Raw genomic sequence first — 48013 nt, forward strand, 5'->3', positions numbered from 1 at the left:
CGAGGCTATCGTGGACTTAATGAAAAAAGTGGAGAACGGGGAAGCCAATCCAGACCCATCTGCACTTGACCAACTTAAGGCTTACCTGTTGACTTAAGACAGGCTCACAGGTTATCTCAAGTCCGTTTTCACCGCTTCCAGCTTGGCCACCAGGTCCCGCCGGGGTGGAGAGAATACCTCTATCATGCGCAAACCCCTTTCCAAAATATAATTGCCATGCTCTGCATTGGAAGGGACGATGAGGACATCGCCTTCTTCAAGGTGATACAGTTTCCCCTCAAGTATGGTATCGCAGGCACCGTCAATGACTATCATGATTTGCTCTGGCTCGTGGCGGTGAGAAGCAAAATAAATATCGGGCTCTGCGATAACAAAACTGGCCGTAATCCTTTCTGCGGATACGATGTGGCTTTTTGAACCGGGGCCCAGTTCGATAAGGGGAACATCGCGGTAATGAATCACACGTTGATTGTACTCTTCTTGAGTAGCATATGGTTCTTTTCTTTCCATTTTGAACATCATTAGTGTTTGTAGTAGTAATCGTTGCAGAGATGATTATTGCTATGTTTTATGTGAGGCGATTATTCTCTGGTAAACCAAAAGTATCCAATAAGATATACGGTGTAGATACCCGCTGTCAAAAGGTAAGCTCCCCAATCAGGCCATTTAGCATACCACGCAATAGAAGCACCGATACCGAGAATAACACAGAAACCAATCCATAACCACAGGAACGTATCTTTTCGCATATCGGCATTATAAAGAGGCTATCAACCAAATGCAAATAAAACCATCCGGGTAATAAATCGCGGAGCGTGAGGAATGCGGTTAGACTATTGAAAGGAAAGTCGTGTTAGCTAAGTAGGGATAACGACACATCATTATCCCGTTCCAGATACCTTATTAGCCTTATCTGGTCGGATAATTTCCTTCTGGTATGCGAATAATGCAGGAATACCTCCGGTATGGATGAAGATAACCGTGTCCGTGGACTTGAAGCGTCCCTTCTTAATTAAATCGATAAGACCAGCCATTGCCTTTCCGGTGTACACCGGGTCGAGGAATATGCCCTCGGTTTGAGCTACCAGTTTGATGGCGTTTACGCATTCTTCGGACAGTATGCCGTAGCCTTCACCGATGTAAGAGTCAGAAACTTCTAATTCACTGGGCGTCACCTTAATACCGAGCCTCAAGAAATCGGACACAGCATCAGCATATTCTTTAGTTGCTGCCACAGCGGCGCTTGCTTCCCTGAAGACCGATATGCCGATGACCTTATGGTTTGCCGACAGGTATTTTGAGCCCAAGACTAAGCCCGCCTGGGTCAGGCCGCCTCCATTTGCTAATACCACATACTGTGCCTCTATATCATGAGCATTGAGCTGAGCCGTGAGTTCATCAGCAGCGTTGACCCAGCCGACAGTACCCAATATAGCTGACACGTCGGGGATGGCATGCCGTATGATAAACGGTTTATAACCCTGTGCTCGCAGGTCATCAGCGACTTTATTCATCTTTTCCGATACAACTTCACCAAAAATGGCACCTATGTCAGCGAGTTCAAGTATCTCGATATCTGAATTGAGGACATTATGTAGCAAGAGGTTACCTTGAATCTCACAATGCGCATCCTTTACCAGAACAAAGCTCGGTTTCATTCCCAGCTTGCGTGCTGATGCGGCTATTTGGAGGCAGTAATTAGATTGGCAGCCGGCGGTACTTACGACTGCGTTGGCTCCCTGTTTTTTGGCTTCTGCCAGGATGAACTCAAGCATGCGGCATTTGTTGCCACCCGATGCCAGACCACTTAAGTCCTCGCGCTTGATAAAGATACGGGGACCACCGAGAAGGGAAGACAGGTGTCGGGCCTCAGTTAGGGGGGTTGGGTAGAAGCCTAATCTTAACCGTGGTAAATTTTCAATGCTAGCTATCATATAAATCTCCGTATGAAAAAAATCTATTTATAAGAAAGTATCACCTGAAAACCCTGAGCTTTGGTGATATTATGGCGACTCCCGTACTGACTGTCAAGGCACGTATTAAGCCTGAAACAAGATGACCCTCTGGGTGGGCAGAATGTGGGTATTGCGGTTGCTTCATAGATAAAATCAGGTAAAATGGAACGGAAGACTAGCGTATTAACAAGGAAATGAGAAAGGCAATTCCGATAATAACTATGATTCCGATAATGATATAAGGAAGCACCTTCCAGGGAGGCGCTTTTCTTATATAAAAACTGCACGGTACTCCTAGTCTAGCTATTCGACTTACATCTGTATCCTTATTGAGAAGCCCCCTGAAATGTATACTGATATATATTTTGCCGATACCGATATCACCAGCAGGTTCTAATTTACAGGTTATCCAATTCTTTCTATCCATGGAAATGTTTATGTAGTCGCCCCATCTGATGCCTTGTGGTTTATTGTCGTTGTGGATTCTAATAATCGACTGCTCATAGTCAGCTTCGTCAGCCTCTCTAACCCTTAAAAGGAGTTCATAAATTCGTGACATACGTTCTTGTCTTTCTACTTAATAAGAGCCATTATAGCCGACTGATATGCGCTTTTTCAAAATACGTAAAAGTACGCAGGAGATGAGCCTCCGGGCGTGTGGAATGGATTTACTACTGAGGTGAGGGAGGTGCTGACAGATTTACATAATCCTGGCGTCCCTGGCGGGATTCGAACCCACGACCCGCTGCTTAGAAGGCAGCCGCTCTGTCCAGCTGAGCTACAGGGACGTCTTGACTCCATTCAAATGTAGCACGATTGGGAAAAGGAGGTCAAGGACTGCACGTTGGCTTCGCTTCCTTGACAATAGCTTCCAAGCATTGTTAGTATGAGATAATCAAAGCTAGCAGCACGAGCAGTGGAAGATGACTAGATTGCTTGACCGGATTGATAATCCCGCCGATTTAAAGAAGCTGGGCAAGCGTGAACTAAAGCAGCTTGCCAGTGAGCTCAGACAAAAGCTAGTTGATACCATTAAAGTTACCGGCGGCCATCTTGCTTCCAATCTGGGCGTTGTCGAGCTCACCATCGCTTTACATCGGGTATTTGACAGCCCGAGGGACAAAATTATCTGGGACGTTGGTCATCAGAGCTACGTTCATAAATTGCTCACCGGAAGAAAAAAGCATTTCGCTTCACTGCGTCAGTATGGTGGCCTCTCCGGTTTCACCAGCCCTGAAGAGAGCTCGCACGACCCCTTTGGCACTGGTCATGCCAGCACCTCGGTTTCAGCGGCGCTGGGGATGGCTATCGCCCGTGACCTTCGTGGTGATGACAACAATATAGTAGCCGTCATTGGTGATGGGGCGATAGCGGGTGGCATGGCCCTTGAAGCTCTCAACCATGTTGGACACCTGGGCTCGAGATTAATCGTAATTCTCAATGACAACGGCATGTCGATTTCCCCCACGGTAGGCAGTCTGGCCAAAATGCTTAACCGGGTGCGTTTTAACCCGCGCTATCGCTGGGCGAAGGAAGAGGGGCGCAAGATACTTAAAGCCCTGCCTCTTGGGGATATGGTGTGGGAGGTAGGTCGGCAGGCCAGGGGCAGATTCAAAGGATTGCTCTTACCGACCATGGTCTGGGAGGAACTTGGTTTTGCTTATATCGGACCCATCGATGGACATGATACTGCGGAACTGGAACGCGCGCTCCACCAGGCTAAAGAGTACCATTTGAAACCGACGTTTATTCACGTCCTGACCACCAAAGGCAAAGGCTATAGTCCCGCTGAGAACAACGCGGTTTATTTTCATGGTGTGCCGGCCAGGCGTGTCAGTAATCAGAACATACCCACATACAGCGAGGTATTTGCGCAGACGGTGCTTCGTCTGACCCGTGATGACCCCAGGATAGTGACCATAACCCCGGCCATGCCGGAAGGCAACTGTCTGAACATCGTGGCTGCCGAATTCCCGCAGCGCGTCTTCGATGTCGGCATCTGTGAGCAGCATGCGGTTACTTTTGCCGCCGGGCTGGCCACGCAGGGCTTTATCCCGATTGTCGCCATTTACTCAACCTTTTTGCAGCGCGCCTTTGACCAGATTATACATGACGTCTGCCTTCAGAATCTGCCCGTCGTTTTCGCTGTAGACCGCGGCGGTATCGTCGGCGACGACGGCAAAACGCACCAGGGGACATTTGACCTCTCTTACCTGACGCTCGTTCCCAATCTGAGTGTGGCGGCGCCGAGAGATGAAAACGAACTGCAGCACCTGCTCTATACGGCGGTGAACTCGGGCCAGGCGATGGCCATACGCTATCCTCGCGGACAAGGACTGGGGGTGCCACTGGATACAATTTTACATAAAATTCAGATTGGCAAATGGGAATTAATGCGTGAAGGGAGCCATGTCGCCATACTGGCCGTCGGCGTCACCGTGGCACCTGCCCTTGAAGCCGCCCATGAGCTGGCAGCGAAAGGGATAAAGGCAGCCGTCATCAACGCACGCTTTGTCAAGCCGCTGGATATTGAATTGCTTGCCAGTCTGGCGGGTCGTATCCCGCGACTGGTCACCGTTGAGGAAAACACGTCAAGCGGTGGCTTTGGCAGCAGTGTAGCCAGATTGCTGCAAGACATGGGCATTGATGAGATACCGGTAAAAATCATCGGCATCCCGGATGAGTTCGTTGAGCAGGGGACGCAGGTTGCCCTTCGCGCCAAGTACGGTCTGGATGCAAAAGGAATAGCCCGTCAGGTTCTATCCCTGTTTCCCGGTTATAAAGTGGGCGAGCAGTCGATCAGAGAAGGCGAAATAAAACCGATAAGTTAGTTATACTTAGCGGTGAAAATGTGGCGGTGGAAGCACAGTAGTTTTATTTCCCGAGTAAACATTAAGAGTTGTGGTATAGTTGATGCCAAAAATGACGGTGAAGGATGTAGAGGTCAGGGATAAGCGGGTGCTGGTCCGCGTTGATTTTAACGTGCCTTTAGATGAAAAAACTGGAGAAATAACCGGTGACAATCGCATTCGCGCTGCTCTGCCGACAATTCAATACCTGACGGGGCAGAGAGCGAAGGTTATATTGATGTCCCACCTGGGTCGCCCCAAAGGAAAGGTGGTTGAGGACTTGAGATTGGGTATAGTTGCCCGGCGCCTCTCCGAAGTCCTTGGACAACCGGTCTCCATGGCACCGGATTGTGTTGGTTCCGACGTGGAGAATATGGTGGCCGCGATGAAAGCTGGCGATATTCTCATGCTGGAAAACCTGCGCTTTCATGCCGGAGAGGAAACGGGAGATGCTTCCTTTGCTAGGGCGCTGGCCAGTTTGGGCGACGTCTATGTCAACGACGCCTTTGGGACAGCACACCGGGCGCATGCCTCAGTATCGGTTATCGCCCGGTATCTGCCGACAGTGGCCGGCTTTCTGATGGAAAAAGAGGTGAAAAACCTGGGCAGAATACTGGAGAACCCGGCGCGGCCATTCGCTGCTTTGCTTGGCGGAGCCAAGATAAGCGACAAGGTGAGCATGCTGGAAAACATAATGGACAAAGTGGACTATGTCATGGTCGGCGGTGGTATGGCGGCGACATTCCTGAAGGCCAAATCATACGAGGTAGGCCAATCTTTGCTCGAGACGGATATGCTGGAGACCGCAAGCCATTTAATGGAACTGGCGCAAAAAGAAAAGGTGAATTTAATGTTGCCGGTTGACGTTGTAGTTGCTGACGAGGTCAGTAATGAGGCTCAAGTTGAGATTATCCCGGTGGAAAAGATACCGAAGGAAAGGCGAATTGTGGACATGGGACCACAGACCATCAGCAGCTTCAGCAGGGAGTTGAGGAGATGTAAGACGGTCTTCTGGAATGGTCCCATGGGGATATTCGAAATCCCGCGTTTTGCTAGGGGAACGCAGGAACTGGCGAAGCTCTTGGCTGGACTTGAGGCGATGACGGTCATCGGCGGGGGCTCTACTGCCGAGGCGGTCAGTGATTTGGGACTGGCCGGAAAAATGACTTTCGTTTCCACGGGAGGCGGGGCCTCTCTGGAATTCCTGAGCGGGGATAAGTTGCCGGGTGTGGAGGCACTGCCGGATAGAAAATAGAGGAGAGGGATTGATTGAGGAGAGAAGGATGCGTGTACCATTGATTGCGGGCAACTGGAAGATGAATACCACGGTAGCTGAAGCGCTGGAACTGGTCAAGGTGATGAAAGGCGAACTCGAGAAGGTCACCGGCGTGGAGACTGTAGTCTGTCCGCCATTTGTGTCGCTGGCGGCGGTGAAAGAACTGCTTGAAGGCAGCACCATCAGACTTGGGGCACAGAACCTGTTCTTTGAGGAAAAAGGCGCCTACACGGGTGAGATTTCCCCCTTGATGGTGGCCGACCTTTGTGAGTATGTCATTGTCGGGCACTCGGAGCGGAGGCAGCATTTCCATGAGACTGGAGACATTGTTAATAAGAAAATTATGGCGGCGCTGAAGGCGGGTCTCAAGCCAATCTTGTGCATCGGTGAGCGGCTGGAAGAGAATGAGGCGGGCAAAACTGAAGAGGTAGTAGCGGAGCAATTGAGCTCATCTCTGGCCGGGGTGGAAGACCTCGATGGTCTGGCCATTGCCTATGAGCCGGTCTGGGCCATCGGCACCGGTAAGCCGGCCATTGGAGGGCAGGCCAACGGGACGATTGCGTTCATTCGCCGGAACATCGCCAGGGCGTATGGGGGGAAAATTGCGCAGGAGATGCGCATACTTTACGGCGGCAGCGTTAGCTCGGCCAATGCCGCCGAGTTCATGCAGCAGCCTGAAATCGATGGGGCGCTGGTCGGTGGGGCAAGCCTCAAGGCTAATGAATTCTTGAGCATTGTCAATCAAACATCGGTAATTAAACACAGGAAATGAAGTTTCTAATTGCGATAGTCGGCCCGACCGGTATTGGCAAAAGCCGACTGGCCCTCCATCTCGCCCGGAAGTTCGACGGCGAAATCGTCGGTGCCGACAGCCGTCAGGTTTACCGGCATATGGATATCGGCACTGCCAAGCTTAGCCCACAGGACAGGGCGCGTGTCCGCCATCACTTAATCGATATCGTCGAGCCGGATTCGGATTTCAGCCTGGCGCATTATCAGACGCTGGCCTTCAGCGCCATAAATGATATACAGAAGCGCCACAGATTGCCGATTTTGGTCGGCGGCAGCGGCCTGTATGTGAAGGCTGTACTGGAAGGGTGGCAGTTGCCAGAGGCCAAACCGGACCCAGAATTGAGGCGTCGCCTGGAGAAACAGGCTGCCGATACTGGAAACGAGAGTCTCTATCAAAAATTGCTGGAGGTTGACCCGGCGGCGGCGCAGAAAGTCGACCCCCGCAACGTCCGGCGGGTGATAAGAGCTTTAGAGGTATACTATAAGGCGAACGAGACGTTCTCCCGACTTCAGGACAAGAAGGTTTTGCCCTACCGCACGTTGATGATTGGGCTTACCGCAGAACGCAAAGCGCTTTACCATCGTATTGATAAGAGGGTGGACGAGATGATAGGGCAGGGATTGGTCGCCGAGGTGGAAAAATTGGTCGATATGGAGTATGATTTTAATTTACCAGCCATGTCCAGCATTGGCTACAAACAGCTAGCCATGTTTCTCAGGGGAGAAATAAATCTGGAGGGCGCGATACAGCAGATAAAATATGAAACGCACCGGTTTGTCCGTCATCAGTACGCCTGGTTTCGCCTGGATGATAAGCGAATTCACTGGTTTGATATAACTCAGGTTCAGGAGGCGGAAATAGAAGACCTTGTATCCAGGTTACTGGAAGGCAGGCTCAATAACAGAGAAGCGCTTTTAGTTAGCGAGTGAAGAAAGATGGAGTTCACCAAGTTACAGGGCACAGGAAACGATTTTATCCTAATGGAGACCAGCGATGAAGGGCGCGACTGGTCGAAGCTGGCGATAACCATGTGCGACCGTCACTTTGGCGTTGGCAGCGACGGGTTGCTATTGCTCTTACCTTCGAATAATGCGGATTTCCGCATGCGCATGTTCGACCCGGATGGGTCAGAGGCGGAGGCCTGCGGCAATGGCATCAGGTGCCTGGCCCGCTATGTGTATGACGAGGGCATGATAAATGCCGATGCCGACCATATATCCGTGGAAACAATAGTGGGCGTGAGACAGCTCAATCTTAATAAAGAAAATGGCCAGCTCATCGACGTTCAGGCTGGTATGGGTAAGCCTGCGTTTAAAGCTGAAGAGATACCGGTCGAGATTGAGCAGGGCAGGGAGGATATAGTTTACATAAATAACATGATGAGTTATCCGGTAAACATCGATGGCATGGAGCTGCTGCTCAACCTGGTCTCAATGGGAAATCCGCACGCGGTTTGTTTCCAGGAGAGTCCGGTGGCCGATTTCCCGTTATCGCAGGTTGGGCCAAAGGTAGAACATTTGGATATATTCCCGCGGCGCACTAATTTTGAGGTCGCCCGTGTGATAAATAGAAGAGGAATAGAGGTCCGCACCTGGGAGCGGGGCGCTGGAGAGACGCTGGCATGTGGCAGCGGTGCCTGTGCGGTGGCCGTAGCGGCACAGCTTCGAGACTGTGTCGATAATATAGTTAACATAAAGCTGCTGGGCGGCACATTGAAGTTGGAGTGGGATGGTGCCGGCGAGGTATTGATGACCGGCCCGGCAGAAACCGTATTTCATGGAGATTGGCCAGATTAAGGAGTTAATAATGAGATTTGCCAAACGTGTAGAGAAATTACCGCCGTACCTGTTCGTTGAAATCAGCCGTAAGATCGCGGAGAAAAAAGCCAGGGGTGAAGAGGTCATCAGTTTTGCTATCGGTGACCCTGATATTCCGACGCCGCCGCACGTCGTCGAGCGGCTGTGTGAGGCTGCCCGCGACCCGGCCAATCATCGCTACCCTGAATCAGATAGTCTGCCGGAACTGCGTCGTGCCGTGGCCGGATGGTATGAGCGACGCTTTGGCCTTGCCTTTGATCCGGACAAAGAAATATTGCCGTTGATAGGGTCCAAAGAGGGAATCGCTCATATTGCTTTCTGTTTCATCGGTAATGGAGATATCGCCCTGGTGCCTGACCCGGGGTATCCGGTATATTCGGTGAGTGCCATGCTGGCCGATGGTGAGCCATATTACCTGTCGCTCAAGGAAGAGAACGACTGGCTGCCTAACCTCGATTCCATACCCCAGGATGTTCTGGAGAGGGCCAGACTGCTGTGGATAAACTATCCCAATAATCCTACCGCCGCCGTTGCCGACCTTGAGTTCTTCAATAGAGTCGTCCGATTTGCCAAGCAGCACGACCTGGTGGTCTGCCATGACGGCCCTTATACTGAGGTGGCTTATGACGGGTATCAACCGGTGAGCTTTATGCAGGCAGAAGGGGCCAAAGACATCGGGGTGGAATTCCACTCTCTCTCCAAAAGCTACAATATGACCGGCTGGCGCATCGGTATGGCCGTGGGCAATGCCACCATGATAAACGCGTTGATGAGGCTTAAATCGAATTTAGACTCGGGGATTCCACAGGCGATTCAGTATGCAGCTATAGAGGCCTTAACCGGACCTCAGGACTGCATTCCGGAGCATAATGCCATCTACGAGCGGCGCCGCGACTTGATTATCGAAGTATTGAATAATATCGGGCTGAAGGCAAAACCGCCGAAAGCAAGCCTATATATCTGGGCGAAAGTCCCGGAAGGCTACAACTCAATGGACTTAACTGCCGACTTATTGGATCAGGTTGGGGTGGCGGTTACTCCCGGGATAGGGTATGGTAAGAATGGAGAGGGATACGTGAGATTGTCTTTAACCATACCGGATGCATCGCTGGTTAAGGGACTGTCAAGATTATCCGGCTGGCGTAGCACTCGCCGGCAGACGCCGAAGAGGTAAGTTTACATAAAGAGGCACATCACGAGGAGCACAGTTCTCACCAGAAACGCACCGGAACGGGCCTTTCTGGTGGCGGTAGAGTCAAAAGAGACCATGGGCCGGTGGTCGGCCAGGGCGTCAGTGGATGAGCTGGCATTGCTGTCCGGTACCGCCGGTGCCAGCGTGGTCGGTCAAATCATCCAGAAACTACCTATGCCTTCAAAGACACATTACGTCGGCAAGGGAAAGCTGGAAGAATTAATTGCGCAGAAAGACCAGGTCGACTACGATGTTGTCATCTTTGATGATGAACTGACACCGCGGCAACAGCGCAACCTGGAAGAAGCGCTGAAGGTGAAGGTTATCGACCGTGTGGCGCTGATTCTGGACATCTTTGCCTGGCGTGCCCATACCCGCGAGGGGCAACTGCAGGTCGAGCTGGCGCAACACCAGTATCTGCTGCCCCGACTTGCCGGGCAGTGGAGCCATCTGGAGAGGCTGGGGGGCGGCATCGGCACGCGAGGCCCCGGTGAGTCGCAGCTTGAAACCGACAGGCGACTCATCCGACGCAAAATCCATCGGCTGAAAAGGCAGATTGAAGAGGTAAGGAAACACCGCGCCCTCTATCGTCAGAAAAGGCTGAAAAGCGGTATACCGGTGGTATCCCTGGTGGGGTATACCAATTCGGGGAAGAGCACTCTGCTCAACGCCCTCTGCCAGGCCGGTGTTTTCACCGAGGATAAACTCTTTGCCACCCTGGACCCGACCACCCGACGTTTGATGTTACCCGATGGAAAAACGATATTGATAACGGACACCGTCGGTTTCATCCGAAAGCTGCCGCCAACTATCGTCAGCGCATTCCGGGCGACGCTGGAAGAACTGGACGAGGCGTCTTTGCTGCTGCATGTCGTTGACCTTTCTTCACCGGATGCCGCCGAGCAGTGCCAGACCGTTGAGGATATACTGGATGAACTAAACCTCTCCAGCAAACCCCGGATAACCGCACTTAACAAAATCGACCGGCTGCTGACGGATGACCGGGAATGGGATGAGGCAAGTGCCACCGAGTTTTTATCCGACCAGTCCGCCGGCGAAAAAGCGGTGCTGTTATCGGCAACCCGGAAATGGGGGCTGGCGGACCTTATGGCGTTGATAAGCCAGCAAATTTCCCACCCCGCCGCCGCCCTTTAAAACCCCTCTAAAAATGACGCTCTCAAATCGAAATTTAGGCCCCTGAAAATCTTTTTAAATGGTATTTCTACTTAAAATTATATTCAGGGATTAATATTGGGCTAAAATTCTTTAAATCCTGTGCTGTGGCATTTATGGACAAAACCAGCGACCTGTGCTAGCCTATTCCAGAAACCCACCCCCTTTATCCCCCTCCCTTGCCAAGGGAGGGGGAGGGTTATTAAAAGAGGGGCGAAGCCCCTCTTAAACACCCCACTGGTTTAAATCCCTCTCAATCTCCCTTTACAAAAGGGAGAGGCTTCTGTATCCCCCTTTGCTAAAGGGGGACTAAGGGGGATTTCATACCCCTCTGGCATGGGCAGGTGATAGGTTAACATAATGGACAGATTACTTGTGATATAATGGGGGTATGATAACTCAGTGGCTTGAAGAGTTAAGGTAGGCGATTTAAAGAAAATACGTAATATGAGCAAAATAAAGATAAAAGGTTATTTAGTTCCGTTTCTTATAGCACTAATCACCTCTATTTTGGGCGTAATAGGATGGTTCACATTACCTTTAATTGAACGGTGGTTTGATCAGCAAGATTTAAAAGACGATTTAACATACTATATTGATGAGTCAGTTAATTTAGTTGGTGAAAAATATTACAGTGATGCTATTGAGAGGTTAGAGATTGCAGATGAAAAGGCAAATGCTATCCGCTCACAAAATAGCAGAACAGAGTACCTTTGTGTCATAAGAATTAATAAAAGTATTTGTCATTTCAGAATAGGGGCGGAAACAAAAGACAAAGATAAAATTAAACAAAGTATTAATATGTTTAAACAAATACTTGCATTGCCAAATATAGAGCGCTTTCCTGCTTATATTAATATTGTAGAGAATTACATAAATACGGCTAATTGGATGCTGGATAACTTAAGCTAGTTTATGTTAACCTCTTTACCCCCATTATTATGGGGCGCACTATAAGTATTATGTAAGATTGCACGTATAACTTACCATAATTACGCCGCGCCCGTCTACATAACATAATTTTTCAAAACAACATGAATATATAATTTTAGGTTTTTAACTTTTCTATTATTTTATTACTTGAGCAGTAGTGAAAATTTTTGTTAATTACAAAAAAGAATTATCTGCAATAAGCAATTGGGGTTGAAGCCTTCATTACATCAACCGGTGTACTCCCTGCTACCATAGATATCCTGTAATCTATTGCTGCGCTGCCATGTACGCCTGAACCACCTGTTCCACGTATTGCCTGAGTGAAGCATCCGATGCCGCAATCGCCGCCTGGGTGGTGCTCTGCAGGTTGCTGATTACCAGCGCGTTTCTGGTGATGGCGGTATTGTTGCTGTTTATCGCCTCCCTGTTGCTATTGGACAGCCTGATTACCTGCTCTATCAATGACCGGTTATTGTTCACCTCGGTCGTCAAATTGGCATACTGCGGGTCCAGCGAGCTGCATCCGCTGAATACCACCGTCGCCAGCGCTATGGTTATTACCAGGTTCCATACCAGCAGTGCCTTGTTCATGGTTCACCTCCACCTGAAAATATCAATTATTATGTAAACTATTGCCCTAGCAACCGATTGGCCATGTCCCTGGCGAAGGCAAGCGAGGTGGTAAACGCCGGCGATATCGGGTTCAAGATATGCAGGGAAATGCCGTCGCTAAGCACGATAAAGTCCATAACCAGTTGCTTGCTGGGCCAGTGGATTAACTGGGGGCGGATGCCAACGTGTTCCGACTCAGTGATGTCCGTTTGTTTCAACTCCGGCAGCAGCTTTCTGGCCTCTTTGAATACAAATCTCTTGAGGTATTTTTTGGGCTCGGTCCGGGCGACCTGGCGGAAAGAAGGGTTCATGAACAGAAGCATGGCATCGCGTAGCAGGATGGAGGGCGTCTCCCGTCCAAAGCCGCTCAAAATGCCGTAATTTTCTCTGCCAAAGGCAGGCATGGCGGTCGGCCCCACCAGAATCTCGCCGTCAGCGCTCCTGGTGAAATGGATGCCCAGGAAAGGAGTGCGCAGGTCGGGAACGGGGTAAATGTTGCTCCGCACCAGGAAGGAACGGTCGCGGGCAAGCTGCTTGTAAGTCCCCTTGAAAGGTAACAGCTTGTATTCTGTCGCCAGGCCAAATTGGTGGGCAATGTGGTCGGCATAAGCGCCGGCAGCGTTGAGCAGTTTTTCGAATTTGATGACCCCCCCGGAGGTCCGTGCCCGGTCATCTCCGTCACGGTCGATGAAGGTTGTCCCATAGTAAACGGTAACCTTCCCCGATTCTACCAGCTCGGCCTCCAGCGCCTGCAGTACTTCTGTCGGTTTTATCACTGCCGTGTCCGGCGAGTGGAGGGCTTCTTCACTATCAGCGGCGTATGGCTCAAATTCATGCAGTTTCTTGTTATCTATAATATCAGCGCGGGCACCGCATAAATCGGCGCGGCGCTTCAGTTCATACAGGGCTTCCATTTCAGAGGGTCCGGTTGCCAGGATGACTTTGCCGGTCTCGTGCAGCGTCAGTTTCTTTTCCCGGCAGAATTCCTTCATCATGCGGTTGCCGTCCACGCAGTACTTGGCCTTCAACGTGTCGGGCGTATAGTACATACCGGCGTGAAGGACACCGCTGTTCCGTCCGCTGGCGTGCCGGCCTAAAGAACTCTCCTTTTCCAGGATAACAATATCCCCTGCTCCACGATGAATTAACTCACGGGCAATAGCCAGACCGGTAATACCGGCCCCTACAATCAAAATCTGACACTGATTCCGCTCCATGCTGGTAAACCCCTTTACATTATATATACCCGAACTCCGTCTATACGGGTTTGCGTTGAAAACGGTTCAGATTCGGCAGTGCCATCCCGGCGGAGTGGTTTCAAAACCCAAAATCATTTCCGCAATCATATGCTGAATCTTATTGGCATTTCTGGTGGGCTCGGCAGGATTCGAACCTGCGACCGAGCGGTTATGAGCCGCCAGCTCTGCCACTGAGCTACGAGCCCGTGGATTAATCATTTAAACGAGCTTGTTAAATGCCCGGCTCCAATAAATAGAGAGTTTTTCTATTTTTCCGGAATGCGAGCCACCGGTTCTATGGGCAGACTCTTCGGTTTATGTACCGGCTCCCAGATACAGTGAAGCGGTGGAATATCGATGTAATTGAAGCCGCCGGCTTTCTCCTTCGGGTCGCCAAAATGACCGCTCTGGATACTTGGGAATCCCTGTTCGGCCAGCAATCTGGTAACCTCGTCGATGTCGTCGCAGAGGAACTTCAGGTGGTGGAGACCCTCGCCGTGTTCATCAATCCAGTCCTGGTACACCGATTCGCCTTCCACGGGCTGAACGAACTCCAGTTCCAGGTCACCCAGGTAGGCATGGCCCAGCCTCTCCCGGCCCCAGCCCGGCCTGCCCATATAGGTGCGGTCCCACAGCGCCTGATTGCCCCAGTTTCGAATCTCCCAGGGACCGATGCCAAGGATCTGCCAGTAGTTCTCTGCCGTCTGTATCGCGTCCTTGACCACAATGCCCACCTGCTTGATGCCGGAGATTTTGACTTTAGCCGGGCTTTCCGCCTTCGGGTCTTCAGGATAAAAGGTGGCTCCCGGTGGCGATCCATCACTCCGACTGCGAGTGCTTATCTCCCAGAAACAGCGCAATGGCTTGATGTCGAAATAGGCAAACCGGTAGCTGCCGGAGCCACCGCCGACAACCGTCGGGAAACCCATATCGTTCAGTATCTTCTCCGTCTTGACCACGTCCTTCGGGACGAATTTCAAATGGTGGAGGCCCTCGCCGTGCTCATCAATCCAGTCCTGGTAAACCGATGGCCCTTCAATGGTTTCGAATAATTCCAGCTCGATTGGCCCACACTGGGCTATCGCACCGCGATATCTGGCATGGGCTGGTTTGCCGTAGTATTGAAAATTGGGAACTCTCCCGGAACCGAACTCAAAGACTGCCCATGGACCGATGCCCAGAATGTTCCAGTACGCTTCTATGGTTCTCTGCAGGTCTTTGACCACAAGGCAGACCTGCTGGACTTCATTAACTTTTATCTTGGCCGGGCTCTCCTGTGCCATTATTATGTTCCCCCTTTCTGAGAAAGACAATGGAATGCTAGACAGCGCTAGGGTTATTTTAAGTCTCCCGCTCGATAACTGTCAAGGTAACTGCGCCACCCTGCCCCCATCTCGGAGACTTTTTCGCCACCACTATGGTGAAGCCGGCGTCGGGAAGGTAATGTTCTCGTGGGGACTCCATTTCATTGACTTCTCCAGGTTCCTGAAACAGCGTTGAAATGGTCTTATCGATGGTGAAATTGGACTGCTGCAGCATTTCAACCAGTTCCTCATAACTCAAAAAATGTGCGTTTTTATAGAAGCGATGTCCTTCTGCTTTCTTTTTCAAATAGTACCGACCCCACGGGCTCTCCCGCAGCACCGTACCGAGAACCAGCCTGCCCTTGGCTTCAAGTATGCGATGCACTTCTCTTAACACCTCCGCCGGCCTGTCCACAAAACAGAGTGTGACAATGAGAAATGCTGTGCCAAAGCTCCCCACGGCAAAGGGCATATCCTCCCCTATTCCCAGGTAACCCTTTATACCTCTGCCCACCGCCATTTCCAGCAGCCCGGCTGATGGGTCAATCCCGGTTTCTATGCCCAGGGCTTGAGCGAAGCGACCGCTCCCCACCCCTATTTCAAGCCATGGCTTAGGCAGAAGTGGTATCACATTGTGAAAAGCTTTGACTTCTATCTCAAAAGTGAGCTTTCCTTCGTTATCGTACCACGCATCGTACTGGGCAGCGAACGAGTTAAAAACAGTCACGGTGGACCACCTTTCACGCCCTTAATACCATCAATATCATCTGTTGTCAATATTTATTCTGTAAAATTGCTGTTTTTTGACAGGCTTGACGGGCGCTCTATCTCATAGTAATCTAAAGTAAAAGTCTGTTCTGGATATAACTGAGTTGCAAAAATCACTGCGTAAAGCGGTTATCCTTGTTGGTGGTGAGGGCACGAGGCTGCAGCCACTCACCAATGGTGTACCCAAACCCATGCTGCCGGTACTGAATCATCCATTCCTGGAGCACACCATACGCTACCTGAAAAAGTACGGGATTACAGAGATAATCCTGGCTATGAGTTACCTGCCCGACATTATCAAAGACTATTTCGGTGACGGCCAGCGTCTTGGGGTACGGATACACTACACTCTGGAAGATAGCCCGCTTGGCACCGCCGGAGCGGTAAAAAACGCTGAGGAATATCTGGACGGCACGTTTGCCGTTCTCAACGGTGACATATTTACTAATCTTGACATTGCGGCAATGCTTGCCTTCCATCGTAAAAGAAAGGCCAAGGCAACGATTGCGCTTACCTGGGTGGACAATCCGTGTGCTTTCGGGGTCGTGGAGACGGATAATAATGGCAGAATACTGCAGTTTATTGAAAAACCTGCCCCAGATGAGGTGACCACCAACTGGATAAACGCCGGCGTTTATATCCTCGAACCGGATGTCCTCCGGCAGGTACCGGATAATGTCCATTATATGTTTGAACGAGGACTTTTCCCGCGCCTTCTCGAGCTCGGTGAAACTATGTGTGGATATCAGTTCCACGGACAATGGCTTGATATGGGAACACCGGAGAAGTACCGGTGCCTGAACTGCGACCTTTTGCTATCCGACGATAAACCGGCTATCATTGGAAGCCCACAGGAAAATGGGCTTTATTGTGCGGAAGATGCTGTTATCGACTCCTCGGCACAGGTTGCCGGGCCTGTGGTCATTGCCAGCCGGAGTCGCATTGGAAGGCGGGTGAGCATAAGGGGTCCGGTGGTTATTGGTCCGGATTGTACTATCGGTGATGGCGCCGTCCTTGAGGAAGCGGTGCTATGGCAGGGTGTTGCCGTTGGAGAAGGTGCAGTGCTCAGGAGATGCGTTGTTGGCAGCGACACCAAAATTCAGCCTCAGGAGCAGGTTATCGACTGTGTTGTCCCTTCCTGTCGCGCAGAGTCAACCGAGCAATAAAAACGCCTCATTCCTGCGTGGTGTCTGAGGTAACCCTGCCCTGTTCTTTATTATTTAAAATGAAAACAGCGGAGGACATGTATGCAGCCTATTGACGCTCATCTTATCGCTCCCTGCGGCATGAACTGTGCTATCTGCAGCGGCTACCTGGCGCATAAAAACCAGCCCAGATTTAAAGGGATGATGGCGCATTGTCGTGGCTGCCGACCCAGAAACAAGCAGTGCGCATTTATAAAAAAGCGCTGCGCTGATAATCTGAAGCTACTGCGTGGCGAGGTGGATTTCTGCTTCGAATGCCATTGCTTTCCCTGTGAAGGCCTGAGGCGTCTCGATGCCCGCTACCGGCGTGAATTCAATATGAGCATGATTGAGAACCTGATAGAAATCAGGGATAATGGCCTGGATAATTTTCGGGAGAAGCAATACCAGAAATACGCCTGTCGGCGATGCGGCGACTTGATATCCGTGCACAACGGGAAATGTTTTAACTGCGATGATGTTAAAGGTTTCAAGGGTTAACAAGAGATGACCTGTGGAGCGGGAGACGGGACTCGAACCCGCGACAACCTGCTTGGAAGGCAGGGACTCTGCCAACTGAGTTACTCCCGCTTATCCGTCCGATTATACTATAATTATCGGAAAAGCGTCTACAGAGGAGGAATAGATGAAAATTACCGATGTAACCCTGACCATGGTTGCCTGGGCGGTGCCGAAGGGCAGCTACCCCGGACAGGCGGTGAGTTTCGGCGGCGATAAGGAACTCGCCGTCATAACCGTCAGTACAGATGAGGGCGTAGATGGCTACTCTTTCTTGGGTTCAGCGATGTGGAGTGCTGCCGATAACGCCGGTCCACTGCTCACCTATCTGAAACCGGTCCTCATTGGCCAGAACCCACTGGACATTGGCCGCCTGTGGCATGCGTTATGGCGCTGCAATCGATTTGCCTCTCTTGCCGCCATCGGCGCTTTGGATATCGCCCTCTGGGATATTGCCGGTAAGGTGGCCAACATGCCGATACACCGTCTGCTTGGAACCTGCCGTGAGAGTGCACCGGCTTATGCCAGTTCCGCCTTTATGCCTGCCCCTCAGGATTATGCTAAAGAGGCCCTGTATTATAAATCCCAGGGGTGGAAGGCCTATAAAATCCATCCACATGCCAAGCCTGGTGAAGATATTGAGATAAGCCGGGCGGTCCGCAAAGCTGTCGGTGACGATATGGTGCTCATGCTCGACTCGTGCTGGGCTTATGGATATGAAGACGCCGTGCGCGTGGGGCGCGCCATCGAAGAACTGGGTTACTACTGGTATGAAGACCCGTTGCCCGAAGACGATATTTACAACTACGTGAAGCTAAGACAGAAACTCGATATCCCCATTCTGGCCACGGAATATACTCCGGGAGGACTCTACGGACTCACGCAGTTCATCCTTCAGGGGGCTACCGATATCCTGCGTGGCGATGTCAAGGTTAAGGGCGGTATAACGGCGCTGGTCAAGATCTGTCATCTGGCCGAGGCCTTTCGTATGAAATGCGAGATACATCATGGCGGCAATTCGCTGAACAATGTGGCCAACCTTCACGTGACCATGGCGGTTAATAATTGTGAATATTTTGAGGTTTTATTGCCGGAGGCCGCTCAAAAATACGCCCTCGTTCAGGATATCGAGGTCGACCGCCAGGGCCTGGTCCATGCCCCGGAAAAGCCCGGGCTCGGCTATGATATCGACTGGGACCTGGTGAAGAGCAAGACGACCAGGGTGCTGAAGTAATCAGTTCATGTGCGGAATCCGAACGTGAGCATATGATATAATAGAGAGATGTTTTTCAGGAGGTATCGCGCGTGATAAATCTCGTGCTCCTGCGACACGGTGAGAGCATCTGGAACAAGGAAAATCGGTTCACCGGCTGGACGGACGTCGACCTTTCCAGAAAGGGAATCGAAGAAGCCAGGAAGTCTGGCCAGGTCCTCAAGGAAAAAGGCTACACCTTTGACGTTGCCTTTACATCGGTGCTGAAACGGGCCATACGTACCCTGTGGCTCGTCCTGGATGAGATGGACCTGATGTGGATACCGGTATATCGTTCCTGGAGATTGAACGAAAGGCATTACGGTGCCCTGCAGGGACTGAATAAATCGGAAACGGCGGCGAAGTACGGCGAGGAGCAGGTCCTGATATGGCGGAGAAGCTATGATATCAGGCCACCGAGTCTGGAGAAAACGGACGAGCGCTACCCCGGAAATGACCCGATATATAGGGATTTGGATGAGAAAGATATTCCGCTCACGGAGTGTTTGAAAGACACGGTTGAGCGTTTCCTCCCCTACTGGCATGAGGTGCTGGCGCCGACAATTAAATCGGGGAAGCGGGTAATCATATCGGCTCATGGCAACAGCCTGCGGGCGCTGGTCAAATACCTCGACCATATCAGCGACGGCGATATTGTCAGGCTGAACATTCCCACCGGCATCCCGCTCGTCTACGAGCTGGATGAAGCGCTGAAACCTGTAAAGAGCTACTACCTCGGCGACCCTGAGGAAGTGGCGAAAGCTATGGAGGCGGTGGCCAATCAGGGAAAGGCGAAAGAGTAAACGCTGAATCTCTGACTATTAAGGCATTTTTCGTCGTTCAGGTTACTTTCTCCACCTTGAGCAGGTTTGTGGAGCCCGCCACGCCAATGGGCATTCCTCCCGTAATGACAATCAAATCTCCAGCCTTAGCTAGCCTCATCTCCTTGGTAAGCCGTACGCCGGTGGCGAAAAGCTCGTCTATGGATTTCTGCTCCGGTATCCGTATGGGATGAACGCCCCAGCGCAATAGCAGCCTGCGGCATACGTTACAGTCGGGTGTTATTGCCAGGATGGGCACCCGGGGTCGATACTTTGAGACCCTTCCTGCGGTGCTGCCCGACTGGGTAAAGGCCACGATGGCCTTGGCTTCCAGGCTGTAGGCGGTATGGCAGGCGCTGTAGCTTATCAGTTCATCGGTCTTGTGTTCCAGCTGCCGGCCTCTTTCCAGAAGTATCCGGTCATAAGGCAGTTTACATTCCGCCTCCAGAGCTATTTTGGCCATAATGGTTACGGCTTGAACTGGATATTTACCAATGGAGGTCTCGGCGGAGAGCATGGTAGCGTCAGCGCCGTCGAATATGGCGTTGGCGACATCGGTCACTTCCGCGCGCGTCGGGCGCGCTGCGTTTATCATCGACTCCAGCATCTGCGTGGCGATAATAACCGGCTTGCCGGCGAGATTGCATTTCTGGATGATGTCCTTCTGCACCATTGGCACTCGCTCCAGCGGTATGTCCACGCCAAGGTCGCCGCGTGCCACCATAACGGCATCGCTGGCGGCCAGTATGCTATCGAATTTGCTGACGGCGTCTCCTCGTTCTATCTTGCTAATAATTGGTATATCGGCATTGTTTTTTCGCAGTATGTCTTTAGCTGCCTTCACATCGTCGACGCTGCTGACGAAGGAAAGGGCAATATATTCCGGCCCTTTGCTGATGGCAAAGAGGAGGTGCTCTTTCAGGGAATCGGTGATGAACGGCCCTGAAATGTGCATGCCTGGAACCACCACCCCTCTCCTTTCCCTAAGCACGCCGCCAGCAATGACCCGGCACCTGACCTCGGTGCCATCTATTCCCAGCACTCTGAGCTGCATGGCGCCGTCATCAAGGAGCACCAGGTCCCCCGCATTTACATCCCGGGAGAGGCGGGGCAGGGTGACCGGTACCAGTCCGGTATCCCCTACCACCTGTCTGGTGGTCAGCACCACCTGCGCTCTGTTTTTAAGTAAGATTTGACCGCCTTTTAGCTTGCCGGTCCGGTATTTGGGGCCCGGCAGGTCCATGAGAATGGCAACGTCTGTGCCCAGTCGCTGGCTAACTCTCCTGATCATCTGGATATATCGACCGTGTTCGCGGTGCGTGCCGTGCGACAGGTTCAGACGGGCAATGTTCATTCCGGCGAGGATAAGACGCTCGATTGCCGTTGCGGAACCTGTTGCCGGCCCGATGGTACAGACTATCTTGGTACGTCGTTTGGATAGTGCCGAGCGTTTCATTTGACAGTCCTTTTGGATTTTTCTATTTCACGAAAGGCGTGGACGGCGGCACCGATAACGCCGGAATTTTTATCCAGCTCGGGTCTGGCAAATCGTACGGATTCAAAAGCCACCTTGTATGCTCTCTCCCCGGCCACTTTATAGGCCGGTTCCAGCAGTATATCACCGATGTTGGACAGGCCGCCACCGATAATAATCAGTTCCGGGTTGAAGATATTGATGAGGTTGGTCAAACCCACGCCGATGTAATAGCTGGTCTGAGCGATGAGTTCTTTGGCCAGAGTATCTCCCTGCTGAGCTGCCTTGTGCACGACTTCGGCATTTACCTTATCGATGTCGTCGCCAGCATACTTTAGAATTGATGTCTTGACCCCGGCAGTGATTCTCTGTTTTGCTTCTCTTGCCAGCGCCGTGCCTGAAGCCAGGGTTTCCCAGCAGCCGGTGTTGCCACAGTTACAGTGAGGACCGTTGGTGTCAATAGTCATATGACCGATTTCGCCGGCGGTGCCCAGAGAGCCTGTGTATATCTCTCCATCAATCACTATGCCCCCACCGATGCCGGTGCTGATGGTGATGTAAATGAAATTGCGGGCGCCTTTCGCCGCCCCGAAGTACATTTCACCGAGAGCCGCCGCATTGGCGTCATTGATTAAGAATGTTTTCACCCCTATCCTGTTTTCGATTATGCTCTTGAGTGGAACATCTAGCCATCTTGGTAGATTCGGTGAGGTAAAGACAACGCCGGTTTCTGGATTGGAAAGACCGGGGGCACCGATGCAAATGGCTTCGAGTTCAGCAGCGTTTATACCGGCCTGGTCGATAGTCCGCTTTATAGAGTTCAGCATTGCCTGAATTACTGCTCCTGGCCCTTCCGTTGCCGGCGTGGTGCGGTGGTCACTTGAGAGTATTTCACCTTTAATGTTGACCACCGCAGTCAGTATTTTGCTCCCACCCAGGTCAACACCAATCACCAGTGGATTGTTGCTCATTTTTAACTTGTCCTCATCAGTCAGACACAAATTCCTGCAGCAATTCTTCAAACTGCAGAGGGTCAATCGGCTGTTTTACCAGTGGCATTTTCTTCAAAGCAGGTAGCTGCTCTTCGTAAACTGGCCTTACATTCTTATAGATCAGCCCTGTGGGGATACGCTCTTCCCATTCCTGGGCCTTGGCAAAAGCGACCATTTTGTCAGAGAAGTCGTAACCTTTTTCCTCTTCCAGTTTGTAGACGCGTTCCCGGTACCATTTAGAGGTGTTTTTCCGATTGAATGAAACACAGGGCTGAAGGATATCGATGTGAGCGAAACCGCGGTGCTGAATACCCATCTTGACGAGTTGAGTTAGCTGCTCCACGTCACCGGCGAAGCCGCGTGCCAGAAAGCTCACGTCAGAAGCGAGCGCCACCTCCAGTGGATTGATCGGCTGACCGGCACCCGCAGGCGTGGTCTTGGTCACAAAGCCGGGGTCGCTGGTGGGAGATGCCTGTCCTTTGGTCAGTCCATAGACCTGGTTGTTGTGCACCATGTAGGTCAGGTCAACGTTGCGGCGCATGGCCGCCAGCCAGTGACCGACTCCCTCGCCGTAGGCGCCACCGTCGCCATCGATAACGATGACGACCAGTTCATGGTTGACGATTTTGGCTGCGGTCGCGGCGGGTATTGACCTGCCGTGAAGTCCATTGAAGACATTGTCACGTATGTAGTGAGGTAGCTTGGGCGCTTGCCCTATTCCGGAGACGAGCAACAAGCGGTGTGGCTCGATTTCAAGCTCCACCAGCGCTTTACGCAGCGCCTGTAGAATGCCGAAGTTGCCGCAGCCCGGGCACCAGGCAATCTCGATTGGCTCGGCATAGTCCTTGAGTGTTACCACAGTCAGGCCACCTCCTTCTTGAGCACGTTTAAGATGTATTGCGGTGAAAACGGTCGGCCGTCATATTTCAGGATGTGGCCGCTGGCCTTGTAGCCGGTTTCCCGGCGGATGAGCTGTGCCAGCTGGCCGGTGGCGTTATTTTCAATGACAATGCTTTTAGTGCTTTTATTCAGGATGGGGACAACCATCTCGGTGGGGAAAGGCCACAGTTCGGTGAAATGCAAATGGTTTGCTTTAACCCCACTTTCTCTCAGTACTTGAACCGCTTCGCTTATGGCACCGTAGGTGCTGCCCCAGCCGATCAGCGTCAATTCCGCCTCAGGATGGTCATTGAATAAGGGTGATTCAATTTCCGCCTTCATATCATTGAGCTTTCGCAGTCGCTTATTGTGCTGCTGGTTTCTGGTCCCGGCATCCTCTATCATGTGTCCCGCTTCGTCATGTTCATCGGAATCGGTAACCACCAGAGACTTGCTCTGACCCGGCAGCGCCCGTGGTGATATTCCGGAATCCGTGACCAGATGTCGCCTGTAGCCTGCTACCCTGCCCGATTCTTCAGCAGAAAGCAACGCGCCTCGGTCTATTTCGACCTCCGCAAGGTTGAACTTCGCCACCGTTTTATATGAGGTGGCCAGATGATGGTCGGTGAGGACGATAACCGGCGTCTGGTACTTTTCCGCCAGATTGAACGCTTTAATTGTCGTCCAGAAAGCGCCTTCAGCCGTGGCCGGCGCTAATATCGCGCGGGGGAACTCTCCATGCCCGGCATGCAAAGCAAACCAGAGTTCGCCCTGCTCAGTTCTGGTGGGAAGACCGGTAGCTGGTCCGGGGCGCTGACCCAGTACGATAACGACAGGCGTTTCCGTCATCCCTGCCAGTGCCAGCCCCTCAACCATAAGGGCAAAACCACCGCCCGAGGTAGCGGTCATCGACCTCACCCCGGTGAAGCCGGCGCCAACAGCCATATTAATGGCCGATATCTCGTCTTCAACATGAATGGTTACGATATTATACTGTCTGCCTTTCCTGGCCAGAAACTCCATAATGGAAGAGGCTGGTGTCATGGGATAGCCGGTCATGAACTTGCAACCGCCTGCCATCGCTCCCAGCGATAGCGCCTCGTTACCGTTAAGCAGCATTCTCGGCGTTGTTTTCGGTAGACGTTTCAGTGTCTGGCTGGCTGATTTTCGACGGTTTTGCTCTGCGAAGAGATAACCGGCTCTGGCGACAGCGACATTGGCTGCCACCACGTTCTCACCTGCCCTGGCCAGTTCTTTCTCCAGTACTTTGACCAGCAGGTCAGGGTCGCACTCGGTGAGTCCAAACACAGCACCGGCGGCCACGGTATTGGTCATCAGGCGGCTGTCTGCCGCTTCTTCAGCTATTTTGGTCAGCGGAATATTGAAGTAATTGTCTCCCTCAGGGCTGACGCCAGTCTGCTCCTGGTCGAGGAGAATTAGCCCATTATCTTTGATTTCCTTGCTGTGGAGTTCAATGGTCTCTCTGTTTAACGCGATGAGGATATCGAGTTGCTCGGAGAGAGCAGAGACTTCGCCATCGCTTGCTCTTACACGGAAAAAGTTATGGCCACCTCTCACCTTTGATTCGTAGTCCTGGTCGGCAAATACATGGTAACCGCTACCCGCCATAGTTTTGGCGAGGATCTGCCCCAGGAATTGTATGCCCTGCCCCGCGGCACCGCCGGCCATAACCGTGAAATCAACGGTCATAATTTCTCCGTCTGACCTTTAGTCTCTTCTATGTATGTTGCCGCCGCTCTGGGTGTCTTGCCACCTTTTATCTGATGGTAGTGTTCATATGTCAGGCAGGTCTTATCGTTAATAATATCGGCATCAACCAGCTCGCCAATGAAGATAGTATGCGTGCCCACGTCCATTTCCTGGGTTACTCTGGCCTCCATAAAAGCAACAGCGTTATCCAGGACTATGGGTGCGCCTGTCAGGCCCAGCCGGTAATCGATCCCTTCAAACTTGTCCGTTTCCCTGCCGGAATGGAAGCCAAAACGTCCGATAAATACCAAAGGTGTTTCTTCACAAAGCACCGACACGGAAAATACCCGGCTTGATTTGATAAACTCCCAGGTCAAATTGCTGTGGTTGATGCTCACCGCAATGGTTGGCGGTTCTGAGGTTACCTGAATAACCGTATTGGCAATCTGGCCATTCAAGCGGCCATCTTTGGTTGAGGTTACCACGTATATACCGTAACTTAATTTATGTAAAGCTTTTGTGTTCATAATGCCTCTACCATTACCTTTATTCTTTAATTTTCAGTCATAACGTGAGTTCTGTCAATCTTAACAGATATCCTGTAATTTTTCAGAATTCCAAGCTGACCTGTCGTTGTAAAATTGGTCGAATTATGCTATTAATATTTGATTAATGGCGTTGAGGGAGGAACCTCATGTCAAGACTGCTGATTATTTCCAATCGTTTACCCCTGAATGTGGAGAGGAAAGATGGCAAGCTGCAATTTCAACCCAGCCTCGGTGGTCTGGCGACGGCACTGGGAGCATTTTACAAGTCGCGTCCCAGTCTCTGGATCGGGTGGCCGGGCATAGAGCAGGAGAAGTTACAGAAGGGCGAAGAGAAGGAGATTGAGGATAAACTGGCCGAGGAGCGGTGCTGTCCGGTATTTCTCTCGGGAAAGGATGTTGACGATTTCTACTTCGGGTTCTGTAACCAGACCATCTGGCCTCTCTTTCACTACTTCCCTCAGTTCGTGGAGTACGACCCCAACCTGTGGCAGGCTTATCAAAAGGTTAACGAGATTTTTGCCGATGCCATTGTCAATGTGGCCAGAGAGGATGACATTTTCTGGGTGCAGGACTACCATTTCATGCTCCTGCCTAAACTGATACGGGACAGGCTGCCAAAGGCAACCATCGGCTTTTTCCTCCATATACCCTTCCCGTCCTACGAGGTTTACCGCCTGCTGCCCTGGAGCCGGGAAATAGTGGAAGGGTTGCTTGGTGCCAACCTGGTCGGTTTTCATACCCATGACTACGTCTGGCACTTTCTGAACAGCGCCCGCAATCTGCTGGGCTATAGTAGCTCCATGGGCTGGATTACGACCACTGACCATGTCTCCAAGGCAGACGTTTTCCCCATCGGTATTGGCTACGAATACTATTCCAGCATTGCCAAGAGCCCGGAAGTGGATGCGGAAGTGAAAAAATTCCGGGAGAAACTGGGCGACCAAAAAATTATCGTTTCGGTGGACCGTCTCGACTACAGCAAGGGCATTCCTAATCGGCTGGAAGCGTACGGCCTCTTTCTGGAAAAACACCCTGAATATCGGGAAAAAGTGGTGTTCATACTCGTTATTGGCCCTTCCCGCATCAAGGTGCAACGGTACGCCGAGTTGAAGCAGCAGATAGAGGAGATGGTAGGCACTATAAACGGCAAGTTCGGTACCATCGGCTGGACGCCTCTCGAATATCTTTACAGTCCGATACCCTATCATGCGCTTCTCGGCCTGTACAAGATGGCGGATGTGTGCCCGATAACGCCGTTGCGCGACGGGATGAACCTGGTGGCGAAGGAATACCTGGCCACCAAAATAGATGGCAAAGGCGTTCTCATCCTCAGTGAGACGACCGGTGCTGCCCGGGAGCTGGGAGATGCCATCATAATCAATCCTAATAACATCGAAGAAATCGCTCAGGCTTTTGCCGATTCCCTGGCAATGCCGGAAAAAGAGCAGATTGAGCGCAACCGGGCAATGCAGGAGCGCATTAAGCTCTATGACATCGGCCGGTGGGCCGGGGACTTCATTAACAAACTGCACGAAACGGAAAAAATTGAGACCGGCACCGTGCCGGAGCCAATGTCTGATAAAGTAAAAAGTGAACTAACAGGTCAGTTCCAGAAAGCTCAGAAGCGGTTGCTTTTGCTGGACTATGACGGTACACTGGTGCCCTTTGCTGAAACGCCCGAAGGGGCCAGGCCGGATGCAGAATTATTAAAGCTGCTGGGCGAGCTGAATAACAATGCCAGGAATGAGGTCGTGCTCATCAGCGGACGTGATAAGAACACCTTTGACAAGTGGTTTGGCAGTCTGAACACGGGTATGGTGGCGGAGCACGGTGTCTGGATGAAAGCCAAGGGCGGCGACTGGGGGATGATGACTGGGCTTTCGAACGACTGGAAAGATGAAGCGCGCGCCATTATGAAGCTGGCGGTGGACCGTATTGAGGGGTCACTCATTGAGGAGAAGGACTACTCTCTGGCCTGGCATTACCGTAAGGCCAATCCGAGAATAAGCGAACGGCACATCAGGGAGATAGCCAACGACCTTCTGAATCTAACCGCCAATTCCAATCTGAAGGTGCTGGAGGGAAGCAAGGTGATTGAGGTGAAAAATGCCAATCTCAATAAGGGACTGACGGCACAGCAGTGGCTTTCCAGAGAGAACTGGGACTTTGTCCTCGCCATCGGTGATGATGTTACTGATGAAGATTTGTTCAAGGCTCTGCCGGAAAATGCCTGGTCCATTAAAGTCAGGCTCGGGGTTTCGGCGGCCAAGTTCAGCGTTGATTCACCGGATGAGGTGCGTGCTCTGCTGAGAGAATTGATGGTAAAATAGCAATATGAAAATAGCTTTGGTCTCCCCTTACGACTTTGCCTATCCCGGGGGTGTCTGTAATCATATATCCAATCTAGAGGAACAGCTGACCAGGATGGGGCACGAGGTGAAAATCATTGCCCCGGCCTCGAAGGCAGTCTCCGCTCTGGGTGAGCGTCTTATACCAATAGGCAAACCCAGGCCGGTCCCGGTCAGTGGTTCCGTTGCTCGTATTACCCTGTCGCCCTGGCTGTCATCACGTATCAAGGCGGTGCTGGAAAAGGAGAAATTTGAAATTGTCCACCTCCACGAGCCCTTGATGCCAATGCTCTGCACTACCGTGCTGCGTCTCTCCAATTGCCCGAATATCGGCACCTTTCATGCCTCCGGTGGCAAACCCTGGTACAACTTCGGTACCCCTCTGGGCAAGCTTATCTTGAAGAAGTGGTTTCGCAAACTGGACTATAAAATCGCCGTCTCCGGGCCATCGATGGAATACGTGAACAAATACTTCCCCGATGAATACCACATCGTGCCCAACGGAGTCGATACAGAACATTTCCGACCCGATGTCGAGCCAATTGAGGAGTATCTGGACGGGAAACTGAACATCATGTTTATCGGGCGTCTGGAGAAACGCAAAGGCCTTGATTATCTGCTCCAGGCTTACAAGGAATTCAAGCGCACGATTCCTGACTCACGGCTAATCGTCGTCGGGCCGGGCATGCGGGGAAGAAAAAAGTACGAGAAACAGGTGGCACGTGGTGGCATAGAGGACGTCACTTTTATTGGCTATGCTACCTACAATGACCTGCCCAGATATTACAAGACGGCGGATATCGTCTGCTGTCCGGCCACCGGGTGGGAAAGCTTCGGCATCGTCCTGATTGAAGCGATGGCCGTGGGCACGCCGGTGGTTGCTTCGGATATACCCGGGTATGCCAGCGTGCTGACCAATGATGCCGAAGGATTGCTGGTGCCACCGAAGAATGCTCCCAAGCTGGCTGAGGCGCTGCTATCCCTGGCTGATGATAAATCCCGACGTCAGCAAATGGGGCAAAAGGGTATTGTTACCGCCCAGGGATACAGCTGGGAGAGCGTGGCCAAGAGCGTTCTGGCCTGCTACCACAAAGTACTTGGCTAGTTCATGGAATTACTATTAAACTAACCAGCTATCACTCCTGAGAGAACAGATTAGAAGCCTCTCAATCCATTTTGTCGAACTGGTCTTTGCTGGCGCCGCAGACGGGACAGACCCAGTCATCCGGCAGATTTTCAAAAGGGGTTCCAGGCGGGGTGTTGCTGTCCGGTTCCCCCTGTGCCGGGTCATAGATATAACCGCAAACGGAACACTTGTAGCGTGCCATTTCTGATTATCCTCCTGTCTTAAATTGGACGAAGCCCGCACTTTGAGAAACACCCTTTAGCCGAGGATATGCATCGCCTCTTCCCGATAAGCATCCATCAGGTATGGAATATCCGTGACTTTGGCGCATTCTTCGGTAAGAGACATGAGTTCGCGGCGGGTGAGTGCCGGCACACTGAAGCACCTCGCCCCGGCCATTAATTGCTGCAGCCCTATCCTCAGTTTTTCGCAGTAGCTGTAAATGCCAACCGCACCCAGTGGAATGTTCTTCATCTCATCGGCACCGACGATGCTCAATACGTCTTCGTAGTTGACGAATATCTCCTCCGGCGTGGAGCCAAACTGGCTCACCGTGTTGGGCAGCTTGCCTTCTTTAATCCAGCTGGCGATATTCTTACCAACCATGCCCGGGATCATCATTGCCCGCCCTATGCACACCGCCTTCACGAATGGTGAACCGAGAGCAAGCGCCTTGAAGATACCATCCTCGCTGCTGAAACCGCCGGCTAAGGCGATATCGGGTACGCGCTGGCCCTTGTCCGCCAGTTTCTTGCAGAACTCATGCGCGGCCGCGTGCAGGTAGAGGCTTGGAATACCCCATTCCTCCATCATACGCCAGGGGCTCATGCCCGTGCCGCCGGATGCGCCGTCAATGGTGAGCAGGTCAATCCTCGCGTTGGCGCCCCATTTTATGGCCATGGCCAGTTCACGCAAGCTGTAGGCGCCGGTCTTGAGCGTGATGCGCTTGAAGCCCAGGTTTCTAAGGCGCTCCACTTCAGCGTAGAAACCTTCCTCGTCAACGAAGCCGAGTCGGCTGTGACGCTCGAATTCTTTAAGCGCGCCGTCTTTGTAAGCTGCCTGGGTGACCGGGGCTGAAGGGTCGGGAGTAACTATATAGCCGCGTCCTTGCAGCTCCAGTGCTCGCTCCAGACTGTCGACCTTGATTTCACCGCCAATGCACTTCGCACCCTGTCCCCATTTCAACTCAATGGTTTCCAGGCCGTGCTTCTTGTATACGTATTCGGCAACTCCAAGCCTGGTATCTTCCACGTTCATCTGGACCAGTATTTCACCGTATCCCTGATGATAGCGGCGGTAGGTTTCAATGCGGCGGTCCATATCCGGTGCCGAAGCGATTTTCCCATTTGAGTCGAGCTCGAGCTTGGGGTCAATGCCGCATACGTTTTCACCACAGACCAGCGTGACGCCGCTGATGGCGGCACCTATGGCGAAATGCTCCCAGTATTTGCGCGCAATCTCAGTGGAGCCGAGCGCGCCGGTGAAAACGGGTAGCTTCATCTTGACTTTTATGTCCCAGCCGTATTCCGTCTCCGTGTCCACTGCGGGAAAGGTGGCGGTATCAGGGTTACCCTCAACGCCAGCCGGCAAACCCCTTGCCCCCAGGGCATAACCCTGAATATTGAGGTGGGAGTAGTCAACCGGGTAATCCTTATCGCTACCAGCGGTAATGTCGCCGAACGGCCCGGGGTAAATCAGCTCCCGGCCGCGAAAGGTTGCCCTGAATACCTCGCAGTTTCCGGTGCAGCTGTCAAGACATCGACTACAGAGGCCGCTCATCGGGGAAACGCTTCTGGAACGATTTGCTGATCTCGTGGCATCATTTGCATTTGGTCTTTGCAGGTTCATTTTTGGGACTCCTTCTTTAGTTTTTATAGCTTAACCAGTATCCCTCTATCGTGGAGATACCTCTTGGCTTCCGGTATGGTTATCTCGCCGAAGTGAAAGATGGAAGCCGCCAGAACGGCCGCAGCCTTGCCGATGGTTACCGCTTCATACAGGTGTTCCAGACTTCCTGCCCCTCCCGAGGCAATAACCGGTACGCTAACGGCTTCGGCAACCGCCTTCGTCATCTCCAGGTCATAGCCCTCTTTGGTGCCATCAGCATCCTTGCTGGTGAGGAGGATTTCGCCAGCGCCAAGCCCTTCCACCCTTTTTGCCCAGCCGACTATATCCATCCCCGTAGCTTCGCTGCCGCTCTTGACCACGACTTCCAGTCTGGGGAGGTTGCTGCCGACGGGGTTTTTCCGACCATCAATGGCCACCACCAGCTTATCCTTGCCAAACTCGGCAGCAGCCTGTTTGATAAGTTCCGGGTTCTTCACCGCCGCCGTGTTGATTGAGACCTTGGCAACACCGAGCTCAAATAGCTCCTTCATGTCCTGGGTATTCCTGATGCCGCCGCCGACGGCGAAGGGTATGGTCACCCTTTCGGCTACTTTCTTCACCCATTCCCGCATGGTGCCACGGTTCTCAACCGTAGCCATGATGTCCAGGAATACGAGCTCATCAGCACCCTCACGGCAATAAGCTTCGGCGGCTTCTACCGGGTCGCGGGCATCACGCAGGTTGACGAAGTTCACCCCCTTCACTACCCTACCTTCTTTGACATCCAGACAAGGTATAACTCTCACTGATTTCATTCCTTAACCTCTCAATTAGAAATATGGCAACAGGCAACCGCTTGCCGCATAAAATTATCACATCATTCTAACAGCTTTGATGTGTTAGTGTCAACACAAATGCTAAGTATTATGTAAAATACACGTTCCCCTATTTGTGTTGTGGTATACTATTGTTATTATTGGATTCGTAATCTTGTTAGGTCTTGAGGAAGTACATTGACCCACGCCCGATTGATAGTCAACCCGGCTGCCGGTGCAGGTAAAACGGCCCGGAGATGGCCTCAAATTATGGCCCGACTGCACAGCATTGACCTGCGCTTTGATTACGACCTTACCGAGGCACCGGGCCATGCTAGAGAGCTGGCGAAAACCGCTGTTGCTAAAGGCTATGAGCTGGTGGTTTCGGTGGGTGGCGACGGGACAATCAATGAAGTGGTCAATGGACTATACGATACCGGCAGTATTGCCGATGTCATGTTTGGCATTATTGGCACCGGCACCGGTGGTGATTATATCCGCACCATCGGGATACCACGATCATATCTAGAAGCCTGTCAATGCCTGAGAAATCCGCGGAAGGTAACCGTGGATGTGGGCGTTATTGAATATTTAAGCGGCAGCGAAACGGTCAGACGATTGTTTGTCAATTTTGCCGGCATGGGATTTGACGCTGAAATCGTGAGAACGACGACATTGAAGTACAAGAGATTGAATGCTACCGCCTCCTACCTCGCCGGGTTATTCTCAGCCCTCGTGTTCTATAAAAACAAGGCGGTGACCCTTCGCATTGATGGCGAAACAATCGAAGAAAAGGTGTGTACTGTCCTGTTGAACAACGGTAAATATGGAGGCGGCGGTATGTTCGCTGCACCCGAGGCCGATATTTCCGATGGTCTCCTTGATGTGCTCATTATCGGTGACCTGAGCAAACCTGACCTTCTCTGGTCACTGCCGAGGGTGTACCGGGGAACTCACCTGACGCATCCCAAGGTGACGTTGAAAAAAGCCCGGGAGATTGAGATAAGGTCGGACGATTTGGTTTTCCTACAGGCAGACGGTGAATTGCTCGGGGGACTGCCGGCTCGCGCCTATGTGCTACCGTCCCTGCTGAACATCGTGGTGTAAATCAAGATACAGTGACGGTATAACTTTGACGGAAAATGGTCGGGGTGAGAGGATTTGAACCTCCGACCTCATGGTCCCAAACCATGCGCGCTGACCAGGCTGCGCCACACCCCGCCACTATGATTTTAACATAGCTGGCTATTCTGAGGAAGCTTCCCCACTCGGCTTGCCGGCTAGCTCGACCAGCTTGTTGTATTCCCTGGTTACCCTTTCCTGTATTGTTTTTATTGTATCTTCCGTCAGGTGGCGGAACCTGCCCTGGGTTTTCAGGTAGTTTTCCACCGGTTCCAGTTTGGTCAGATTCAGGTTCAGCTTATACTGCCCGTTTTCAACCTCATACAATGGGAAAACACCAGTCCTGACGGCCAGCCTGCCGACTTTAATGGCATCGTCAGTGGGGCAGCGCCAGCCCGTGGGGCAGGCGGATAAAATGTGTATATAGGCGGGGCCAGGGGTTTCAACCGCTTTGGTAACCTTTCTCATTAAATCACGGTGATAGGTGGGGCAGGCTGTGGCCACATATGGTATGTCATGAGCCACTGCGATCGCCGGCATGTTCTTTTTCCAGGTTGGCTGTCCCAGGCTTTCTTTGCCGGCAGGTGAAGTGGTCGTTGAAGCCCCGTAGGGCGTGGCAGAAGACCTCTGGATACCGGTATTCATGTATGCCTCGTTATCCAGACAGATGTAGACGAAGTCGTGTCCCCTTTCCAGGGCCCCGGACAGGGCCTGCAGGCCGATATCGCTGGTGCCACCATCGCCGGCTAAAGCCACGACTTTAATATTGCGCTCGGGGCTTTTCCCCTTTTTCTCCATTGCCTTCAGCCCGGCTTCAATGCCAGAAGCTACCGCGGCCGTGTTTTCAAACAGGGTATGAATCCAGGGAAGGCGCCAGGAGGTATAGGGGAACGGCGAGGCCACAACCTCCATGCAGCCGGTGGCATTTATTATAATGGCGTTGTCGCCAATGGCTTTAGCGGCCAGTCTCACCGCCAGTGCCTCCCCGCAGCCGCTGCAGGCGCGGTGGCCGGGGGCAAAGGGCTCCAACTCGGTGATTATGCCGGGTCCATGAACTGCTGTTGCCATCATTATTCCCTCACTCCGTAGATTTCAAACTCTCGTTTGCTTCCTGTGCGGGCGATTTCGATACCGCGGTTCACCATTTCTTCGAAGCCGGCCATGGTAATATCTCTGCCACCCAGGCCACCCACGAAGCCGACTATCTTTGGTCTCTTCTCTTCCTTGTACAGGGCTGCTTTTATCTCGGAGCAGACCGGACCTCCCGGCCCGCCAAAAGATATGGCTCTATCAAGCACGATTAGTATCTCGGCGCCTTTTACCGCCTTGCGGAGTTCTTCGTACGGGAAGGGGCGCCACAGGCGAAGCTTGAGCAGCCCAACCTCCTTGCCATCACCTCTCATTTTGTCCACAGCCACCATTGCCGTTTCGCTGTAGCTGCCCATGGTTAACAGCAGGACTCTGGCGCCATCGGTCTGGTATTGCTCTATCGGCGAATACTGGCGACCGAAAGCCGTGCCGAACTCCTGCCAGACTTCCAGGATGACATCTTTGCTGTTCTCCAGGTTCATTTCCTGCGCCCATTTCACCTCGGTGTAGATGAAAGGTTGGCCAAAGGCTCCCATCGTGACCGGTTTCTCCGGGTCCAGTGGCAGAGGATATTTGAAGGGCGGCAGGAACCGGTCAACATCTTTTTTATCTGGAAGCTCTATAGGTTCAATGACATGGGTCAGTACAAACCCATCGAGGTGAATCATTACCGGAAGCAGAACTCTTTTATCCTCACCCATGCGGAAAGCGCAGATGACATTATCCACCGCTTCCTGCCCGTTTTCCACGAATATCTGAATCCAGCCGACATCACGAGTTGCCATGGCATCGGAGTGTTCACCCCAGATACTGATGGGTGCGGAGAGAGCGCGGTTGGCCACCGCCATGACAATGGGCAGCCTCATCGCTGAGGCAACATAGAGCACCTCGTGCATCAGCTCCAGCCCCTGGGAAGCGGTGGCGGTAAAAGTTCTGGCACCTACCGCCGAGGCGCCAACACAGGCGCTCATCGCAGAGTGTTCTGATTCCACCGGAATATAGGCCGCTTTCAGTTCCCCATTGGCGACCAGCTCTGCCAGGTGCTCCACAATATGTGTCTGGGGGGTTATCGGGTAAGCTGACACGACGTCAACATCAGATAACATGGCGGCGTCAGCAACGGCGATCGATACTTCCAGGCCTTCCCGTTTCGCCATTATTTCGCCTCCCCGACCATGGTAATCGCCTCTTTGGGACATTCCGTGGCGCAAATCCCACAGCCCTTGCAGTAGAATAAGTCGGGTTCAAAATATCCGTCCGTGTTCTTAACGATGCACCCCTCGGGGCAGAAGTAGTAACAGAGGGTACATTTATTACATTTATTGAAGTCAAACACAGGTCGGCGCGACTTCCAGTCACCGGTTCTGACCTCAACTGAGTTACCCGGCTCGGTGATAAAAAAGCCGATTTCTATTTCTTTCCAGCCCAACTCGCCTTTGGCTCTCGGTTTCTCCTTCGTTTTCGCCTTGGCCATTTCCCGCTACTCTCCTATTTTTGTTTCGGCAACGGCTCGTTCCATTGCCTTGATATTTCGCTCCGCCAGACGCCCGAAGCGTTTCTCCAGCGGCTCTTTCACCGATTCCGGAGAAATAACGCCGGTCGCCTTTATCATGGCACCGATCATGGTGGTATTGACGATATTGACTCCCAGTGTCTCCAGGGCTATTGTATCGGCATCCACGAGGGCCAGCCTGGCGTTAATACCGAAGTCCTTTTTAACCTGCGCAGCAGATTTTCTGGTATTGATAATAACTATGCCACCTTCTTTCAGCCCCGAAGTTGCATCCAGAATAGATAAAAGGCTCGGGTCCAGAATTAAGACCACATCGGGCTGGTCTACCTCCGCCCTGTTCCGAATGGGCTCATCCGGATTGATTCGGTTGAAGGCCAGAACCGGAGCCCCCCTTCTTTCCGGACTGAAACTGGGAAATGCCTGGGCATATTTGCCCTCACTGATGGCCGCCTGGGCTACCAGTTCCGCTGACGTAACTGCTCCCTGACCGCCACGACCGTGCCATCTGATTTCGGTGAGTTTATTTTTTGTCATTGCATACTCCTGACCATATTGAAGCGCCCCTGGGGCGACTTGAACGCCCGCCCCCAGCTCCGGAGGCTGGTGCTCTATCCGTCTGAGCTACAGGGGCCGCTGCTACTATTATAGCCTTGAGGGTAACGTAAGGGCAAGGTAAGATAGTTATCGCTTAAAGGGGGTAACGCGGATATTGTTGCGGCAAGCGTTTTCCAGTCAATAAACATGAATCAGGCTTACTCCAAAAACCGACCCATTATAACCATCACGGGTGAATAACGCAAGTATTGACATTTAGTCTCGGTGTCAATAAAGTGGAATAGCAAAGGAGGCGCGGATTGGTCTGGATTAAACTTATCCTCTGTATAGTCGTTATTTTTATCTCCGGAAGAAAAGTCGCTCGATATGGTGACATAATTGCCGAAAAAACCGGACTCGGTGGCATCTGGATAGGCCTTATTCTCATTGCGGCGCTGACCTCGATGCCCGAGCTTTTCACTGGGGTAAGCGCGGTAACGCTGGTCGATGCTCCCGGTTTGACCATCGGCAACCTTCTCGGCGCCAACATGTTCAATCTGTTCAACCTGGCACTTCTTGACATGTTTCACCGCAACGGTTCCATTCTGGCTATCGTGGGCAAGACGCATCGTCTGACCGGGATATTCAGCCTGATAATGGTTGTCTTCGTTGCCATCTTCATCCTGATAAGCAATAGATTCCATATCATGGACATAGGCTGGATTGGCTGGTATACGCCCTTTATCATTCTGTTGTACGTCATTTTCGCCCGCATAATATACCGTTACGAGCAGCGCCACCCGTCTCTGAAGGAGACGGAATTCGAGTACGCTGATAAGTCTTTAAGGCACGTTTATCTCTATTTCTCAATAGCCGCCGCCTTCATCATCGGTGCCGGCATCTGGCTCCCCTTCATCGGTGATGAGATTGCTGCGATTTACGGATGGGGGCAGGGCTTTGTGGGCAGCCTCTTCCTCGCCTTCACCACCACCCTGCCCGAAATAACCGTTTCCTTTGCCGCTATGAGAATGGGGGCCAACGACCTGGCCGTGGCCAATCTGATTGGCAGCAACCTGTTCAATTTGACCATTATCCCCCTCGATGACCTGCTCTATGTCAAAGGACCTATACTGGCTGCGGTCTCTGAGACCCACCTCGTCACTGCTTTCACGGTGGTGCTCATGACCATCGTCTTCATCATCGGGCTGAGCCACCGACACCAGCGCCTTTTCCGGTTGAGCTGGTGGAATGTTACTCTGTTTCTGCTCTTCCTTCTTGGTGCTTACTACAGCTTTCAGCTGGCTTGAGGACTGTTACTAAAACAGAAAGTCCCAGGCGAGTAAGACAATAAGGAAGAGGAGCACGACCAGCACCATGACTCCCAGCGGTATCCGGTAGCGGTCAGGGTTGAATGTCGACGGTTCAGGAGCTGGCTTCTCGGTGCGCAGTAGAACATGGCTGGCATTTTTAACTCCGACGACGAAATAGCCGGCAGGGTTGTCGCCCAGCTTGACCATATACCGGGCAAGGCGAAGTGAAAGACGTTCTACAGCCTCAAAGAGCTCGCTGATGGACACGCTAAATACCTTGAAAGCGATACGTGATGGCCTGCGGTAGAACCAGTCTGTGTCCAGTGTAATCGTATCCTTAACGTGGAGGCTTTTCAACACCAGCCAGAAGGCAAGCCCGGTGAATATGAGCAACTGCATCGTTTCGATTAAGTGTGAGGAGGTATAGGGCTGGTAATGCACCGCAAAGGGGAGGAGATTGTAGAGCAGTGCCGGGTAAACGCCGATGGCAATACAGATTGCCGATGTCAGCCCCATCCCTATATACATTCCCGGTGGCACCGGTTCGGGCTTGAGGTTGCGGTCGGTGCTGAACCAGGTGAAGTACGGCAGCTTCAGCCCAATGGAGAGGAAGGTGCCGATGGAGGCCAGGCTGAGCAGGAGTACTATGATACCAAAATGCTCCAGTTCGGCGGCATATACTACCATTGATTTGCTGACAAAGCCGCTGAAAAGCGGGACGCCGGAAATGGAAAAGGCCCCGACCATGAAAAATATCAGGGTGGGCCACATTTTCTTGAACAGGCCACCCAGTTCGGTCATCTTGTTGCGTCCGGTGGCATAGAGGACGGTTCCCATACCCATGAACAGCAGGCCTTTATAGAGAATATGGGCGAAGGCATGGGCGATAGCACCATTTACTGCCACGGCAGTGCCGATACCAACGCCGCAGACCATGTAGCCAACCTGGCTGATGATATGGTAGGAGAGGAGTCGCCGCCCGTCATTGGCCAGAAACGCGAAAACAACGCCATAGACCGCCATGATAGCGCCCGCCCACATCAGTAATTCCAGGCCGGCAAAGCCGCGGGCAAGGGCGTAAACGGCTACCTTGGTGGTGAAGGCGCTGAGAAAAACGCTGCCGGCAACCGTCCCTTCTGGATAGGAGTCAGGCAGCCAGCCGTTCAAAGGTGGTACGGCCGCGTTGAGGGCAAACGCGAGAAGGATAAGATATGAAGCAATACCGCTATCAAAGTGCGTGAACAGGAGAGAGCCGGTTTGCTGCAAATGCAGGAGGATACCGGCCATGAGGATGCTGCCGCCGAAGGCGTGTACCAGCAGGTAACGAAATCCGGCCTTTCTTGCCCCCAGTGTACGTCTCGCCCAGATGAGGAAGAGCGAGGAAACGGCCATGATTTCCCAGAAGAAAAGGAGCGTGAACAGGTCGCCGGCAAAGACCACCCCCAGCGAACTCCCCACGTATAGCAACGATGTCACCTGCTGCAGGTTATCTTTCACATGGTAGCCATAGATGCTCCCGAGGAACCCCATGATGACAAAGACATACCCGAAAGCCATACTGAGCCGGTCCACCCGGCAGACCATCAGGTCATAGTTGAGGAAGGGCAAGCTCAGGCTGGCCCCGACTTCCAGATTTATCAGGAATACAAATGCGACGATTGAAATTAATACGTAGAAAACTGAACGCAACTGCCGCGGCAGTAATGGCAGCAACATCGCCCCGACAACATATATAATCGCCAGTGGGAAATTACTCATGCTCATCATCTCTATCGTAATAATCCTCGTCTCGCTGCAGCCAGTGGTGGCCGAGCAGCTTGGCGCCATAGATTATCGCCAGGCAGCCGAGAAAGCCGAACAAAGAGAAGAAGCCGGGTATGTACGACCATGGGAACTTGACATGCACGTGTCCGATTACCACCAAGAGGTCAAGTATGATAAAGACAAGCAATATGGCAATGGATGCCATCAACCGTTTTCGTTTCACGGGCCACCTCCACCCATAACGCTCTGTGCCACGTTTGAAGCAAGCTGGAAGAAATACGGGACACGGTCCGGGAAAAGCCCCATCAGGAGGGAGAGCACTGCAGTTATCGCCAGGGGAACAACCATTAATGGTGAAGCCTCGCCAAGCTTGGTGAACTTATCCGATGGGGCAAAAAAGGCGCGCGCTACAATGCTCAGTAAATAACCGGCATTGAGCAGCCCGCTGAGCAGGAAAGTGATGGCGAAAGCCATCTGCCCGACGTCTAGCGAGCCCTGTACCAGGTACCATTTGCTGATGAATCCATTTACCGGTGGAATCCCGGCCAGCCCCACCGATGCGATGGCGAATGCGGCCATGGTGATTGGCATCTGCCGGCCAAGGCCGTTGAGTTCGCTGACGTTCTCGCAGTGGGCCTTGACGTGGATGGCCCCGGCGCAGAAAAAGAGCGTGATTTTCATCATGGCATGGTTGACGATGTGGAGTAAAGCGCCAATCCAGGCGCTCGGTGAGAATAGTGCCGTACCGAGGACGATATAGGAAAGATGGCCCACGGTGGAGTAAGCCAGGCGCGCTTTAAGGTTATCCTGGCGCAGGGCGATGACTGAGGCCGCCAGTATCGTGAAGGCAGCAAGCGCAGCAAGGAAGCTCGCCGCGCCGCTTTCGTTGAACACCGCCGGCCCAATGATGAAGCCAATCGCTCGGGCAAAGCCGAAGACCCCGGCCTTGACCACGGCCACGGCGTGGAGCAGTGCGCTCACCGGCGTCGGCGCCACCATCGCCGTGGGCAGCCAGCTGTGCATGGGCATGATGGCCGATTTCACGCCGAAACTGAGCAGGAAAAGGGTGAAGAGCATGATGACGCTGCTCTTCGCAACATGTGCTGGCAGGATACCCCCGGCTTTGAAATCAACCGTGCCGCTCAACTGATAGGTAAAAGCCAGAGCGAAGATGAGGAAAACGCCACCGGTAAGCAGGTAAACCAGGTACTTGCGGCCACCGAAGATTGCCTCCGGTGTCTCTTTATGCAGCACAAGTGGATAGGTGGCGATGGTCAGAATCTCGTAAAAGATGACCAGGGTGAGGAGATTGGCGGCGAAGGCGATTCCCATAGTCGCCGAAAGGCAGATGGCAAAACTGGCGAAGTAACGTGTCTGCTTGTGTTCTGACATGCCCCGTACGTAGCCTATGGAAAACAACGAGGTCAATATCCAGAGGAAGGAGGCGGAGAGCCCGAAAATAATGCCCAGCGAGTCCACTTTCAGCGCCAGCGATATGCCTGGGGAAATGGAAAAGAGGGTTATCGCGAGTGATTTTCCCTGAAGGACGATGGGCAGCATTGATGCTACAAGGGCGAATTTAGCCAGCGCTGCCATAATCGTCCAGGATTCGCGGACGTTTGGTCGCTGGTTCGGAATGACGATGAAAACAACGGCAACCAGTGAGACCAGTACCGCGAGCAATGGCTTCAGCGAATAGACCGTTTCCATCAGTTTAAACTAATTATCCGTTTTCCTCGCTATGGCAAAAGCGCCACTATAGGGTTTAATACATATGAGACTATAAGCGCGTTTATCAGTCCCAAAATTATTATGCCTATCGCCAGGATGAGAATGGGTACTAGAATCCTAGCCGGAGGCTCTGTCGCCTGCTCTACCGCTGAGTCGTTGGTGGAAGGTGTAGTGAAGAGCTTTTCAATCATGCGGAAGAAGTAGACCGCAGTCAGCAGGCTGCTTGCCAGAATAACGGCGACAAAGGCCCAGTTATTGGCCTCTATGCCGCCCAGCACCAGGTACCATTTGCTGAAAAAGCCGGCCATGGGCGGGATACCCACCATGGATAAAGCAGCCACGGTAAAAGCGCCCATCATCAGTGGCATCTTGCGCCCCAGACCGGCAAACTGTGATATTGCATGCAGCCCGGTCTGGTACCTGATGCCGCCGGCAATTAAAAAGAGGCAGCTCTTCATGAAGGCGTGGTTCAGAATGTGAAGCAAGGCCCCGATGAGGCCAAACGGATTGGCCAGGCCGATGCCCAGTCCGATATAGGCCACCTGGGCCACGGTGCTGTAAGCGAGCATGCGCTTAAAGTCCTTCTGGGCAATGGCCATCACCGAGCCAAAAATAATGCCTGCCGCCGACACCCAGCCAATTATCGTGGTCACCGGCAGGATATCAATGAAATATTGGGGTTGGAATATGGTGAGCATCATGCGCACGATAACATAGGCGGCGACCTCAATCTGTATTGCCGCCAGGATTGCCGCCACGACGGGAGGCGCATAGCTGTGAGCATCAGGCAGCCATACGTGCAGCGGGAACAGCGCCATCTTGATTCCCATGCCGACAATAATCAGCGCCACGGCGGCCATGATGGTGGGTGAACCATAAAGCGGCGGCAGGCGCTGGGCGGCGTCTGCCATATTGAGCGTGCCGGTGGAAAAATAGATAAACCCCACGCCCAGCAGGTAAAAACTGCCCGCGATTGTCCCCAGTATAAGGTAGCGGAAACTGGCCACCACCGCCTTATCCCCGCCAAGCGTAATCAGCGCGTAGCTGGCTAACGAGTATATCTCCAGGAAGACAAAGAGGTTAAAAAGGTCGCCGGTAACCACAACGCCAACCAGTCCGGCGATGAGCAAAAGGATTAGCCCGTAAGCGGGAATGCCACGTCGGGGGGTATGGTATAGTCCTGCTTGCGGCGGGTAAATCACCGCAATAAGGCCGATGAACACGATGATTAAAGCCATGAATGCCGAGAGGTGGTCGAGGACATATTCTATGCCGAAGGGCGGCGGCCATCCTCCGAGAAAATAGCGTAGCTCCCCGTCAGAAAGGACGCGGAAAAGCCCGGTACCGGCGGCTACCAGTGCCAGCGCCATGCCAATCGCCGCCGTCGCATAGGCCCATCGAAGCCGCCATATCCCAACCAGCGCCGAAATAAAGCAAAACAGTAATAATGGCGCGAGGATAAGAATCGATAAGCTGGACATTTACTCCGAATTCTCTTTCATATTTGCCATTATCGCCCCATCATCCAGAGTTTTATAGGAACGGTAGATAACGATGAGAAAGGCCAGGGCAACACCGGTAAGGGAAATCGCCACCACAATCCCGGTCAGTATCAGTACATGCGGCAGAGGATTAACGTACTTGGCCGCCTCCATACCGAGTAATTCATCGATGACCGGCACCGAACCGCCTAGTTTGGTAGCACCCTCAATAAAGAAAAGAAAGATGGCGGTCTGAAAGATGTTCATCCCGATGAGTTTTTTCAGCAGGTTGCGCTTGCCGAGCATCCCGTAGAGGCCGATGGCCAGCAGGATGACGATCATGAAGTACACGTACCGGGACAGGAATAAATCAATAACTACCATCTTTCACCAACCAGGTTATCGAAAATCAGCACCAGCGTGCCGAAAACGGCCAGGCCGATGCCTACCTCCACAATCAGGATACCGAGCGCCCTCAACTCGGCACCATGCACCCAAAAAATGGGCAGGCTTCCGTAGTCCAGAAAAGCTCCACCGAAGGCCATGGGAACCACCCCGGCAAGGCCAAAGATGAGCATGCCAGTGGCGCCTAATGCCAGTGCCAGTTTTGGGGAGAATTTACGATAAGAGATTTTGGCACCCAGATACAATCTCTGCAGTATGACGCTCACGGCCAGCAGGACTCCTCCCTGGAAGCCTCCGCCCGGCCCATAGTGCCCGTGTATGATAACGTAGAGCGCAAAGAGTTGAATGAACGGTATCAGCAGGCTACATACGGTCTGAATGATGATGCTTTGATAGTGTAGCTTTATCATTTACCTTTCTCTTCATAAGAATCAGGATACAGGCCAGCCCGGCAGTGAAAATCACTATCGTCTCACCTAAGGTGTCATAGCCGCGATAGTCGGCCAGGACTGCGGTAACGACATTCGGTGTATGGGTATCCCCCACCGAGTCCTCAATATACGTCGGGGAGACATGGACATTCGCCGGGGCCTGTGGGTCAGCATGGTCTGGCAGGCCAACGGTGGCGTACAGCATCAACGCCACGAACAGTAGCATAATAAGCCCATTAAACCACTTCAATCTTCTGACCTCCGTCGGGTAAGAAATAGGGCCACGATGAAGAGCACCCCGCTTATCCCCGCCCCCAGCGTTGCTTCGACGAAGGCAACATCAATTGCTCCCATCTGGCTGAAAAGCAGCGCCACAAAGAAACTGTAGGCAGCAAGCGCCGCCACCGCCGCTAAAAGGTCATGCACGGACAGCGCGATGAGCGCAGTTATTACCAGTATCACCAGCAACCAGAAATCTACCTGCCAGATCATGGCTGTTCGGTCCTTTTTCCCTTTTGTGCCGCTTTCTGCCTTGTCCAGGGCTGGAGGCCGGTACGCAGTGCCGCCCGGGCAACAGCGTGTATGGCCGTTGGATTGGCGATCAAGGCAAAGAACAGAATGAACAGTATTTTCACAGTGCTCAGTTCCAACCCGTTGTAGACGGCGAGGCCACCCAGCACCAGTATTGAGCCCAGCGTCTCCGATTTGCCCACGGCATGGGTCCGGGCGTAGAAATCGGGAAAGCGGAGTAGCCCCAGGACGCTTACCGTCAGGAAGAAAACGCCGGCCGCTATCAGAATAATGGCTATTACCACTCCTGCCATCAGAGCCTCTCCCCTCCCCGGTCAAAGTACTTGCCCAGCACAATGACGATGACAAAGTTGAGCAGCGCGTATGCGATGGCGATATCGATGAACATGTTGACGCGTTCAAAGAGAAAACCGATCAAAATCAGTATAACAAAGCCGTTGGTTCCCACCAGTCCGGCGGCGATTATCCGATCGAAGATGGTTTTGCCCACCGCCACCCTGTACAGCGAAATAGCAGTAAGCACGATAATGAATACGGTAATACCCAGAAGGAAAGAACTCATTGTTCGAGCTCCTCCAGAGAGTAAACCCAACGGACCTCTGGTTTTGGCTCTTTCTCCTCCAGGTACACCTTGGCTATCCTGTTCTGCATCTTTCCTTCTACGAGACCCGAAGCCAGTGGTGGCTTCAATGTATGAATAATATAGTTGCCGTCCTCTAAACTGGTAGTGATGGTGCCCGGTGTTAGAGTGATAGAATTGCCCAGCGTTACCTGAGCAATTCCCTTGCGCATCCGGGTGCGGAAAAGGAGCAGTACGGGCTCGATCGGCATTTTGGGGTGGAGCACAAGGTAGGCGACCTGCACGTTCGCCATAATGATTTGAAGCACCAGCCAGGGAATGTAAAGGAGAAAACGCCACATCTGCAGGAGAACCTGTCCTGCCTTGATATCCAGTCGTTCACCACGTTGAAGCACGGAGTAGAAAAGGTCGTTGGTGAGGAAGGTTACCAGTGCGGCGGAAATGGCACCGATGATGATGTATTTGGCTTCATAACGACCGGACAGCAGAAGCCAGAAGGCAAACAGGACAACAAATTGCAGGGCAATGCTGAACAATCGATTCTGGCCGTGAATCGTGATTTTAGGCACGTCTAGAGTGTCTTCGATTATTTCCGACACTTCTGGGTCAGCAACAGGGCTTTGGTTCCGCTCTTCAAGAGACATTGTTTCTCCTGCCATAAGCTTAGACTTTTGGTCTGAACCACGACTTCCATCGTCTTGCCGGTAATGGTCAATAATAATACTTATTTATCAATTTTATAAAAGTCAACAGATATGCTTATCGAACGGATATCCCGGGCTGTAAAGCTGATTAGTTTTTATATTGTACCATACTAAATGATATCGCATGGCCCTTTTTACATCTGATTAAGAATTGCCCTCAAAAATCTTTCTCAGGTAGACTACCGATTTTCGAGCTATCGGTTCCGGATCTCCTTTCGGAACAATAACCACTGACGCCGAGCCCTCAAATCTTTCTTCCCCCAACACGCGGACGATATTTGGCCAGTCCAGCGTCTCTTTCTCTGTGCTGACGCCCGGAGGCAATCGACTTGGCTCATAAAGATGAATGTGCCTGGCCAGACCCCTGGCGGCTCTGATGCCGTGTTCTATCGATGGTTCTGCCACGTAGAGTTGGTGGGTATCCAGCATGATGCTGAAATTTGGGCTGCTGATTTTCTCGACCATGGCCATGACTTCTGCATTGGTATTGAATAAGCTGGTGTACTCTGCCTCCGCGGGCTCCAGCATGATAATTGCCTCGGCTTTTTCAGCATGCCCGGTAAGCTCACGGAATATCTCCTCGGCAAGCTTTAGCATGTCATCTTTGCTCATTCCCGGAATTCCCCTGCCCCGCGACGCTCCAAGACCCACCCTGGCTTTAAAATAGCCGGCAAAGTCCAGCATTCGCTTGAAACCATCGATTGCTTTCTTCCGAACGGCTGTGTCCTCGTGCAGAAGCGCCATCCCCTGGGCAGCAATACGGCCGCTGTTCACCACCGGCATTACCGCACCGGTTCCTCCCAGCATTCGACCGAATAATTCCGGGTCGGGAGTCCGTTCGGGGTCGGGCATGAACTCGATGCCGTCATATCCCCAGCTCATCGCGGTCCTGCCCAGTTCCTCCGGGGTGCCGGTGAGCACCTTCACCACAAAGTCCAGCTGCAGCATGTCCGGCGTTGAGGCAAAGAGGCAGAACTTTACTTTCGACATATAAAATCTCCTTTTTCGACCTGACAGTCTATCATATATTTCCTATTTGATTCTTTCCTGAAGTTTTTTCATTTTGGTTTGCAGTTTGGCACTGTCCAGCACTTCTCTGTTAACCAGGGTTGTCGGTATCTCGTTGCGTAGAATCGTTGCCATCTGCCCAACGATGATATCCCACATGGTGCTGAATGTCTGGTCGGTCTGTGCCAGGGCGTGGGGGCTCAGGACGACGTTGTCCATCTTGAGCAGCGGGTTATCGTTCTGAACCGGTTCCTGTTCAAAGACGTCAAGTCCGGCACCGCGTATCCAGTCTTCATTCAGCGCCTTAATCAGTGCTGTTTCATCAACTATCGGCCCGCGGGCGGCGTTTATCAGGAAGGCAGACTCTTTCATCATCTTCAGTTCTTTTTCGCCGATTATATGCCGCGTCTCTTCATTCAGCGGGCAGATAATGCACAGGATGTCTGACTCTTTCAGCACGGTATCAAAGTCGACCAGCTGTACTCCCACATCGGCAACTGCTTCCGGCTTGAGGTATGGGTCGTAGGCAATGTGCTTCATTTCAAATGGCATGGCCATCTTGAACATCTCATGGCCGATGTTGCCGACGCCCACCGCCCCTAAAGTTCTCCCCACCAGCCCCCAGCCCTGATAGTGGGACTGTTCCGCCCAGCGCCCTTCACGAATCAGTTTATCTTTGGTCAAAAGGCGCATATTCAGGGCAAGAATGAAGGTCATATACACTACAGCCATCGGGCGTCTTACCGCATCCGGCGTGATGAACAGCATGATGCCGGCGTCGGTGAGGGCGGGCACGTCCAGCCTTTCGTAGCCTACCCCGCCCCGGTGTATGGAGACGAGTCGCTCATTTCCAGCAAGACTCTGCCTTGTCCACAGCGGCCTGAAGCTGACCACCATGTCAAGGTCCTCTATCTGGTCCGGCGTTACTTCCCGTTTGAATTCCGGGAACATCTGGTATTCCACACCGGGCATATCATCGAGCAGCTTCAATCCCGGCCCGGGCATCCAGAATTTTCCTTTTTCATCGAAATAATCCCTGGTCAGTCCGATTCTGGCTTTACTTCGCAAACTGGTCCTCCTTTAGGTAAATTTCTGTATTCAACATTGAATATCTATAAAGATTAATTCCACAGGCTCTTTTTTGTCAAATATAGTAATTACCCTGGACACCTACTCACACGTTGCGCCGGGGCTTCAAGAGGCGGCAGCCAAGAGATTTGATGATATGTTCAGCAAGCATCCAGAAAAGCAACTTATCGAATCGTAGCTAATTCCTGCTAACTAATCACTAATCAAAAAAGACCTATCCTTAACTGGGCCGATATCTTGTTATGCGACCTTCCACGGTTTATAATTCTCCCATACGAATACCCTTCCTGATAAGGGGGCAGTCAGATGAAATATCTAATAATCATTTCTGTGTTAGCTGTGGCATTAGTTGGTGGTGGCGTATTCTTTTGGATGAGCATAACTAACCTGACAGATAGAGTTACTGAACTCCAATACAATCATGCTACACTTCAAGGCAGTTACAATAATCTGCAGGCCAGTTATAACACACTTGATACAGACTATAGAACTACTCTCAATAACTACAATCAGCTAAATGATAATTACCTCACACTTCAGGGGTCATATGATTCTTTGAATAGGATCAATCAATCCCTTACAGTCAAGATTGGAGAACTAGAAACGAGTCAAGAAACCCTCGAGAAAGAGTATGATAACTTGAATCGAGAAGTATTATTGTTAAGGTCAGAAAACAGAGAGCTTGAAAGAGATAACGATTATTTACAGGGTATCGTTGACGAATACGAGAGTGTGCCCAACTCATATTACTCAACTGGCACATTTAAGCATTACGAAAATACTTTTGAAGAGTTAAGCAAGTTCCTTACTTCCGACTTCAAATTACCCAGAGACTATGAACTACACGTGTTTGATTGCAGCGAATCAGCAGCGTACCTTGAGTGGGCTTTGGAGAATGCTGGATTTTGGGCAGAAATTGTTGTTGGTCCAGACCCTGCGGGAGAAGCTGTACTTGACCATGCGTGGGTGATTGCATATACATCAGATTATAAAGTAGCTATTGAAGCTACTGCGCTGACTACCAAGGATAGATATGCGTGGTTATCTTGGGGGAGAACACCCGGTGTGATATATGAAGATGATGACCTAATAGATTACTGGGAGAACTACTACGAAAACTATGACAAAACATTTAAGAATATATATGCAGCAATACGTCAATTTGGTACTGGTCGGGAATGGAACTGGTGGGAAGGGTCTTTTGGTTTTGAATAGTTAGTAGCAAATTAGTAGCAGAATGGATTTTAGTCGTCGGTTTTTGGTAGAATTTGAAGCTGGGAGAGGTGTCCGAGTGGTTCATGGTGCCGCTCTCGAAA

46 protein-coding genes, 5 tRNA genes and 1 pseudogene are annotated in these 48013 nt (G+C 52.0%); 17 read left to right on the forward strand and 35 right to left on the reverse strand.

All coding sequences use genetic code 11. From position 1 onward, the window contains the following. Window positions 1–111: 111 nt before the first annotated feature. From KKD83_10690 to KKD83_10700, 3 genes are all read right to left on the reverse strand, one after another. Window positions 112–510 carry a cupin domain-containing protein gene (locus KKD83_10690; protein ID MBU2536612.1) on the reverse strand — a complete coding sequence of 133 codons (399 nt, stop codon included), beginning with the start codon at window positions 508–510 and terminating at the stop codon, window positions 112–114. 371 nt (window positions 511–881) lie between these two features. Then, window positions 882–1934, reverse strand: coding sequence for a D-cysteine desulfhydrase family protein (locus KKD83_10695; protein MBU2536613.1), 1053 nt, complete (start codon window positions 1932–1934; stop codon window positions 882–884). A 732-nt stretch (window positions 1935–2666) separates the two neighbouring features. Beyond that, window positions 2667–2743: transfer RNA gene (locus tag KKD83_10700), tRNA-Arg, on the reverse strand. 135 nt (window positions 2744–2878) lie between these two features. On the opposite strand from KKD83_10700, the gene dxs reads away from it, so the two are divergent. The 8 genes from dxs (at window position 2879) to KKD83_10740 (ending at window position 11967) form a co-directional block, all read left to right on the forward strand. Then, window positions 2879–4786, forward strand: a complete 1908-nt coding sequence (gene dxs, locus KKD83_10705; GenBank protein ID MBU2536614.1) for a 1-deoxy-D-xylulose-5-phosphate synthase — start codon at window positions 2879–2881, stop codon at window positions 4784–4786. Between the two features lie 82 nt (window positions 4787–4868). After that, window positions 4869–6059 (forward strand): phosphoglycerate kinase, encoded by a 1191-nt coding sequence (locus tag KKD83_10710; protein MBU2536615.1) that lies wholly within the window; start codon window positions 4869–4871, stop codon window positions 6057–6059. Between the two features lie 28 nt (window positions 6060–6087). Further along, the gene (gene tpiA, locus KKD83_10715; protein ID MBU2536616.1) at window positions 6088–6852 is read left to right on the forward strand and encodes a triose-phosphate isomerase; all 765 of its coding nucleotides are present in this window, start codon (window positions 6088–6090) and stop codon (window positions 6850–6852) included. Then, entirely contained in the window at window positions 6849–7802 is a 954-nt protein-coding gene (miaA, locus tag KKD83_10720) for a tRNA (adenosine(37)-N6)-dimethylallyltransferase MiaA (protein MBU2536617.1), read from the forward strand. The genes tpiA and miaA overlap by 4 nt, the downstream gene beginning before the upstream one ends. 6 nt (window positions 7803–7808) lie before the next feature. Beyond that, a complete protein-coding gene (dapF, locus tag KKD83_10725) occupies window positions 7809–8669 on the forward strand; it encodes a diaminopimelate epimerase (GenBank protein MBU2536618.1) in 861 nt (286 codons plus the stop codon). Between the two features lie 10 nt (window positions 8670–8679). Next, the gene (locus tag KKD83_10730; protein ID MBU2536619.1) at window positions 8680–9864 is read left to right on the forward strand and encodes an LL-diaminopimelate aminotransferase; all 1185 of its coding nucleotides are present in this window, start codon (window positions 8680–8682) and stop codon (window positions 9862–9864) included. Window positions 9865–9957: 93 nt separating this feature from the next. Continuing rightward, window positions 9958–11037 (forward strand): GTPase HflX, encoded by a 1080-nt coding sequence (hflX, locus tag KKD83_10735; protein MBU2536620.1) that lies wholly within the window; start codon window positions 9958–9960, stop codon window positions 11035–11037. A gap of 465 nt (window positions 11038–11502) precedes the next feature. Further along, entirely contained in the window at window positions 11503–11967 is a 465-nt protein-coding gene (locus KKD83_10740) for a hypothetical protein (protein MBU2536621.1), read from the forward strand. A gap of 288 nt (window positions 11968–12255) precedes the next feature. Here KKD83_10740 and KKD83_10745 read toward each other — a convergent pair whose 3' ends face one another. The 5 genes from KKD83_10745 to KKD83_10765 all read right to left on the reverse strand — a co-directional run bounded on the left by KKD83_10745 (window position 12256) and on the right by KKD83_10765 (window position 15869). After that, a complete protein-coding gene (locus KKD83_10745) occupies window positions 12256–12579 on the reverse strand; it encodes a hypothetical protein (protein ID MBU2536622.1) in 324 nt (107 codons plus the stop codon). A gap of 38 nt (window positions 12580–12617) precedes the next feature. Further along, on the reverse strand, window positions 12618–13817 hold the full coding sequence (lhgO, locus tag KKD83_10750) for an L-2-hydroxyglutarate oxidase (protein ID MBU2536623.1): 1200 nt from the start codon (window positions 13815–13817) through the stop codon (window positions 12618–12620). A gap of 152 nt (window positions 13818–13969) precedes the next feature. Further along, window positions 13970–14044: transfer RNA gene (locus KKD83_10755), tRNA-Ile, on the reverse strand. 60 nt (window positions 14045–14104) lie between these two features. After that, entirely contained in the window at window positions 14105–15121 is a 1017-nt protein-coding gene (locus tag KKD83_10760; protein ID MBU2536624.1) for a VOC family protein, read from the reverse strand. Window positions 15122–15179: 58 nt separating this feature from the next. Continuing rightward, window positions 15180–15869 carry a class I SAM-dependent methyltransferase gene (locus KKD83_10765; protein ID MBU2536625.1) on the reverse strand — a complete coding sequence of 230 codons (690 nt, stop codon included), beginning with the start codon at window positions 15867–15869 and terminating at the stop codon, window positions 15180–15182. 145 nt (window positions 15870–16014) lie between these two features. On the opposite strand from KKD83_10765, the gene KKD83_10770 reads away from it, so the two are divergent. Together KKD83_10770 and KKD83_10775 are read left to right on the forward strand one after the other, a co-directional pair. Then, on the forward strand, window positions 16015–17076 hold the full coding sequence (locus KKD83_10770) for an NDP-sugar synthase (protein ID MBU2536626.1): 1062 nt from the start codon (window positions 16015–16017) through the stop codon (window positions 17074–17076). A gap of 81 nt (window positions 17077–17157) precedes the next feature. After that, a complete protein-coding gene (locus KKD83_10775; protein MBU2536627.1) occupies window positions 17158–17595 on the forward strand; it encodes a DUF3795 domain-containing protein in 438 nt (145 codons plus the stop codon). 14 nt (window positions 17596–17609) lie between these two features. Here the strand turns inward: KKD83_10775 and KKD83_10780 are convergent. Then, window positions 17610–17685, reverse strand: a tRNA-Gly gene (locus KKD83_10780). Window positions 17686–17740: 55 nt separating this feature from the next. On the opposite strand from KKD83_10780, the gene KKD83_10785 reads away from it, so the two are divergent. Both KKD83_10785 and gpmA read left to right on the forward strand, forming a co-directional pair. Next, entirely contained in the window at window positions 17741–18847 is a 1107-nt protein-coding gene (locus KKD83_10785; GenBank protein MBU2536628.1) for a mandelate racemase, read from the forward strand. 71 nt (window positions 18848–18918) lie between these two features. Beyond that, on the forward strand, window positions 18919–19668 hold the full coding sequence (gene gpmA, locus KKD83_10790) for a 2,3-diphosphoglycerate-dependent phosphoglycerate mutase (GenBank protein MBU2536629.1): 750 nt from the start codon (window positions 18919–18921) through the stop codon (window positions 19666–19668). 37 nt (window positions 19669–19705) lie between these two features. Here the strand turns inward: gpmA and pyk are convergent, their stop codons facing one another. Genes pyk through KKD83_10815 form a run of 5 tightly spaced genes read right to left on the reverse strand, consistent with a single transcriptional unit; the run spans window position 19706 to window position 25268 of the window. After that, the gene (gene pyk / locus KKD83_10795; protein MBU2536630.1) at window positions 19706–21142 is read right to left on the reverse strand and encodes a pyruvate kinase; all 1437 of its coding nucleotides are present in this window, start codon (window positions 21140–21142) and stop codon (window positions 19706–19708) included. Next, a complete protein-coding gene (locus KKD83_10800) occupies window positions 21139–22131 on the reverse strand; it encodes an ROK family protein (protein MBU2536631.1) in 993 nt (330 codons plus the stop codon). Before KKD83_10800 ends, pyk begins: the two co-directional genes overlap by 4 nt. A gap of 16 nt (window positions 22132–22147) precedes the next feature. Next, on the reverse strand, window positions 22148–23011 hold the full coding sequence (locus tag KKD83_10805; GenBank protein MBU2536632.1) for a 2-oxoacid:ferredoxin oxidoreductase subunit beta: 864 nt from the start codon (window positions 23009–23011) through the stop codon (window positions 22148–22150). A 2-nt stretch (window positions 23012–23013) separates the two neighbouring features. Next, window positions 23014–24741, reverse strand: a complete 1728-nt coding sequence (locus KKD83_10810) for a 2-oxoacid:acceptor oxidoreductase subunit alpha (protein ID MBU2536633.1) — start codon at window positions 24739–24741, stop codon at window positions 23014–23016. Then, window positions 24738–25268, reverse strand: coding sequence for a flavin reductase family protein (locus KKD83_10815; protein MBU2536634.1), 531 nt, complete (start codon window positions 25266–25268; stop codon window positions 24738–24740). The genes KKD83_10810 and KKD83_10815 overlap by 4 nt, the downstream gene beginning before the upstream one ends. Before the next feature lie 167 nt (window positions 25269–25435). On the opposite strand from KKD83_10815, the gene KKD83_10820 reads away from it, so the two are divergent. Continuing rightward, window positions 25436–27619, forward strand: coding sequence for a bifunctional alpha,alpha-trehalose-phosphate synthase (UDP-forming)/trehalose-phosphatase (locus KKD83_10820; GenBank protein ID MBU2536635.1), 2184 nt, complete (start codon window positions 25436–25438; stop codon window positions 27617–27619). A 4-nt stretch (window positions 27620–27623) separates the two neighbouring features. Beyond that, complete coding sequence (locus tag KKD83_10825) at window positions 27624–28742, forward strand: glycosyltransferase family 4 protein (protein MBU2536636.1); 1119 nt, start codon at window positions 27624–27626, stop codon at window positions 28740–28742. 61 nt (window positions 28743–28803) lie between these two features. Here the strand turns inward: KKD83_10825 and KKD83_10830 are convergent, their stop codons facing one another. From KKD83_10830 to hisF, 3 genes are read right to left on the reverse strand one after another with little or no spacing between them, the layout of a single operon-like run. After that, the gene (locus KKD83_10830; protein ID MBU2536637.1) at window positions 28804–28965 is read right to left on the reverse strand and encodes a rubredoxin; all 162 of its coding nucleotides are present in this window, start codon (window positions 28963–28965) and stop codon (window positions 28804–28806) included. A 56-nt stretch (window positions 28966–29021) separates the two neighbouring features. Continuing rightward, window positions 29022–30611: an FMN-binding glutamate synthase family protein gene (locus KKD83_10835; protein ID MBU2536638.1), complete on the reverse strand. Its 1590-nt coding sequence runs from the start codon at window positions 30609–30611 to the stop codon at window positions 29022–29024. Window positions 30612–30634: 23 nt separating this feature from the next. Further along, a complete protein-coding gene (hisF, locus tag KKD83_10840; protein MBU2536639.1) occupies window positions 30635–31405 on the reverse strand; it encodes an imidazole glycerol phosphate synthase subunit HisF in 771 nt (256 codons plus the stop codon). Window positions 31406–31603: 198 nt separating this feature from the next. Here hisF and KKD83_10845 point away from each other — a divergent pair, with 198 nt between their 5' ends. Continuing rightward, window positions 31604–32512 carry a diacylglycerol kinase family lipid kinase gene (locus KKD83_10845; GenBank protein MBU2536640.1) on the forward strand — a complete coding sequence of 303 codons (909 nt, stop codon included), beginning with the start codon at window positions 31604–31606 and terminating at the stop codon, window positions 32510–32512. A 36-nt stretch (window positions 32513–32548) separates the two neighbouring features. Here the strand turns inward: KKD83_10845 and KKD83_10850 are convergent. The 6 genes from KKD83_10850 to KKD83_10875 form a co-directional block, all read right to left on the reverse strand. Then, window positions 32549–32626: transfer RNA gene (locus tag KKD83_10850), tRNA-Pro, on the reverse strand. 24 nt (window positions 32627–32650) lie between these two features. Continuing rightward, complete coding sequence (locus tag KKD83_10855) at window positions 32651–33598, reverse strand: pyruvate synthase subunit beta (protein MBU2536641.1); 948 nt, start codon at window positions 33596–33598, stop codon at window positions 32651–32653. After that, window positions 33598–34773, reverse strand: a complete 1176-nt coding sequence (gene porA, locus KKD83_10860) for a pyruvate ferredoxin oxidoreductase (protein MBU2536642.1) — start codon at window positions 34771–34773, stop codon at window positions 33598–33600. Before porA ends, KKD83_10855 begins: the two co-directional genes overlap by 1 nt. Continuing rightward, the gene (locus KKD83_10865) at window positions 34773–35090 is read right to left on the reverse strand and encodes a 4Fe-4S binding protein (GenBank protein ID MBU2536643.1); all 318 of its coding nucleotides are present in this window, start codon (window positions 35088–35090) and stop codon (window positions 34773–34775) included. The genes porA and KKD83_10865 overlap by 1 nt, the downstream gene beginning before the upstream one ends. A 6-nt stretch (window positions 35091–35096) precedes the next feature. Further along, entirely contained in the window at window positions 35097–35663 is a 567-nt protein-coding gene (locus KKD83_10870) for a 2-oxoacid:acceptor oxidoreductase family protein (protein ID MBU2536644.1), read from the reverse strand. 24 nt (window positions 35664–35687) lie between these two features. Continuing rightward, window positions 35688–35760, reverse strand: a tRNA-Arg gene (locus tag KKD83_10875). Window positions 35761–35983: 223 nt separating this feature from the next. Here KKD83_10875 and KKD83_10880 point away from each other — a divergent pair. After that, window positions 35984–36970 carry a sodium:calcium antiporter gene (locus KKD83_10880; protein ID MBU2536645.1) on the forward strand — a complete coding sequence of 329 codons (987 nt, stop codon included), beginning with the start codon at window positions 35984–35986 and terminating at the stop codon, window positions 36968–36970. 9 nt (window positions 36971–36979) lie between these two features. Here KKD83_10880 and KKD83_10885 read toward each other — a convergent pair whose 3' ends face one another. The 12 genes and pseudogenes from KKD83_10885 to KKD83_10940 form a co-directional block, all read right to left on the reverse strand. Then, window positions 36980–38731, reverse strand: coding sequence for a Na(+)/H(+) antiporter subunit D (locus KKD83_10885; protein ID MBU2536646.1), 1752 nt, complete (start codon window positions 38729–38731; stop codon window positions 36980–36982). After that, complete coding sequence (locus KKD83_10890; GenBank protein ID MBU2536647.1) at window positions 38724–38960, reverse strand: hypothetical protein; 237 nt, start codon at window positions 38958–38960, stop codon at window positions 38724–38726. Before KKD83_10890 ends, KKD83_10885 begins: the two co-directional genes overlap by 8 nt. Next, window positions 38957–40447, reverse strand: a complete 1491-nt coding sequence (locus KKD83_10895; GenBank protein ID MBU2536648.1) for a monovalent cation/H+ antiporter subunit D family protein — start codon at window positions 40445–40447, stop codon at window positions 38957–38959. The genes KKD83_10890 and KKD83_10895 overlap by 4 nt, the downstream gene beginning before the upstream one ends. 29 nt (window positions 40448–40476) lie before the next feature. Beyond that, a complete protein-coding gene (locus tag KKD83_10900) occupies window positions 40477–41949 on the reverse strand; it encodes a monovalent cation/H+ antiporter subunit D family protein (GenBank protein ID MBU2536649.1) in 1473 nt (490 codons plus the stop codon). After that, window positions 41950–42333: a cation:proton antiporter subunit C gene (locus KKD83_10905; protein MBU2536650.1), complete on the reverse strand. Its 384-nt coding sequence runs from the start codon at window positions 42331–42333 to the stop codon at window positions 41950–41952. It lies immediately after the preceding gene. Further along, window positions 42327–42764, reverse strand: a complete 438-nt coding sequence (locus tag KKD83_10910; GenBank protein MBU2536651.1) for a sodium:proton antiporter — start codon at window positions 42762–42764, stop codon at window positions 42327–42329. Before KKD83_10910 ends, KKD83_10905 begins: the two co-directional genes overlap by 7 nt. Next, a pseudogene (locus tag KKD83_10915) lies at window positions 42718–43277 on the reverse strand (DUF4040 domain-containing protein). The gene KKD83_10910 and the pseudogene KKD83_10915 overlap by 47 nt, the downstream one beginning before the upstream one ends. Continuing rightward, a complete protein-coding gene (gene mnhG / locus KKD83_10920) occupies window positions 43274–43609 on the reverse strand; it encodes a monovalent cation/H(+) antiporter subunit G (protein MBU2536652.1) in 336 nt (111 codons plus the stop codon). The pseudogene KKD83_10915 and the gene mnhG overlap by 4 nt, the downstream one beginning before the upstream one ends. Beyond that, window positions 43609–43878, reverse strand: a complete 270-nt coding sequence (locus tag KKD83_10925) for a pH regulation protein F (protein MBU2536653.1) — start codon at window positions 43876–43878, stop codon at window positions 43609–43611. The genes mnhG and KKD83_10925 overlap by 1 nt, the downstream gene beginning before the upstream one ends. Then, entirely contained in the window at window positions 43875–44540 is a 666-nt protein-coding gene (locus KKD83_10930) for a Na+/H+ antiporter subunit E (GenBank protein ID MBU2536654.1), read from the reverse strand. The genes KKD83_10925 and KKD83_10930 overlap by 4 nt, the downstream gene beginning before the upstream one ends. Before the next feature lie 204 nt (window positions 44541–44744). After that, window positions 44745–45590 carry a sugar phosphate isomerase/epimerase gene (locus KKD83_10935; protein ID MBU2536655.1) on the reverse strand — a complete coding sequence of 282 codons (846 nt, stop codon included), beginning with the start codon at window positions 45588–45590 and terminating at the stop codon, window positions 44745–44747. A gap of 42 nt (window positions 45591–45632) precedes the next feature. Beyond that, window positions 45633–46676, reverse strand: coding sequence for a dehydrogenase (locus tag KKD83_10940; GenBank protein MBU2536656.1), 1044 nt, complete (start codon window positions 46674–46676; stop codon window positions 45633–45635). A gap of 327 nt (window positions 46677–47003) precedes the next feature. Between KKD83_10940 and KKD83_10945 the strand changes: the two genes are divergently transcribed. After that, a complete protein-coding gene (locus KKD83_10945) occupies window positions 47004–47912 on the forward strand; it encodes a hypothetical protein (protein MBU2536657.1) in 909 nt (302 codons plus the stop codon). Window positions 47913–48013: the final 101 nt, after the last annotated feature.

This window comes from Chloroflexota bacterium (genome assembly GCA_018829775.1).
Lineage (GTDB): Bacteria > Chloroflexota > Dehalococcoidia > Dehalococcoidales > RBG-16-60-22 > E44-bin89.

What these genes read in the sequence shown, in the direction of transcription:
- KKD83_10945 (MBU2536657.1), top strand. Translation starts at nt 47,004, where the DNA reads ATGAAATATCTAATAATCATTTCTGTGTTAGCTGTGGCATTAGTTGGT.
- KKD83_10695 (MBU2536613.1), bottom strand. Translation starts at nt 1,934, where the DNA reads ATGATAGCTAGCATTGAAAATTTACCACGGTTAAGATTAGGCTTCTAC.
- KKD83_10830 (MBU2536637.1), bottom strand. Translation starts at nt 28,965, where the DNA reads ATGGCACGCTACAAGTGTTCCGTTTGCGGTTATATCTATGACCCGGCA.
- KKD83_10870 (MBU2536644.1), bottom strand. Translation starts at nt 35,663, where the DNA reads ATGACAAAAAATAAACTCACCGAAATCAGATGGCACGGTCGTGGCGGT.
- KKD83_10835 (MBU2536638.1), bottom strand. Translation starts at nt 30,611, where the DNA reads ATGAACCTGCAAAGACCAAATGCAAATGATGCCACGAGATCAGCAAAT.
- KKD83_10935 (MBU2536655.1), bottom strand. Translation starts at nt 45,590, where the DNA reads ATGTCGAAAGTAAAGTTCTGCCTCTTTGCCTCAACGCCGGACATGCTG.
- KKD83_10745 (MBU2536622.1), bottom strand. Translation starts at nt 12,579, where the DNA reads ATGAACAAGGCACTGCTGGTATGGAACCTGGTAATAACCATAGCGCTG.
- lhgO (MBU2536623.1), bottom strand. Translation starts at nt 13,817, where the DNA reads ATGGAGCGGAATCAGTGTCAGATTTTGATTGTAGGGGCCGGTATTACC.
- KKD83_10730 (MBU2536619.1), top strand. Translation starts at nt 8,680, where the DNA reads ATGAGATTTGCCAAACGTGTAGAGAAATTACCGCCGTACCTGTTCGTT.
- KKD83_10815 (MBU2536634.1), bottom strand. Translation starts at nt 25,268, where the DNA reads ATGAACACAAAAGCTTTACATAAATTAAGTTACGGTATATACGTGGTA.
- KKD83_10740 (MBU2536621.1), top strand. Translation starts at nt 11,503, where the DNA reads ATGAGCAAAATAAAGATAAAAGGTTATTTAGTTCCGTTTCTTATAGCA.
- KKD83_10800 (MBU2536631.1), bottom strand. Translation starts at nt 22,131, where the DNA reads ATGAGCAACAATCCACTGGTGATTGGTGTTGACCTGGGTGGGAGCAAA.
- dapF (MBU2536618.1), top strand. Translation starts at nt 7,809, where the DNA reads ATGGAGTTCACCAAGTTACAGGGCACAGGAAACGATTTTATCCTAATG.
- KKD83_10905 (MBU2536650.1), bottom strand. Translation starts at nt 42,333, where the DNA reads ATGGTAGTTATTGATTTATTCCTGTCCCGGTACGTGTACTTCATGATC.
- KKD83_10785 (MBU2536628.1), top strand. Translation starts at nt 17,741, where the DNA reads ATGAAAATTACCGATGTAACCCTGACCATGGTTGCCTGGGCGGTGCCG.
- KKD83_10930 (MBU2536654.1), bottom strand. Translation starts at nt 44,540, where the DNA reads ATGTCTCTTGAAGAGCGGAACCAAAGCCCTGTTGCTGACCCAGAAGTG.
- KKD83_10865 (MBU2536643.1), bottom strand. Translation starts at nt 35,090, where the DNA reads ATGGCCAAGGCGAAAACGAAGGAGAAACCGAGAGCCAAAGGCGAGTTG.
- pyk (MBU2536630.1), bottom strand. Translation starts at nt 21,142, where the DNA reads ATGAAACGCTCGGCACTATCCAAACGACGTACCAAGATAGTCTGTACC.
- KKD83_10885 (MBU2536646.1), bottom strand. Translation starts at nt 38,731, where the DNA reads ATGAGTAATTTCCCACTGGCGATTATATATGTTGTCGGGGCGATGTTG.
- KKD83_10925 (MBU2536653.1), bottom strand. Translation starts at nt 43,878, where the DNA reads ATGAGTTCTTTCCTTCTGGGTATTACCGTATTCATTATCGTGCTTACT.
- mnhG (MBU2536652.1), bottom strand. Translation starts at nt 43,609, where the DNA reads ATGGCAGGAGTGGTAATAGCCATTATTCTGATAGCGGCCGGCGTTTTC.
- KKD83_10690 (MBU2536612.1), bottom strand. Translation starts at nt 510, where the DNA reads ATGGAAAGAAAAGAACCATATGCTACTCAAGAAGAGTACAATCAACGT.
- KKD83_10910 (MBU2536651.1), bottom strand. Translation starts at nt 42,764, where the DNA reads ATGATAAAGCTACACTATCAAAGCATCATCATTCAGACCGTATGTAGC.
- miaA (MBU2536617.1), top strand. Translation starts at nt 6,849, where the DNA reads ATGAAGTTTCTAATTGCGATAGTCGGCCCGACCGGTATTGGCAAAAGC.
- KKD83_10775 (MBU2536627.1), top strand. Translation starts at nt 17,158, where the DNA reads ATGCAGCCTATTGACGCTCATCTTATCGCTCCCTGCGGCATGAACTGT.
- KKD83_10820 (MBU2536635.1), top strand. Translation starts at nt 25,436, where the DNA reads ATGTCAAGACTGCTGATTATTTCCAATCGTTTACCCCTGAATGTGGAG.
- hflX (MBU2536620.1), top strand. Translation starts at nt 9,958, where the DNA reads ATGGGCCGGTGGTCGGCCAGGGCGTCAGTGGATGAGCTGGCATTGCTG.
- KKD83_10895 (MBU2536648.1), bottom strand. Translation starts at nt 40,447, where the DNA reads ATGGAAACGGTCTATTCGCTGAAGCCATTGCTCGCGGTACTGGTCTCA.
- hisF (MBU2536639.1), bottom strand. Translation starts at nt 31,405, where the DNA reads ATGAAATCAGTGAGAGTTATACCTTGTCTGGATGTCAAAGAAGGTAGG.
- KKD83_10855 (MBU2536641.1), bottom strand. Translation starts at nt 33,598, where the DNA reads ATGATGGCAACAGCAGTTCATGGACCCGGCATAATCACCGAGTTGGAG.
- KKD83_10825 (MBU2536636.1), top strand. Translation starts at nt 27,624, where the DNA reads ATGAAAATAGCTTTGGTCTCCCCTTACGACTTTGCCTATCCCGGGGGT.
- tpiA (MBU2536616.1), top strand. Translation starts at nt 6,088, where the DNA reads ATGCGTGTACCATTGATTGCGGGCAACTGGAAGATGAATACCACGGTA.
- dxs (MBU2536614.1), top strand. Translation starts at nt 2,879, where the DNA reads ATGACTAGATTGCTTGACCGGATTGATAATCCCGCCGATTTAAAGAAG.
- KKD83_10810 (MBU2536633.1), bottom strand. Translation starts at nt 24,741, where the DNA reads ATGACCGTTGATTTCACGGTTATGGCCGGCGGTGCCGCGGGGCAGGGC.
- KKD83_10900 (MBU2536649.1), bottom strand. Translation starts at nt 41,949, where the DNA reads ATGTCCAGCTTATCGATTCTTATCCTCGCGCCATTATTACTGTTTTGC.
- KKD83_10760 (MBU2536624.1), bottom strand. Translation starts at nt 15,121, where the DNA reads ATGGCACAGGAGAGCCCGGCCAAGATAAAAGTTAATGAAGTCCAGCAG.
- porA (MBU2536642.1), bottom strand. Translation starts at nt 34,773, where the DNA reads ATGGCGAAACGGGAAGGCCTGGAAGTATCGATCGCCGTTGCTGACGCC.
- KKD83_10710 (MBU2536615.1), top strand. Translation starts at nt 4,869, where the DNA reads ATGCCAAAAATGACGGTGAAGGATGTAGAGGTCAGGGATAAGCGGGTG.